Here is a 54,309-nt window from a genome sequence, read left to right as displayed (position 1 = left end):
GCATGGATGCGATGATTTTAGGCTAACATCCTATGTGAATTTCTTTCCGATTACGTGACATCCGCTGACAGAAGTTAAAAGACCCACTCTATGCCAACATTATTAATAGCTTCCATGAAATCTAAAATTGTAGAAGTTGAGATTGAATTATCAATTATATTTTCTTGTTTTCCCAATTCTATATAACTTCTATAAATATCTTTCTTTATTTTATTAATGTTTTCAACTAAGAATTTTAGCAATATTGTGTCTTCCAATGCCGAATGAGAAAAATATTCATGTAAAGATTGATTGATTTGATTCGAACAGATGGAAAGGGCTTTATATAGTTTCTCCTTAAATTCCATTTGTTCAGAAAGTAAATTTTGTGCTATCTGCATAGTATCTTTCATTACAATGGTCACACACTCTTGTACTAATGCCTCTTTATTACCAAAATAATTATAGATAGAGACTTGAGAAACATTAGCTAAAGTAGCAATATCTTTTATACTAACTGCGGTAAATCCTTTATCACTAAATAATTCCAAAGAAGCTTTTATTATTGCAGATTTCTTTTTTTGCGATCTGATTTCATACTTATTCATGCTTACCTCCAATTTCTCCATAATCTTGGCAAGTATATATGCAAAAATTTATTATCCTACCAATTATATCTAAAAAAATTAACTTCTTTCCAAACCCTCACTGAAATAGAGGAACTCAGTCTAAGAACGCCAAGTCCTGTGACATTACCAAAATGACCGACATCGTATCTTCCCTCATGCAGGTCTAAGCGCAAAGCCACCCCGGATGCAATTATGCAGAGGCATAATTGATTTAAAGTGAAAATTTCTTTTAGTTTTGAAATATAGAGCGTATTTTTTCAAAATTTATTGACATTCCATATATTATGATTATATCATAAATTTGAAATTTATAATTACATATTTCATAACTGATAATGAGAACTAAGAATTATTACAAAATATTAATTGTCTTTTGATAAATTATTTTACCGTTATAGCATAGTGTGTCTCTTTAGACTGCTTCTGTGAGGATGCATGTCTTATACAGCAATCGAGGTGCCAATCGGTTATCTGTTTAACTAAAACTAATTACTTGAAGAAGTAATTGGAAAAAATACAATCGTAGGATTGATGGTAGATCGCTCGATAGAAATGAATAATATGAAGTTATTGTGTTTACCGTATTCCGGTGGTTCAGCATGTCGCTATTTAAAATGGAACCATATGCTTGATAAAGATATTGAAGTAATCCCGGTAGAGTTCCCAGGGAGAGGAAAGCGTTTTGCAGAAAGCTTATCTAAAAATATGTCTGAACTTGTAGAAATGATGTACAACGACATAAAAAATGAAATAGGCGATTCAGAATATGCAGTTTTAGGACATAGCTTGGGGGGGATAGCTGCATATGAATTAATTATTAAATTATTGGAAATGAATCATAGAGCACCAGTTCATCTCTTTGTATCTGGCTGTAATCCTCCACATATTATTACCAGATGAACAGTTTCTAGATCATATAATTGGACTGGGTGGAACGGGAGAAGAAATAATTTCTAACAGAGAACTGTTAGAAATCTTCATTCCGATTATTAAAGCAGACTATAAAATTTATGAATTATATAAGAGTAGATTAGAGTTTATAAAATTTGGAGTAGATATTACGGCTTTCACTGGAAATTCTGATGCACTAGTAATAAAAGACAATGTAAATGAATGGAGTTTGTATACTCATAAAATGTTCACAGTAAAAACTTTTAATGGCGGCCAGTTCTTCCCTTGGGAAGAACCTGAAGAAGTGATTCACGAAATTAATCAAACGTTACTTGCTCTTAGTAGAGTTTGATGGGATAAATCGGTTGAGTGGATTTTTGTAAAAAGTTCATACAATAAGTGTTTTTACTTTAATATTTGATGATGAGGAAAGGTTGACTATAGTTATGCAACAAATTTATGCTCTTGAAGTGCCTTCTTGAGAGAGTTTACTCGTTTTGAGGTAATAGACAGTATTCCTCTTAAATAAGATTTTCATCGGGGAAAGGGACAAAAGGTTTCGAGAATGCGTGCATTCACGAAACCTTTTAATTTTTTTGTGTTTTTCCTTCATATCGGTCAATAAACTTGTTCATTCCACAATCTATATGAAATGAAAACAAACTGCGACATTGCTAAATTGATCTAACAATAGATTTTAAGGATTGGAATCGAATTTAAAACGGAAACAAAATATTGCATCTGTGCAGATCTTTAAAAACAAACATATGCTGTTCTTTGCTTTTCATTAACTCTTTTTGAGAACACTAACAGAAATAAAATATACTTCGTCTTTTGACCATCCAAATATTGCTCGCTTCTACATTCCATTTATAAAATGTGTCATTTTATCGTCTTGGCTTAAGCGATAAATGAAAAGTTTTGAAATTACAACAGTTTTATTTCAAAAATAATTGACATCTTTTGCAAGTCGTTATACAATCGTTTTGAAATATTGTTAATTCAATTTCAAAACAATTGTGTGTAAAGGAGGGAAGAGAGTTATTGAACCAAAATTAAAATTCAGCGATAAGGAATCAGCAGGTCGTATTTTGCGTTATTTTATTCAACAATGCCATCAACCATCAGGTTTAGTTGGAACGCTAATGATAAACATTTGGAATCAAACCTTTAAGGCAATGACAGATTGGGGAATTCAAAATATTGATTTTCAGCAAACTGATTATGTATTGGATGTTGGGTGTGGTGGTGGAGAAACATTAAATAAATTAGCCTATAAAGTAAAAAAAAGGAAAATATACGGTGTAGATATTTCTGTTACATCCGTAAACACAGCTTTGTCTAAAAATTCCTCTCTTGTAAAAAATGGACGTTTGAAGGTCTTGCAATCTGATGTTTCAGTATTGCCATTTGAAAGTAAATATTTTGATAAAGTTTTTGCTATCCAAACTCATATATACTGGGGTGAATTTGAGAAAGGATTAAAAGAAATCGAACGAGTATTAAAAGACGGAGGGACTTTTATTATGATTTGCGAAATTGATAAAATTGAATATCACATGATGAAATATAAATCTAGTTTAGATATGATGAATTTGTTAAAAATGGTTGGTTTTAATTCGGTTGGAATATATAAAGATGGAAACTGGATAAAGTTTGTCTGTCAAAAGGACTTGTTGCAATGAAAAAAAAGTTTTTATTTGTCATTTTGGGAACGGTGATTTTGACACTTATTTTGTATAAACCAACAATGAATTATTTAATCGGACAGGTTTCACACCCCAAGGGAACTATTGGATATATATTGACGAAAATTTGGAACAAAACCTTTGTTGATATGACTGAGTGGGGATTAGATAATATTGAAATACAAGAAGATGATCATATTTTAGATGTTGGATGTGGTGGTGGTGAAACTATTCACAGATTGGCAAATAAAACTACGCGAGGAAAAGTATATGGAGTAGATATTTCATCCGAAGCAGTTAAATCATCTATAGAAAGAAATGAAGAATGGGTAGAGCAAAATCGTGTTGAAATTTCTGAGGCAGATGTAGCATCACTACCATTTGAAGATAATACCATGGATAAGATAACAGCCATTCAAACTCATTTTTACTGGAGTAATTTAGAAAAAGGGTTTAGTGAAATACATAGGATATTAAAATCAGACGGTGTATTTCTAGTAACTTGCGAAAAAGATAAAATAGAATATCACATGGATAAATATAAAAAAAGTAGTGAATTAGAAGAATTGCTAAAATCTGTAGGGTTTAGTAGTGTTACTGTTCATGAAAATGGGAATTGGATAAAATTTGTTTGTCAAAAATAAATAGAAGAAATCTATATGTTAATTATCTAGTGAAGGTTTAGAAGAGTAGAAGAAATTACTATATTGGAAAAATGGGTTTTATGTGATTAAAGCACTTATATGATTCAATTTTCGATTGATTGGATTTTTTATTAATTTGTGTATCTATTCAGGAAGCAAGCAATGAGAACAGGCAAGGGGATGAAGAAAAAATGTTTTCGAAATTAACGGAATTTATAATTAAATTCAGGTGGGTAACTTTAGTGTTTTGGATTGCGTTTGCAGCAATTATCGTATCAGTGTCTCCAAATTTAGCTGAGGAAGCAAACAAGAGTCAGCAACAAGCAAATAATATTTCAAATGAAGAGGCCCAAAAAGCTACTCGACTAATAACTAAAGAATTTCCGGAAAAAAATGAAGAAGCAAATAACTCGATTACTCTAACCTTCTTCCGGAAGGGTGGACTAAAAGAGGAAGACCGTATTTATGCTGTTGAACTAGAGAAATATTTGTTGTTGAAAAAAAATGAATTAAAGTTGAAGAATATTTCTTCACCTTACTCTAATGATCAATTATCCACATCTTTAATTAGTAAAGATAAATATGCGGCTTTGATGCTACTTGATGTGAATATTACCGATTCGAAGAAAGATGCAAACAAGTGGCTTGAAGAAAGCAATGAAATAATCCCTAAGCTGCGAAGTATAATAGGGGTGAAAACTGATGAGAAAGTCGATGCACCTGCGATTCCAACCGGCTTAGAGCTGCATTTAACTGGTGGTAATGCGATGACGCAGGAAATTATGAATGCGCAAGGTGAGAGTTTATCTCTGATGTTTATGCTGACGATCATCCTTGTTCTGATAGTATTACTAGTCATTTATCGTTCCCCAATTGCGGCATTTTTCCCGCTACTTGCTGTGGGATTTGGATTAGCCATTTCGCAAGGGGTAATAGCTTTTGCCGCCAAAGCTGGACTAAGTGTGACCCCTGCTATTATGGAATTTTTACTGGTGATTTTATTTGGTGCGGGTACTGATTATTGTTTACTAATTGTTTCTCGATTTAAAGAAGGCATTTTGAATGGCTTGAATGACAAGGAAGCATTGCGCAAAGCGCTACCGAATGCGGGAGAAGCAATTTTTTCTAGCGCTTTTGCTGTAATCATAGCATTTATGTGTATGGCTTTTGCTGATAGCTTTGTATTTAGAGCATTGGGACCAGGTGTTGCAATTGCCGTGTTTATTGGAATGCTAGTGATTATAACTTTGATTCCTGCGATTATTGCATTGTTGGGTGAAAAAATCTTCTGGCCGTTTTTACCTTCAAAAAAGCGTAAAAAATTACTTCAACAAGAACAGGAAGGTCAGCGGAAAAAAGGAATTTGGGAAAAGATTGCTGACTCGGTTGTGAAAAAGCCGACTCGTTATATTATTTGTACATTAATAATTATGCTTCCGTTTATTGTGATAGTCAGCGATTTTCAATATGACAACGATGAACTCTCAGCGATGTTGCCTAAAGAAACCGACTCTTATAAAGGTATTAAAGTGATGACAGAGCATTTTGGTGAAGGTGCTGGGAAACAAAATGCTACAACTATTATTATTAAAACGGATCAAGATCTTTGGGACCCTAGTAACTTAAGAGTGATTGAAGAATTGTCTGAGAATCTTATGAAACTAGATGGAGTACACCAGGTATCAACTATGACAAGGCCGTTAGGTGAAAAAATCACTTTGAATTCATTTGCAGAGTCGGCACAGCAATCTTCAAATGCTGCGGATTCTGAATATAGTGTTTTTGCTCTACCTGGAGATTATATAACTCAAAATCCCGCTGTCAAGGATTTTATGAAACAATATGTTTCAAACAATGGGCACAGTGTGCTCATAAGTGTCGAAATGAATGATGGTCCATATACAAATGAAGCAATCGATACGATCACAGAGATTCGAGACACATTACAGCTCACTCTGAATAATACGAACTTACATGATGCAACGGCATTAGTTGGTGGGGTTACTGCAGGAATTAAGGATTTATTAGATACACAACGTAACGACTTCGTATTCATTATCATTATAGTAATTGGAGCAATTTATATTATTTTAGCGATATTGATGAGAAGTTTGATATCCCCAATTTATATGGTTGGGACTATCCTGCTAAGCTTCGCGACGACTATGGGTATAACCTATGCAATCTTTAAGTATGGATTTGGTTATGAAGGTCTAGTATCTACCGTTCCAATTTATGGATTTGTTATTTTGATTGCATTAGGAGTAGACTACAACATCTTCCTTATGTCTAGAATCCGCTATGAATTTGAGTCAGGTAAAACTACAACTACGGCCATTCGTGACGGCCTATCTGTAACAGGTTCTATAATTACATCTTGCGGCATTATTATGGCGGGGACTTTTGCAGCATTTTTAGTATCGCCGATGAAGACTTTTCTAGAACTAGGTATTGCGATCGTTGTAGGTTTAATCTTGGATACCTTTATAATTCGTACATTACTAGTTCCATCCATAGCTATCAAGGTTGGAGAACTTAACTGGTGGCCAAAACGTAAAATACATGTCACAAGTGAAGCAAGAACAAAACAAAAATAACAAAGGAGAAAAATGTATGGATACTTTAATATTTAAAAGTAAGTCTTTTATTATCCTTATCCTAGCAAAATTCATTTCCTCAATTGGGACATTTGTTCAAAGTATGGCCTTTGCATTGTATGTAATTGACAAAACAGGATCTAGTATTCTATTTGCATCAATTCTTATGGCTGCTTTGATTCCGAGAGTATTACTTAGCCCATTTGTTGGTGTTGTTGTTGATTGGATGAACAGAAAACGACTTTTGGTCACACTGGACCTCATAAGTGGTAGTTTACTCTTAATAATTGCCTTTTTAATTGGAAGTGGCGAGGTTAGTATGCCTATAATTTATGGTATAGCGATTGCGCTAGGGATTATGTCATCTTTTGATGAACCGATGGTGATGACGATTATTCCATCAATTTTTAAGGAGGAGAAAGATGTAGCTGCTGCAAATGCAGTGAATATGATTGTACTTGCATTAGGTAATATGATTGGTCCGATTTTAGGTGTACTAATCTATACTAATTTTGGTATTGCTATTGTGTTGATAGTGAATGGAATTAGTTTCCTGTTCGCGGCATTGATCCAACTCTTTATGCAAATTCCAACAGATAATGTATCTGATGAAAAGCGTACATTAAAGAAATTTAGAGTAGATTTTACGGAGGGTATTCGATATATTTTACAAGATAAAAGAATGAAAATTATTCTTTCGTGTATCATTATTCAAAACTGTTTCTTCAATGGAGCTACTCAAGTAGGAATTCCTTTTATATCAAGAGTTGATTTAAAGGTTTCAAACACGCAATTTGCATTGATTGAAATTGTTGTCATTTTAGGTGTCATTTTCGGTGCATCCTTGTCTGGGATCATTAAGAAGAAATTGAACACTGACCAGTTGTTTGTCAGAATGATTAATATTATTGGTATTGCTTTCCTGTGTATAGGTATAGTGATATTTGGAATAATTAATAACTTGCAAATTAGCTTCTATCTGATATTGGCACTGTACTTAGTACTCGGTATTACATCGATTAACGTATCAATTGCGTTCCAAACGGAGTTACAGAAAGAAGTCGATAATAAGTTTCTTGGGCGTGTTTCTTCTATAGTCATGGCCTTAATCATGGCTTCGGTGCCGATTGGTCAGGGTCTATACGGATGGATGTTTGACGTACTTCCATCTGAGGTTCCGTTTATTATTTCAGCTGTTGTGATTCTTTTAATTGCGTTCTCTTATCGTCAAGTAATGAAGAAACAACAATATGAATCTAAAGAAAATTCCATAGATTTTCAAATTAATGAATTAGGTAAATAGTATAGAAAATTATGGAGAACGATGCGGTGATAAAAGATTAGGGGAAATTCTAAATCATCTCGTATTTGTGCCATAAAAGTAGATTTAAAATGTAAATAAAAAAACAGTAAGATTTAAGACCCGAATAATATTAAAATATTAATTATTCGGGTTATAAAGCTTTAACAACAAATTTTGACTATTTGTTGTTAAAGCTTTATAACCTCAAAGACTTCTTGCAGGGTTAAACAAAATTTTTAAATTTGAATAACGTCCGATTGTGTAGATTTTTCTTGAATCCATACAGAAGGTCAGAAGAAAAATAAATATAAACCTGTTTTATACAAGCATATTATAGTGATTTTTTGTCTATGTATAATGCGCTTATATGTATGTACAAAAACGCTCGTATAACTGTGTACATTTTTACTTACTAATGTATATTACCACTTTACTTGAGTACGAGCATGATAGTCTTATTCGGATAGCCAGCCCTTGTAGTTTCTTGGTCTTGGCTGCCGATTCATACGAGTAGAGGTCTCTATGTCAAGTTGTCAATATTCATACACATGAATAGAGAGCACATTTTGAGCGAAAGTGTATGCTTAGACAAGCAAAAATGTCCATCTCGATTCGACATGGACATGTATATCTATGGATAATCCTTAGTTGACACTGACGTTTTAATAACTTTGTATTTGATAAGTAAAGTTTAAGTAAATGTTAAAGTAGAAAGAATAAGATAAAATCCTCAAAAAATATAGAAATTAAAAAAAGCCATTAAATAAATGATAGTGGTCAAATGTGGCTATATGCAGTATGATAATAATTATTAATCCAAGGGTTTGAAAGTAGAAAAAATAAGTGTCAGCTATTTGTCTAAATAAATGGTTTGAACGTAAGTATGTCCATAAAGAATGAAAAGACTTGAAAAGAGTTTTGAATCCGTGATAAATAGAGAAAATATAGCAAGTGACCAAAAAGTGACCAATTAAAATATGTCATCGAAAAAGGTCGCTTGTTTTGCTGTATCATTTTCGTCATCAAAAGTTTGAAGAAGATGGGCAAATAACGACTATTGACTCATTTAGAGCAAGCATTTGGCGAGATATAGAATACTTAAATGTCAGGCAAATGAGATTTCTAGGGCACAATGATATGAAAATAATTTCAATATTTTTATCCCTGCAATTGAATAATTAGAATTTTTCTAGATTCTATTCGGTGTAATATCAATTTACTATACAGGAAAAGGGTAATTATACTGATCGTATTAAAAGAAACAAGTTAATTGGAGTAAGACGTTGAAATGTTAAAAATAAGAATATAGAAATAAGAACGTTAATACATATTAAGGGACATGTATTAGTGGTTTCGAAACATTATCGAGAATTTACTGATGTAGATCAAGAAAAAAAGTTTGCGATTAATAAAAAATAAGTGAAAGTACATTTTACTAAAGGATTGATTTGAGCATGAGTATTTCTAAGAAGGATGAAATTTTAAAAAGAATATTAGCTGCTAATGGTGAAGCGGTTTCGGGTCAGGAGCTAGCAGATTCCCTTGGAGTATCCCGTACAGCTGTATGGAAACATATGCAGTCGCTTCAGGAGGAAGGCTATACATTTGAAACGGTAAAGAAAAAGGGCTATGTACTGACTGGTGTGCCAAATAGCTTAAGTCCAACACAAATTGAACTATTTTTAAATACGGAACGTTTTGGACGTGAAATTCATTATTTTAATGTTGTAGATTCAACACAAACAATCGCACATAAGCTTGCACAGGAAGGCGCTCCGCATGGCACGATTATAATCGGGGAAGAGCAAACTGCGGGTCGTGGTCGTATGGCGCGTCCATGGGAATCTGCAAATGGTACAGGTATTTGGATGACCGTTATTGTGAGACCGGATGTTACTCCTCAGCAAGCTTCATCGTATACGCTTGTCGTAGCAGTTGCGGTTACGATGGCTATTAAAACATTATATAAACATATTGAACCAGCCATTAAATGGCCAAATGATTTACTCATTAACGGTAAAAAGTGTACAGGTATATTAACAGAAATGCAGGCTGAGGCAGACCGTGTACAAGCACTACTGGTAGGTATAGGTATTAATGCAAACCAAGTCGAATCAGATTTCTCACCAGAAATTGCTGATATTGCCACATCTTTACGTTTAGAAGCAGGTAAGGAAATTAATCGTGCTGCCCTTGTCGCATCAATTTTACAATATTTAGAACAATTCACGGAATTATACGTGAAAGAGGGCTTTGCTAGCATTAAAAAGCTATGGGAACAAATGTCATGTACCATTGGACAACGTATTGAAGTAACGACTTTACGTGGGCGCTTTGAAGGCATTGCCAGTGGGATTACCGATGAAGGTGTACTACAGCTAACAGAGGATGATGGCACTGTCCGAACAATTTATGCTGGAGATATAAAAATTTTGTAGAGCATAGAGTACTAGCATACTCGTGAGTACTTGCTTATCTGTTTTTAATTAAACAGGAACGTATATTTTCAATCAGAGAATATACGTTCTTTTATATATTTGATGATTTAATTTTTTAGCTAGACATTTTTTTATTTAATATGAACAAGTATGTAATTAGAATTAAATTAACAACTAAGACAATAATACTGCCTTCAATTTTATAGATGCCACCTGATAGTAATGGATTTCCTTGAAACGTACTGTTTAAGAGATTTGGATAATCACTTGCCAAAGAAACACCGCCAAATATAATCGCTCCAATTGTATTCCAAGTGAAATGAGCAATTATAGGTGCTACTATTGTGCCTGTGTATTCTAATAGTAATGTTACAAGTATACTCATTGAAACAACATTAAGGACTGGGATAATACCTGCTTCAAATGCTCCACCGTGCATCGCAGAAAATAAAATAGTAGATCAATTATGCCTTGGCATAATTGCGTCCGGAATCGGCTTTGTGCTTGCACAAAGAACTCCTTTCCGATTCCGTGACATCCGCCGGAGGCTTTAACTACTTTCAGCGGGTGTTTGGACACCCGCTGAAAGTAGTTAAAATGGTTGCCACAATTACATTATATTTTTGCTTCCATAATTGATATAGATAACCTCTCATCAACAATTCTTGCATTACAACATTTAATAGTGATGCCAACATCCAAATCCATATGTAATCAATATTGTTTTGGCCTTGTATATTTATTGTCTTTGTAAGTAAAAGAACAGCTACCACGCTACCCAACCATAAGATACCCATTACAACACCTATTAGAGAATTTTTAAAGAATCTTGAAGCTATGGGGATCTTAATTTTACCCTTTTCTATTACTGAAACAAAAATAATAGATAATAAAACTACTAAAGCAAGTGGTACGAATTCCCACCATAATCGTAATACTGCCTGATTATTTGTTTGTATATCAGGCGTAAAAGAAATTAAAATTGCCCATCCAATAAAAAAGATAACTGTTTTTAAAATTGTACTTATTAACTTTTTCATTATTGATTCCTCTCCCATTACTGTATATGAGTTTATATTTTTCGCAAAATGTCCATTTTATGAGAGGTCGTTATTTCAAGAAAAACTCCTTTAGACAAAGTACATCCAAAGGAGTTAAACGGTGCAACTTTTTTTATAATCAGTATTACTTTATTTAAAATGGTACATCTTTTTTATAAACGATACGACTTTATTTCAAAGCCCCATTTGTAACCTTATCAATATCATTCCAAACATATATAAGCTCTTCTACTATTTTCCCACCAATTTTTATTTCTATGTTATTGACATATTGTGCACCATAATATTCATAGAAATTACGTGTTTTATTTTCTGCTAATACTTCAACAAATACTTTTTTGTATCCTTTTTGTTTAAAATAGGCGAATATTTCTTTGAGTAGTTGCTTCCCGATTCCCAGTCCTTGATATTCTTCTAAAAGATAGATAGAAGTTAAATCAGTTGCATTCGGTACTGAATTCGTTTTTCGTGTGCCACCAGTTGCAAAGCCGATTATTTCATCTTGTTCATTTTCCGCCACCAGTACATAATTCGAAGCATCTGAAATATACTTCTTCCAAAGCTCTGTTCGCTGCTCGTAAGATAACTTATTCAAAAAATCATCTGGAAGAATGCCTTTATAAGTTGTTCGCCAACTATCAACATGTACTTTTCCGATACCTTGAGCATCTTGAATATTTGCTTTTCTAATTTTCATATTGATCACCTCATAAATCGTATTTTATCTCTAAGATGACGCCGTAACTGACTTGATTCACCTCAGATTCTGCCTTAACTTACAAGAACCGATTGCTCTGATGAAAATCCCTTACTAATACATTCATATGGGTATGGAAATATTATATAATAAATAGAAAATTATTACTATTGTTAAAAGGAAGGAACTTAATCATATGAAAATCTTACTAAAAAGACAGAATCACAAAAATGTGATTCTGCCTTATCAGTGAAGAAATTTGAATCAGTTACTCACTTTATTTAAACCTTAACTGTAAGTCACCGTGTGAAACTGTTACTTTTAGCTGGTTATCACCCTTATATAACTGTGATACTTTGTCGTTTTGATCTTTCTTATCAATTGTAAGATCCCCGAAGTCAGTTTGTAATTCAAAACCAAGTTCACTTTTTTTATTTTGTAAGTGGAGTGTAGCATCTCCAAAGCTAGACGTAATAGTGGATTGACCATTTAATGTTCCATCAATGTTAATATCACCATGTTCACTTTCGGCAACGAAGCCATTACTTGAAAATTGTTGTAGCTTCATATCACCAAATGATTGTGTAAGCTCTGTTTTATCACCAGTAGTGTCTTTAAATATGATATCTCCAAAATCTTCAATTAGATTTAACTCCTGATATTTCAAACCACTAATGGTTGTATCTCCAAAATTACTATCAAGGACAACGGTTTTCAATTTTACATCTGAAGGAACATAGATTTTGATAGAAGGAGTTCTGAAGTTGAAAAATCCGAATTCTAAACCATTCTTCTTCTTACTCTTTGTTTCAACAGTTAATGTCTTATCTTTAATACTGTACGTCACATCATCATCATTAATAACATTTGTTTCTAATGCATAACGATCACTAGTAACAATTTCAACATCTCCATAGTGATTGATAATATTGAGATTAGTGAAATCATCTAGTTTATAGGAATTGTTTACTAGTTTATTGTTCTCTGGCAATTGGATTCCTTCATCAGTTAACACAAAATTCGATTTCCCACCAGAGAAATAACCAACTAGAGCTAACAGTATGCCGAATGCAATCATAGTAATGGCGATATGGGTATGTCGGGACGTCATTAGTATCCCTCCTTCCGCTTCTTCATTATTTTATGGAATAGTTTACCTAACGCTTCAACACAAACAACAACGATTGTTTTGATCAAACGAGCAACGATTGGGAAAAGCAGGATGCCAAGACCCGTTACAATAAAGCCAACGCCCATAAAGAGTAATGCTGTCTGCCAGTGCTGAGTTAAAATGAAGAAGCCTGAAATAAGTGCAACAATTCCACCGAAAAAGATACCAAGCATAGTTGCGATAATCGCAATTATAACGCTGAATATTACTGCTCCAAATGAAAAAATAAGTGCTATAGCAACAACAAGTAACGGTAATGAAAGTGGAGCAGTTATGATTGCTAGAATGATAAGCCAAATCGCAGACATATTCTTCTTAGTCGAAGTTGAATTTGAAGTTGATTCTAAATCCTTTAATGCATAGTCCGCCATTATTTGTGATGCAACATGAGAAGGAGAACCTAGCTGTTGAATGACTCGCTGTTCGTTTTCCTCTCCTGCTTCATCGAAATATTCCTCATAATAGGCAAGCGCAGCATCAATCTCATACGCTGGAAGACGTTGTAATTTCCCCCGTAGCTTTTTCAAATAGCTTGCTCTATTCATCCTTTTTCCCTCCTATAAGTACACAATCGACCATTTCTTTATACTTTTTCCATTCTTTTAATAGCTCAAGTAAACGTATTCGACCTTGATCAGTAATTTGGTAATAGCGTCTATTTCTGCCTTGGTAAGGCTGATCGTAGGTTGTTAAGCAATTTGCTTTTTGTAAACGACGTAATACAGGGTACAGCGTAGATTCTGATATATCCATCACAGATTGTATTTGCTGTGTTAATGAGTAACCATAAGCATCCTCTTTATCGACGATGGCAAGTACACATGCGTCAAGTAAAGCTGAGCCAAGTTGAAATGTCATCTTCTCTCACCTCACAATGTAATACCTATACAAGGTTTTATATTATACGTCGTATAGTATGGTGGAAGTATATTACATATCACATTGAATTGTCAAATTTTAATCAATTATGCCTCGGCATAATTGCGTCCGAAATCGGCTTTGTGCTTAGGCCTGCGTGATGCAGGTCAGTTAGCCGTTATCGCATGGATGCGATGGTTTTAGGCTAACATCCACAAAGAACTCCTTTCCGATTTCCGTGACATCCGCCGGAGGCTTTAACTTCTTTCAGCGGATGTTTGTACACTTGCTGAAAGAAGTTAAAAAGTTCAAGCGGAAAATAAAATGATAATAGTGTCACTTTTTTATTGACAATAAAAGGTATATTGATTACGATAAAAATGACAATGGTGTCATTTTAAATGTTCGGAGGTAGAAAATATGCCAAAGGTAAGCCATGAATATGTACAGGAAAAGAAAAACAGCATTTTAGAAGCAGCCATAGCAGTATGTAAAGCGAAGCCGCTCTATGACATTACGATGAGGGATATTATTAAAGCGTCAGGGGTAAGTCAGGGTGGGATTTATCGTTATTATTCAGACTTGGATGAAGTACTTGTTGATGTTATTAATCAAGTAAATGCTAACGCAGACTATAAACATATTATCGATGGAATTACGGGTACGAGTAACTCTCCCTCAGAAACAATCATTAAATTATTTAGTTTTCTTGGAGAGTACATGAAGGAAAACGTATCAACAGTTGGTAAAATCCAATTTGAACTTACGATATTATGTGCTAACAATCCAGAAAGAGAAAAGAAAATTTTATCGAACATTATGGAGAATGAAAGTGGGCAATATTTGATGCAACAAATTTTTCATTCAATCCATAAGGGTATTTCTTCAGGATGTTTTCAGCTTGAGATATCGATAGAGGATTTATCTACTTTTATGATGACATCCATTGATGGCATTGTGAGAGACGTTGTCTTGCAAAAATGTTATGGAATGTTCTCAAATGATCAAGTGCAGTTTGATGAGATTCGATTGATGAATACACTTTGCAAATCCGTATTATTACTTTTGGGTACGAAAGAAGGAGAGGATTAAAGTTGGGAGTAGAGATAAGAAGATTTCTATTTTATACCTTTGCAACGTCTTGGATAATATGGGGCAGTTTAGCTTTGTTAACACAGCTAAATTTGCTGGAGTTTGGCAATGGAATATCAATGCTATTATTTATTCTAGGCGGAATTACTCCTGCAATTTGTGAGATTTGGTTGAAAAAGAAATATTCGACTAAAGAAGAGTTCAAATCATTTATCCATAATGTGAAAAATCCTAAGCTTCCTGTTTCATGGTACTTATTTGCAATCGGATTCGCATTTGCGGCGTGTTTTTTACCAACTCTATGGGGTGGAGCGACTATGGAGAATCCAATGTATTTGGCGTTACTTGAATTGCCGATCATGATTATTGGTGGGGGATTGGAGGAAATTGGCTGGCGTGGTTTTTTACAGCCCACATTACAAAAAAGATGGTCTCCTTTCACAAGTACAATGATTGTAGGCGTTATTTGGGCAGTTTGGCATTTGCCATTATGGTTTGTCATTGGATCAAATCAAATGAACATGAACTTCCTATGGTTTTCTCTAACAGCTTTAGCACTATCCTTTTTATTGACAATTATTTACCTCTCCACTAAAAGTATTTTTCTTTGTATTATTTTCCACGCTTTAATTAATTCATTTTGGAATGTCTTTGTACCAGTTACAAATGTAACGTCTGGTTTATTCACATTTTTATTTGCCCTGTTCCTATTTACAGTGTTTGAAGTTTATCGAAAATCAAACTTTCAGAAACGAATGGTTTGAATTTGGTAATAGTTATTGATCGTAATTATTAGAAAATAATATTTGAAGATTACTAGGGGAATCTGTTATAGTATGTGCGAAGGGCAGTATCCTTTTGTGAACGGCACCTTCAAAACGTAAGAACTATTTACAATAAATATCTGCCTTGATCTTTATATGACAGGGACGGAAGAAAACAAGCGTTCAAAAATATAACTTGATTCAATGGAATGGGCAATTCTCTCAAAGAGATTTGATTACGTATCCCATTATTAAGTTATGGCCTCTACTCAAAAACAAGAGGTGATTTTTGATAACGAACGAAACACTACCCTTCTGTCCATTTTAGGAACAGAGGGGTTTTTCTGTTTTCTTCCCTTAAAAAGGGGGACTACATGATGAAAACAACTTCAGATTTTTTAAAGATGAAGGCAGCAGGTGAGAAAATCGTTATGCTCACGGCATATGATTATCCTGCTGCAAAATTTGCCGAGGAAGCAGGCGTCGATATGATTCTAGTGGGAGATTCACTAGGTATGGTAGTACTAGGCTATGATTCTACAATGCCAGTGACAGTAGCCGATATGGTTCACCATGCAAAAGCAGTGCGCCGAGGGGCAAAGAATTCGTTTGTTGTTGTGGATATGCCATTTGGTTCGTATCACGGTGATGTACACGAAACGTTGAAAACGGCTGTATCTATGATGCAGGAAACAGGAGCAGATGCACTAAAGTTAGAGGGTGCAGACGATGTTCTACCAGCAATTCGTAAATTAACGTCAGCTGGCATTCCGGTGGTAGCTCATTTAGGTTTACTACCTCAATCTGCAGGAGTGCTTGGTGGCTACAAGGTTCAGGGTAAAACAGCTGAACAGGCAACGAAACTCATTGAAGATGCAAAAAAATGTCAAGAGGCTGGAGCATGTGCAGTCGTCTTAGAATGTATTCCGCATCAGCTAACAGAGATGGTATCCGCTAATCTTATTATTCCAACGATTGGTATTGGAGCTGGTGTTGAGGCTGATGGACAAGTGTTGGTTTATCATGACATGTTAAGCTACGGTTCACATCATGTACCAAAATTTGTGGAACAGTTTGCTAATATGGGTCAAGAAGCAAGCCGTGGAATTGCTGGTTACGTGGAAGCGGTCAAAGCAGGTACATTCCCTGCGCCGAAGCATTTCTTCACAATGAAAGAGGAAGCATTGGATCAGCTATATGGGGGCGTAAAGTAATGAAAATCGTCACTACTATCCAAGCATTAACCGTAGAAATCCAAGCAGCTAAGCAAGCTCAAAAAACAATTGGACTCGTTCCAACAATGGGTTATTTACATGATGGACATTTAACGCTAGCGAAAACAGCTCGTGCCGAAAATGAATTAGTTGTGATGAGTATCTTTGTCAACCCAACACAATTTGGACCAAACGAAGACTTTGAAAGCTATCCGCGTGATTTGCCACGGGATACTGCTTTGGCAGAGTCTGTCGGTGTAGATATTGTTTTCGCACCGAGTGTTGAAGAAATGTATCCGCATGATGGTGGTATTCGTATTCATGCGGGTGAACAGGCAACAATTCTTTGTGGGGCGAGCCGTCCAGGACATTTTGATGGCGTTTTACAAGTCGTTTCAAAATTATTTCACCTAGCACAGCCGACACGAGCTTATTTTGGACAAAAAGATGCACAGCAGGTTGCTATTATTGCTACGATGGTACGCGATTTTAATTTCCCTTTAGAAATGCGAGTAGTACCCATTGTACGGGAGGCGGACGGTTTAGCGAAATCCTCTCGTAATGTCTATTTAAGTGAAGCGGAGCGTCTTGAGGCACCCGCCATTAATGAAGCGCTACAGCTTGCTCGTGATAGCTTTTTAGCGAATGGTGATGCAGCGAATGCGCTTGCTAAAGCAAAGGCACATATTGCAGCACGTACACATGGCCATACAGATTATATTGAACTATTAGCGTATCCGGATTTAATACCCGCAACTACTGAGACGGAGCAAGTGCTTATAGCAGTAGCTGTCTATATTGGTAAAACTCGTTTAATTGATAATTGTATCTTTAATGTGAAAGAAGGATTGTAAAATGTTACGAATGATGATGAACAGTAAAATCCACCGTGCTACAGTGACACAAGCAGATTTAAACTATGTTGGATCTATTACAATTGACGAGGATATTTTAGATGCAGTAGGGATGCTGCCAAACGAAAAGGTGCACATCGTCAATAACAACAATGGCGCACGTTTTGAAACGTATATTATTGCAGGCGAACGTGGATCAGGCGTTATTTGTGTAAACGGAGCAGCAGCACGCCTCGTACAACGTGGAGATATTGTGATTATTATTTCTTATGTGTATGTCGATAATAAAGAGGCAAAAGATCATAAGCCAACAGTAGCTATTATGGGCGAGGGTAATACAATTAAAGAAATGATATCCTATGAGCCAGAAGCAACAGTGATGTAGTAGAGAGGAAGCGTGTACAAATTGTACATGCTTCTTTTTATGTTTAATCTGAAAGGCGGAGGGATGCCGCTGAGCCAAATATATGATAAAATTCATCTATCTAATGTGAACTGTGAGTTGAGATGTATGATGGAAAGTCAAAAGTATGCAATTGTTGATTTAGAGACGACCGGTCATTCACCGGCAAATGGGGACCGAATGATTCAAATAGCAATTGTTATTATGAAAGATTGGAAAATTGAACAAACGTATACGAAGTTTATTTATCCAGGTAAAGCTATTCCAACTTTCATTCAGGATTTAACACATATTACGAATGAGGATGTAAAGGATGCCTTGCCGTTTGAGGCACATGCCGACTACATATATGAACTGCTTGCTGATTGTGTATTCGTCGCGCATAATGCGGATTTTGACTTATCTTTTTTACAAGCAGAGTTCAAGCGTGCGGGTTTACCAAAATGGCAAGGTAAAAAGATGGACACGGTTGAGCTTGCCAAAATATTATTCCCAATGTCACTCAGCTTTAAGCTAGGTGATTTAGCGGCAGATTTAAATATAGAGCTAACAAATGCACACCGAGCGGATGACGATGCCCGTGCAACGGCTGAGCTCTTTAAACATTGCTGGAAGGAGCTACTCAGTCTCCCACAGCTAACTCTTGAACAAATGCATAAACGTTCATTCAGATTGAAATCAAATTTATCCCAGCTTTTCTTTGAGGCTCTTCAAATTAAACGACAGCATGTAACTGTTAATGAGAATGTCTCCTACTACCGTAATTTGGCTATTTGTGATGGACGAAAAAAGTATACAAATCATGCGGAGATTGTATCATATCCACAAACAGCAGCTGACAAAACAGCATTAATGACAAAAGCTATGTCGAATTTTGAGCAACGACCAGCGCAATTTGAGATGATGGACACTATTTGGCAAGCGCTCAATGACAAAAGAGAATGCGTGATAGAGGCATCAACAGGTATTGGTAAAACAGCAGGTTATCTACTTCCTGCGATTTTGTATGCTCGAGCAGTCGATAAAAAAATTGCAATTAGCACATATACGTCACACTTGCAGGAACAGCTTGTTGAGGAAGAGCTCCCAAAGATTGAAAAAATCCTTGGTACTAAAGTAAATATTGCTGTTCTTAAGGGCATGCAGCATTATATTGACGTTGCACGCTTTGAGCAATGTATGGCTTATGCTGATGAAACTTATGATGATACATTTACGATTTTGCAAATTCTTGTCTGGCTGACAAAAACTGAAACAGGTGTACTAAGCGAGCTTAATGTATCTGGGGGCGGACAGCTATTTTTAGAGAAAATCCGCAAAATGCCTGATGAAAAACCTTCAAAGAGCTTTGATTTCTATGAGCAAGCGTTAAAAAATAGTGAATTTGCCGATTGCATTGTAACGAATCATTCAATGGTACTTAGTGATTTAGTCCGTCAAACACCGATCTTTACACAAATTGACGGATGGATCATTGACGAAGCACATCAATTTATACAATCAGCCATGCAGCAGGATGAAATTGTCTTCTCCTATACACAGTGGAAGTACATTTTCGGTCAAATCGGAACGATGGAGGAAACTGCTTTGTTCCAGCAATTTAGTCAGGCCGCTAAGAAAAAACACCGCGTTTCTATGCAAAGCTTGCAGCGACTAGATGCACAATTTATACGTCTACAACGGACATTCGATGAAACTATGCAACGGGCTGTACAAAAAATGCAGCAACAAATAAAAGGGAAGCAAGCTAGTAGTAAATGCACATTATTTTTAGAGGATGTATCGCTGGCAAAAGAACCGCTTCTACAAGTAAGTAAGCTCACACAGCAGTGGCTTGATGTTGCGACAGAAGTAGGAATGGCCTTTGAAAATAATATTGAACAATTAGATAAAAATGAGCTCTATATATTATCGGAATGGCATTATTGGATCCGTGAATTAAAAGTAAAAATCGCGGAGTGGGAGGAAATTTTCCTATCGCCACAGGATGATAATTCAGTATGGTTAGAATTTGATTTACGGAGCGTACCTGGAAGCTTACATGTCTTTAAAAAGCCTGTTAATGTCACGTCTATCATTGAAAAAGTACTGGCACCACTTCGTAAGCAGGCAAGTATAGTATGGACTTCTGGAACTTTAACGGTGCCAGGTAATGAGCGTTTTGTGACGCGCCAACTCGGTATTTCTGATAGCGTTCAAGTAATAAAGCTACAAGCTCCACCATCCTATTATTCAGGTGCGAAGGCATTTATTGTCACCGATATGCCTGATATACAACATGTGTCACAGGACGAATATATTGAAGCGGTCGCCCATGCGATTACACGTACCGTACGAATGACTGAAGGACGTTGTTTTGTTCTATTTACCGCTCAGGACATGCTACGGAAAACAGTGGAGCTTATTCAAGATAGCGAACTCCTGGATGACTATATGCTTTTTGCACAAGGAGTCACGGGTGGTAGCCGTATGCGAATTCTGAAATCATTCCAAAAGTTTAGCCATTCCGTTCTTTTTGGAACAAACAGCTTCTGGGAGGGTGTAGACGTTCCAGGTGACGCTCTTGCATCGGTTATCGTTGTACGCCTGCCGTTCTCATCACCGGAAGAGCCTGTATTTAAAGCGCGAGCAAAACATATTACCGCACAAGGTCGCAATTCTTTCAATGAGCTATCACTACCAGAAGCTATCATGCGTTTTAAACAAGGCTTTGGTCGTTTAATCCGTTCATCACAGGATAAAGGAGCCTTTATCGTTTTAGACCGCCGCATTTCAACAAAGTCGTACGGTAAGGAATTTGTCAAGGCGTTACCACCGATTGATGTTAAGAAATTGCAGCTACCTGAGTTGTTAAAGGAACTTAATAATTGGCAGAAATAATTGGAATCCCTTTTAGTAGTATTGCTAAAAGGGGTTTTTTGGTAGAGTTAGATATGAAGGATTTAGTCCAAAAGTAAGGCTACTTGAGCGAATTTAGTAGAAAGTAGAGCGAAAAGCGAGTGACTCGAGCGAATATAGAGTAAAAAACAGAGGGGAAACAGAGATCCACGAGCAATAAAGTCTGCACAGAGCATAAAATTCACTCGCAAAAAAGCCCTCGACGATTGCGGGGGCTAGTTGCTATTTAATTTCTTTCAGCAAATGTTTTTCGTACCGAAAGCGTAGAGACAGGTACAAGTGTTTTCGTAGCGAAAGAGTAGTGACGGGTACAGAAGTATTCCACCTCTATAGGTGGTGAGATGAATGCGGATTTAAGCTACTTTTCAGTAGGTAGTTCAAAAAAGAATTCCTACCATCTACGGAAACGAGGTCCAAAGCCGGGGCCGGGGAAAAAGGGTCTCCCAACTGGGAAAAACGGGCTAACTGGGAAAAATGGGCTAACCGGGAAAAAAGGTCTCCCGACTGGAAAGAATGGGCTCATACCTGGAAAAAAGGGTCTCCCAAATGGGCTCATACCTGGGGAAAATCGGCGTCCGTCATTAAAACGCATTGGATATACCATTTTTATAACTCCCTTCAATTGATATAGTATAGGCTATGTTCAATCAATGAAGAGGCTTAGACTAAGACACAGGTTTGGGATTTTTGCAAAGGACGATTTTGGATTTTTCCGCAAATTGCCACCTTTACAGATACTCTTCAATTTGCATCTAGAGCAATTTCAGTGCGAGGTGAGAATTCTTCTTCACTGTAATGTAGTTCTTTAGTTGAATAGCGCAACAAATAGACCACTCCGTAATGGGTAGTCTATTACGTACAAGAAATCCTGTCATTGACATCATCTATTAAAAATTCAACACAGTTTCGGCCTCGTTCCTTTGCTTGATATAATGCTAAATCACATCTTGATAATAATGTATTTCGTGTATCGCCATCTATATAGCTAGTTACACCGAAACTACTAGTTTTTCGCTGCACAATAGGGAATTGATAATTTTCTAATTGTTGACGAAGTTTTTCAGAAATCTTAACAGCATCAACTAGTGTAGTTTGAGGGCAAATAACTAAAAACTCCTCACCACCCCATCTTCCAACTGTATCTTGCTCTCGAATCGTATTTTTCAATATCTCTGCTACATTCATTAAAACTAAGTCTCCTACTTGATGGCCGAACTCATCATTGACTTCTTTAAAATAATCAATATCTAGTAGAATAATAGAAAACATAGTCTCATGATGCTGAGCATGTTCAAACGCTTCTTCTAACACAAAATCTAACCTTACACGATTTGGAATTTGAGTAAGTCGATCTGTATTTGCTAATTTTTCAAGCTCAAGTTTAGCTCTCTCAAGCTCTTGTGTCCGTTCTTTTACTTTATGTTCGAGCGTTTCATTTAGCATTTTTTGCATTTCTTGATGCTCTTTTTTAATAATATTGATTTTATCGCCTAATGCTAATGACAAAAATATAGATTCAAAAATAGCACCAATTGCAGGAACTTCTTCAAATATAACTGGATGGAATGGAATTATACTTAAAAAAGCCAATGCTTGTACAATGATGGAACCAAGCAGAACAGTCCAACCTACCATATAAAATCTAGCCATTTTCTGACCTTTTAACAACACAAATATTCCTGATAACCAAAGAGAAATAAAGACAACTACAGCCAAAATAATTGTAAAATTGTTTGCAATCGTAACATCAGGGACAATGAATGAAGCAATTAAAGAAAGTATAGTGATCCATAATAGTAAATTTCCGATTTTGTGGAATCGAGGTAAATATTTTTTTAGTTCAAGAAACTCCTTACAAAATAGAATCATAAACAAAAGTAAAAGATTCCCACTTATAGCGGAAGATTTTATAAAATACCATTTAGGCAAATATTGACTTGCTAATTCAATATCTAAAGAATTCAATGTAGCTTGATAGAGGATAAAACTAAACATATACAAAACATAGTAAAAGTAGGCCTTTTCTTTTAACGAAAAGAATAAAAATAAATTGTAAATTAATAAAGCAGATAAGAATCCATAAAAAATTCCTGTTAAATATTTATAATCAATAATTTTATTGATAAAGCTATCCGTTGTAAAAAGATAAGAAATTGCATTTAATGGTAATTCGCCATCTAATTTTATATAAATTTCTTTGACGGTTGGTTCTTCGATTTGGAATAAATTCGAACGATAATGAATGTTTTGATCGTCCATATTTGAAATTCCTCTTTTTTGAACACGATAGGAACCATCTTCTTTCACTAAGTACATTTCAATGTTATCTAGTTTGTCTGTTACCTCTAACCAGTAAGACTCCTGTTTATCCTTTAATAGTTTATCGGTATCTAATCGTAGCCAAATTGTATCATCCGTATGCCAAAAGAATAAATAATTGTTTTTACTAGCGACAAATGAATTGTCATATGTACTACTTAATAAATCTTCTATCGTAATTTTTTTTGAAGGATCACGAAAAACATCATAATGCTTTCCTAATACAGTGGGTTCTGATAGTTCTGCAGCATGACATGGTAAGCTGAATTGTGTAAAAGTAAATATAAGTACGATAAAAAAATAAAATAACAGGTTGGTTTTTATAATTTTATTTTTCATCATATATTTTTTCTCCTATCCTAATCCCTATCCTTCAGTTACTAGTTAAGCTGATGAAAGGTAAAATAAGGTGCTCTAAAAATAGAGTATTATGTAAATATATCACACTTTATTCTATGTTTAGGATCTTTACGGATAAAAAGAAGATAATTCGGTTAGGAATCCTTTGATTATTGTCAAAGACCATAAGAGCAAGAATGAGGACGAAATGAATATCTATTTCCTGATAATATGATGGCTAATAAACAACAAGGAGGCATCATGATGTTAAAAATTCAGGAATTCAATGAACTACATTCAGCTGAAGAGCTATTATTTATAGGTAATGCGTGGGATTTATTATCTGCGTTAACTTTAGAAAAAGCGGGCTTCAAAGCAATTGGTACAACAAGCTGGGGGATTGCCAATTCATTTGGGTATGCAGATGGTGAGTTAATTGATTTTGATCGACACTTAGCCGTTATTAAATCAATTGCAGACAAAGTAAAAATACCTGTTTCCGCAGATATTGAGGCGGGATATGGACATGATCAGAAAACAATTTTAGAAAATGTTTTAAGGACGGCAGATGTTGGTGTTGCAGGTATCAATATTGAGGATTCACTCAAAAAACAAAAGGGATTACGTAATTTAAAAGAGCATTGTAACCTTCTAGCAGAAATGAGAACGATGTTAGATAATCACGGTTATAAAAATTTCTATATTAATGCTAGAACAGATACGTATTTTCAGCTTCAGAATCCATTTATGGAAACTATGAATAGAGCAAAGGCTTATGTGGAGGGCGGAGCAAGTGGCATATTTATTCCAGGATTAACAGATGATGAGGAGATAAGAGAAATAACTTTGAATATAGATGTACCCATTAATCTACTTTCTTTACCTGAACTGACGGATTGTAATAAGCTTAAAGAACTAGGGGTTAAACGTTTTAGCTTCGGCAATGCACTATCAGACAAAATAATAGCTTATTTAAAAATGAATGCTAGCCAATTACTGGAGAAGCAAAATACGGCGTTTTTATATGAGAAATAGGCTGCAAAGGGGATGGAATAGTGAACAACAAAATCAATCTTTCATTTGAGGAAATGTGGGAGAAAATTATGGCCTGTGATCAAACATATGATGGGCTATTTTTTACAGCTGTAAAGACTACTAAAATCTATTGCCGTCCTTCATGTAAATCGAGAAAGCCGAAAAAAATAAATGTAGAATTTTACGATGATATTCAAATGGTTGAGAGTGCTGGATATCGTGCATGTAAAAGGTGCCAGCCTGAAGTGGAACTCTCTCCGCATACTCAACTCATCAAAAAAGTAACAGCCTATTTAATAAATGAGTATAAACAACGATTAACATTACAGGATATTGCTAATTATGTGGGAATAAGTCCCTTCCATCTTGAACGCCTATTTAAACAAGAAACTGGTGAAACACCGCGAACTTATTTAGAAAAAATAAGAATAGATAAAGCCGTATATTTTTTAAAAAATACAAGCTATACAAATCTTGAGGTTTGCTATGAAGCCGGATTTCAAAGCCCATCAAACTTTTATAAAGTGTTTCGGAACTTAAAATATTGTTCACCAAGTGAATATCGAAACCTTGTGAGGAGTTAAGGACATGAATTGGATCAATAACGAAACCTATATTGTGATTAATCCACCTGCAGCATTTAATTATACGGAGTGTTTAATATTCTTAAATAGATCTAAGCAAGAGGTGCTGCATCAAATAAAAGACGGCTATTTATATAAATTGCTTCAAGTGGATGGACAAAATATTTTATGTGAAATAGGATATCAATCAAATTGTATCAAAGTTGAATTTCCAATACACGCACAATCTGAAAGAGCCTTAGAAAAAATTGCACAGTACATTTGGCAATGGTTCGATTTAGAAAAAAATTTGAGCAGTTTTTATGAAATGGCTCAAAAAGATAAAATTTTGCAGCCTCTCGTTAAAAAATACTATGGATTACGAATAATAGGCATGCCAGATTTATTTGAAGCCCTCGTATGGGCAATTATTGGACAACAAATTAATTTAACATTCGCATACACATTAAAAAGACGATTTGTAGAACAATTTGGAGAATGCTTAATATTTGAAGGAGAATCCTATTGGCTGTTTCCGACATCTGAAAGAATTGCTGCTATTCAAGTGGACGATTTAAGAAGCTTACAATTTACAGCTAGAAAATCTGAGTACATTATAAATATTGCAAAAATCATGACAAACGGACAATTAACAAAAGAAAAATTGCTTCAACAGGAAGATTTTTTAGAAAGCAAAAATTTCTTAATGTCAATTCGGGGTGTTGGTGCATGGACAGCTGATTATGTGCTGATGAAATGCATACAAGATCCAACCTCGTTTCCTATTGCAGATGTGGGTCTTCATAATGCCTTAAAAAATCAATTAGCATTAAATAGTAAGCCGACTGTTGAGGAAATCAAGAACATTGCAACACATTGGAAAGACTGGGAAGCTTATGCCACTTTTTATTTATGGAGGTCTCTATACGATGAAACAATATAAATTAGATTTTAACTCTCCCATCGGCATCATTGAAATTGTAGGTTCTGATACAGAGGTCTATTCAATAATGTTTTCAGAGCAAGATCAAATAGTAAATGTTCCTCAAAAAGATACACCTCAAGTTTTATTAGATTGCCAACAACAGCTACATGAATATTTCATCGGTGAGCGCCATGAGTTTACATTTTCTTATGATTTTGATGGTACTAACTTTCAAAAAGATGTTTGGAATGCTTTAACAAGTGTTACTTATGGTGAAACAGCAACATATAAAGAAATTGCCGTTTCCATCGGCAATGAAAAAGCTGTGAGAGCTGTAGGAAGTGCAAATGGCAAAAATAATTTAAGCATCGTCATTCCTTGCCATCGAATTATTGGCTCAAACGGAACATTAACAGGCTATGCAGGTGGGATGTGGAGAAAGGAATGGCTACTACAACATGAAAAATTGAATAGTAAGGGAATTAAGAATTAAATTTATGATGATCATCTCTACGTTTGGGTGATAAGCCATTTAAAAAGTGGTTTATTACCTTTGATTTTCTAACGTTCCTTTGTTTGTAACATAACTTAGCCTAGGAATACGTTTTGTATAAATAAGCGGCTATTGCTAAAAATAAGACCGTCAAAATGGGTGATTTAATTACTCGATAAGTATTTGTAATTTTACCACTTGTTATGACAGTTTTTTTGCAGTATCGACGCTTTTCATACATGTGAAGCATAAACTTCAAATGTATAACTGGCTTCGTATTTACAAGTGAAGGAGGTGTAAACATGAGCGTAGTTTATAGAATCGCTTTAGTGTTAGTCATCATAGGAGCAATCAACTGGGGACTTATAGGATTTTTTAGATTTGACTTAGTTGCCTATTTGTTTGGTGGACAAACAGCAGTATTGTCAAGATGGATATATGCATTCGTTGGATTAGCAGGACTAATATCCTTACCTGTGCTTATTATGCGATTTGATGGGGATGAAGACCTTAATCCTGATCTAAATCTTGATCAAGATCAAGATCATCATACTCGCATAGACAGAAATCCAAGCTATGGTATGGAATTTGGTGATGAAGCAGATTTTACGGCATTAAAAACAACTAATGTACTAAAAGAAGAAAAAAAGGATTCACATAGCAAAAATAAAACTAAAAACAAAAACAAAAACAAAAAATAACCCTTAGTTTATCGATATTACCCCAAAAAAACTGGTGACCATTTGGTTCGTCAGTTTTTTCGTTATGGCTAGGAGAAACATTTAGGGGGAAATCCGCAAAGATATAAGGGTGGGCACCCAGATAACGAAGCGGATTTTTACTAGAAGCTCTTTCATTCGTATGTCCCATTTGCCGTTATTACCTAGAAATGCGAACGGAAATCTTATGGTGATAAAATTTATTGGTGTGCCAATACATCTTCAATCAAAAATGCGATATAGAGATTTGTTTTTGTAAATGGGTTACTTAAGTCCATATCTAATAGCGTTTCTATTTTTTTTATTTTATAAAGTACTGTGTTGCGATGAATAAATAGACGTTCACTAATCCTACGGGTACTACCATTTTCCTCGAGAAAAATGCGTAAAAATTGTATATAATCTGAGCTATGCAATTCATCATAGCGATAAAGCACACCTAAGATGTCTTGGCTATATGATTTGATTAATGTTTGATTTTGCACGGCCATGATAATTTTGTAGGCACCAATTTCTTTATATTTATATAGGAAACGATTGTTATGAAGCTTTGCTAATTGGATTACTGTTAATGACTCATCATAGCTTTTGCGAACATTTCCAAGCTCTTTATGATAATTTCCTTTAGCAATGATAATATCCAAGTAACCATTTTTTTGCGTAATTTTGTCGTAAATTTCTTCAACAACTTTTGAGAAGGGAGTATTTGGCGCAATGATTTGTGCTCTGTCGATTAAAAAGATGAGGTGATTTTTATGCTTTAGTTTTAAGAAGCGTTTATATCTATTTTGAAATGCAAATTGGATCATGACCTCGTAACGGTCAATATTAGCTTGTGCACCATTTGTTGTACATGAAATGATGGCTAGCTCCCTACTTTGTGGAAAACCTAGTAGTGCTAATTGATCTTTAATGTAGTCGGCGTTTTGTTTGTAGTGAAACAGTAAGTTATAAAGAACCTTTTCTTCAATAGACAGCTCTTGATGGTGATTGGCGATAAATTGAAATGTTGTTTTTAATAAGTCTGCTATTCGATAATTCCAAGGCATGTGAAAAATAGGGAAATCATGTTCGTTGGCAAAAGAGATGACTGATTCTGGTGTATTTGGAATATAAGGACCAGTATTAATAATAAAGCCTGCTACTTTTTTAGAGAAAGCTAGTTTTACAAGCTGCTCTAAGGAATCTCCATCAGAAGATAAATTAATACCTGTAGTCACGACTAATTCATTAGGTCTACAAAACATAATTAAATCAATGCTTTCTACTACGTTAATCCCTGTAACTCTTCGATACGTTCCGTTATGTCCAGCTACTAATGTTAGCATTGGGAATTGAACTCCCTCTACAATTTTGCGAATTGTCCCCATTTTTTCCCCCCTTATTATGAACATAACTTATCATATATTATGTGCAGATGCACATATTTTTTTAGTTTGCTAGCTATATCTCATAATTTTTATCTTTTATAGAATGTGTATAACTACTGTGAAAGAGAGGACTTGCATATGTATAAGTGTAATAGTAGACGATTGCAAGAGTTAATTGAACAATTTAGTCAATTTGGAGCTACTAAAAATGGTGGCGTAACTCGTTTGTCTCTTTCGAATGAGGATGTACTAGCAAGAAACTATTTTTGTGAGTGTTGTGATGAATTAGGAATGGACATCAAAGTCGATGATATGGGCAATATTTATGCTATTCTCCCTGGGAAAAAGGATGTTCCTCCAATTGTGATGGGGTCGCATTTAGATTCCGTTGAAAAGGGTGGGAAATTTGATGGTGTATTAGGCGTTTTAACGGCTATAGAAGCCATTAGGACATTAAAGGAAAACGAAATTGAGCTAGATATCCCTATAATGATTGTTAATTTTACGAATGAAGAAGGTGCTCGTTTTGATCCTGCAATGATGAGCTCTGGTGTCATCTCAGCTAAATTTGAAAAAGAAAAAATGCTGCAATCTGTCGATAAAAATGGCACTAGTTTCAAAGAAGCACTGCAAGCGAGTGGTTATGAGGGAGATCAAGATAATCGTTTAAAGGAAGCTCTTGCTTATATCGAATTGCATATCGAACAAGGACCTGTTCTAGAGGCGAAGCAGTTGGAAATTGGCGTTGTTGAAGGTGTATTAGGTATGGTGTGCTATGAAATTACGGTTACTGGGCAGTCCAATCATGCTGGAACGACACCGATGACAATGCGTCAAGATCCGATGATCGTATCTTCAAAAATTATTACGTATTTACATGAAGAGCTCGGAAAAATCGATGAACAGTTAGTGTTTACCTTTGGCCGAATGAATGTTTCACCAAATATTCATACCGTGATACCGAACAATGTGACATTTACGATAGATTCACGTCATCAAAAACCAGAGATCATGCAAAAGGTAGAGGACATACTGAATAATCTTCCTACAGAGGATATGGGCTGTAGCATTAAGCCAGTAAAGCTATGGGGGAGAGATACAGTTTATTTTGATACTCATATTTGTAATGAAGTGGAAAGGGCTTGTCAGAGCTTCGGCTATACTGCTCATCGAATGTTTAGCGGGGCGGGGCATGATGCGCAATATATGGCAAGTATTGTTCCTTCAGCGATGATTTTCGTACCAAGTATTCAGGGTAAGAGTCATTGCGAGGAAGAAGAAACAACATTTGAGGATTGTGCGAAAGGAGCAGATGTATTACTTGAAACAGTGTTGACGCTGCAAACAAAGTTCAGTATGGGGGAGACCTACACGTTACATTAAGGTGGGTTTTCCTAACATTGTCATGATTGAGTATTCTCCATTATTTTACGAAGGGTGAGGGGCAGAATGAAAAAAATCATTAAAGGTGGACGAGTAGCAACAGCTGCAGATGTTTTTGAGGCAGATATTTTAATTGAAAACGGAAAAATTGTTCAAATAGGCAAAGATTTATCCGACGTGGGCGCAGAAATTATTGATGCTACTGGTAAAATCGTGATGCCAGGTGGGATTGATCCGCATACTCATTTAGATATGCCATTTAACAATACTGTGACTGATGATGATTGGAAATCTGGTACCATTGCAGCGGCTTTCGGTGGAACAACTACTATTTTGGATTTCTGCTTAACGGCTGGCGAGGATCAACTTTCAACTGCAGTTGAAAAGTGGCATGACAAGGCGAAGGGGAAATCAGCCATCGACTATGGATTCCACTTAATGATTGGTGATTTAACCCCTGAAACAGAAGTCGAATTGCCGCAGATCTTAGAGCAAGAGGGTATTACTTCTGTCAAGGTATTTATGGCTTATGCGAAAGAATTTCAAGCCTCAGATCGCACCCTTTTTAAGGCTTTTAAAATAGCGAAAGACCTCGGTGCTGTTGTTATGGTGCACTGTGAAAATGGTTCTGTTATTGATGAGCTTGTAGAAGAGGCGCGTCGTGCAGGTCATAAGGAGCCGATTTATCATGCGCTTACTCGTCCAGCTGAATTAGAAGGCGAAGCGACAAAACGTGCGATTGAGTTAGCCCATATTGCTGGCGCTACCCTTTATGTAGTGCATGTAACTTGTAAAGAGGCAGTAGATGAGATTATTGCTGCGCGTGAAAAAGGTTATAACGTTTATGGTGAAACATGTCCACCATATTTAACTTTGGATCAATCTGCTTTAGCACAACCTGGTTTTGAGGGTGCAAAATATGTTTGGTCCCCACCACTTCGCCCGAAATACCATCAAAATCATTTATGGAATGCTCTAAAAGCAAAACAACTACAAACAATTGGCTCGGATCAGTGCTCATTTAGTTTTAAGGGTAAAAAGCAGTTAGGATTAAATGATTTTTCTAAAATTCCTAACGGTGGACCTTTTATTGAAGACCGCTTCAGTATTTTATATTCAGAAGGTGTTGCAAAAGGAAAAATTTCTATTCATGAGTTTGTCGATATGATTTCCACAAGTGCAGCAAAAATATTTGGTTTATTCCCACAAAAAGGAACGATTGCAATCGGTTCTGATGCCGATATCGTTATTTTTGATCCAGAGGTAAAACGAGAAATTTCGGCTAAAACACATCATATGAACGTGGATTATAACCCATATGAAGGATGGGAAGTAACAGGTGAACCAGTAAGTGTACTAGTACGTGGAGAATATGTCATTAAAAATAAAGAATTTGTTGGTGTACTAGGTAGCGGGCAATATATTAAACGTCCATTAAAAGCTACAACTGCAGAAGCACTAAACATTTAGCATTATCCCGTATTAACGGGCAGTAATACTCCTACCGCAAAAAATTTAGCAAAAGCAAAGAAGTTAGGTGGGAGATAAACTGCAAGTAAAAGCCCGATTCGTTCAACTAATAATCAGTGAGGTTGAAGAAAACCCCTCTGATTAAAGTTTCACTTTATGACCGATTGCTTTGAATGGAGAACAGAGCAATCGGTTTCATAATACCTTCAATTAGCTACAGAAGACTATCTACCTCTATAGGTGGTGAGATGAATGTTGAATGTAGCTCTTTTTTCAATGGTGTAATTAATAAGGCTCATCACCAAAAGTTGTGGATGACATATATTCAAACGTATGCCATGTATATAGGTTGATTGGAGTGGAGGCTGGCGACTCCTTGCGGCTCATCGGACGCCCCCAGGAAGCTTTGCTCTGCGCGAAAGCGAAGCGACAGCAACAAATGTTTTATCTGTGCGAAAGCGAAGCGACAGCAACAAAGCGCCCAGCGGAACGGAAAATCAACCACACATTATGGTGACGAGCCATGATAAGAAGGAAAAAAATGAACATATGAGGGGGATGTGGAAATGGCTCTGAATCAAGAAAATACAATGTCCCAACAGTTAAAACGTAATTTTATGGAATTGACTAGCGGGATGACAAAGAATGAGGCAATTGAGGAATCCAATCGCTGTCTTTATTGTTACGATGCACCATGTATTAAAGCCTGTCCTACGAGTATTCAAATCCCGAATTTCATAAAAAAAATTGCATCAGGTAATATGAAGGGCTCTGCTACGACTATATTAGAAGCAAATCCTATTGGTGCAAGCTGTGCAAGGGTTTGTCCAACGGAGGAACTATGTGAAGGGGCGTGTGTGCTAAATTCCTCAACAAAGCCAATTAAAATCGGAGAGCTACAGCGCTATGCAACAGATTGGGCAATGGAAACGAATGCTCAGCTATTTAAGCAAGGGCAAAGCAATGGACAGAAGGTAGCGATTATTGGTGCAGGTCCCGCTGGTTTATCGGCTGCGCGTGAACTTAGTCGTTTTGGTTATCAGGTTACTATTTATGAAGCTGAATCGAAAGCTGGTGGCTTAGGGAGCTATGGTATAGTGTCGTTCCGTTTACCAAACGAAGTCGTTGATTGGGAAATTGAACAAATCGAAAAGCTTGGGGTGGAAATCAAAACAAATATAACTGTCGGTGTTGATATTTCTGCTGAAGAAATTTTGGAGCAATATGACAGTGTTATTTTAGCAGTTGGTATGGGAGCTGTGCCAAGTCTGGGCATTGAAGGAGAAGATTTAGACGGTGTGCATGATGCAATAGAGTTTGTCAGAAAGACAAAAATGGGACCGCTTACAAAAGATATTGTTGGGAAGCGAGTGGCTGTCATCGGTGCAGGAAATACCGCGATTGACGGTGCTACATGTGCAGTGCGATTAGGTGCTGACAATGTTCAAATTCTTTATAGAAGAACACAAAAGGAAATGACTGCGTACAAATTTGAATATGAATTTGCCAAGCAGGATAGTGTGGAGTTTAAGTGGCTAACAGCACCGAAAAAAATTATTGGCAATGAGTCAGGTGAGGTCGTAGGCATTGAATGTGTGAAAATGAAGCTCGGTGAAGCTGGTGCTGATGGCCGACAAAGACCTGAGGAGATTAAGGGGTCCAATTTTATGATTGAAGTGGATGCTGTTATTAAGGCAATTGGGCAAACACGTTTTGTGTCATTGATTGAAGCTTTTGGTTTACAGCATACAAATGGCGTTGTTGATATTGATGAAACGACAATGCAAACTTCGAATAACAAAGTATTTGCATGTGGGGATGTCGTCTTCGGAAATGGCCAAGGCGAGGCGATGGTTGTAACAGCTGTACAGCAAGGAAAAGACGCAGCATACAAGATCCATGAACGTTTAAGAAAACCAAGTGAGATTGCATAAGGGAGGAACTAATATGGCAGACTTACGCATTGACTTAGCGGGCATCAAATCGCCGAATCCATTTTGGCTTGCTTCAGCACCGCCAACGAATTCAGGCTATCAAGTACAACGCGCATTTGAAGCGGGGTGGGGTGGTGCTGTATGGAAAACATTAGGGGATCCAATTTTAAATGTTTCTTCCCGCTTTGCAGCTGTTAGCTTTAACGGACAAAGAGTAGCTGGCTTCAATAATATTGAACTGATTACGGATCGTCCGTTAGAGGTAAATTTACAAGAAATTTATGAAACGAAAAAAAGGTTTCCACATCACGCAATCATCGCTTCCTTAATGGTGGAGCCGAAGCAAGAAAAATGGCATGAGATTGTTAAACGAGTAGAAGATGTAGGGGTTGATGGTCTTGAGCTTAACTTTGGTTGTCCACATGGGATGGCGGAACGAGGAATGGGGTCTGCCTCTGGTCAAGTACCTGAATTGGTGGAAAAGCAAACGTACTGGGTGAAAGAGGCAGCGAAAACACCAGTAATTGTGAAGTTAACGCCAAACATTACCGATATTACGGTAACGGCAGAAGCGGCCACAAGAGGTGGAGCAGATGCCGTTAGTATGATTAATACGATTAACAGCTTAGCCGGTGTTGACTTAGATACATGGAATACAGTGCCTCATGTAGCAGGAAAGGGTGCACATGGTGGCTATTGTGGTCCTGCGGTTAAACCAATTGCACTCAATATGGTGGCAGAGTGTGCCCGTAATCCATTAATCAATGTTCCGATTTCGGGCATTGGTGGTATTTCCAACTGGCAAGATGCTGCTGATTTTATATTATTGGGAGCTACGGGCGTGCAAGTTTGTACAGCGGCGATGCATCATGGCTTTAGCATTGTTGAGGATATGATTGATGGACTCAATAATTATTTAGATGATAAAGGTATTGCCTCTGTTATGGATTTAGTAGGTCGCTCAGTTTCCAGATATTCTAATTGGGGTGAATTAGATTTAAATTATAAAATCGTAGCTGAAATTAATAACGATGTTTGTATTAACTGTAACAAATGCCATATTGCATGTGAGGATACATCGCATCAATGTATCGACTTATATACAGAAGATGGTCGCCCAATGCTGAAAGTTCGGGAAGAGGACTGTGTAGGCTGTAATTTATGCTCAATCGTTTGTCCTGTAGATGGTGCTATTACAATGGCTGAACGCAAATCTACAGTTCCACCAATGACTTGGAATGAACGTCAATCTCTGATTAGTAGTCTATCAAAGTAAATAAAACTTTCAAATAAACTGAAATTCCACCTTCCTTTAGCATTTTCGTTGAAGGAAGGAATACCTCATGTAAGTTGTCACGAAAATTGGAAAAAAAGGAGAGATTATATGGAACGTGAAGGGAATTATTTAAAATCCCCAGATTTACTTCCAGTGACACATCAACAAAGAAATATTGGAACATTTGGTTTTGCAGTGATTTGGATAGGAATGGCAATTGTATTGGCGGCTTTTGCAATCGGTGGCTCAGCAATCATAAACTTGCCATTGCCAATGGTGATTTTAGCAACGTTGATTGGCTCTTGTTTAATTGGTGTATTTATGACGCTAATTGGTGATATTGGCATTGAACATGGCTTATCATTCCCAGTATATATGCGTGCTCCGTTCGGTACATTTGGTACACATATTCCTTCACTTGTCCGAGGTGTAACGGCTGCATGTTGGTTCGGCCTGAATACTTATTTTGGAGCATTAGCTATAAACGGCATTTTGAATTTATTATTTAGTTTTGATAATTGGTTTATTTGTTTCCTTGTCTTTGCAGCACTTCAGTTATTTAATACATCGCTAGGTATTAAATCTATTGAACGCTTTGCAGATTTGGCAGCGCCAGTAATTATTTTAATTTCATGCTGGATGTATTATACACTGGCAGATAATGCAGTAGCTCAAGGGAAAAATATTTGGACGTGGGTAGAAGCGCCAACAACAGGATTTACAGCCTTCACTGCATTTATGGTAGTGATCATGGCGAATATGGGATTTTGGTCGACACTAGCAGCCGATATGCCTTCACTTTCACGCTTCTTTAAAGCACCAAAAAATGAACGCAATTGGTTCAAACGTAACAAAACACAGTTGGTTGGCTCATTAATCGTCATGCCGGTTACAAATACGTTCATTGTGACAATTGGTGCTGTGTGCTATATGTCTGTTGCCTCTGCAGATCCTATCAATGCATTACAGCAAAGTGCAAGTGGCTTTATTTTAGGTATTTTATTGTTAATGATTGTATTAGCACAATGGTCAACTAACACCTCTGCAAATGTTATACCAGCGGCAACGATCTTCTCAAATATCGGTGGTCCTAAAGTGCCGTTTTGGGTTGGGGTTGTTATTGCAGGCATAATCGGTATTCTTGCACAGCCTTGGAGTTTATTTGATGTGTTAGTCAATGCACTTTTAATTATCGGGGGAATTTTAACAGCAATCGTTGGTATTTTATATGCTGATTATTATTTAATTCGTAAGCGTCGCGTGCATGTAAAAGCACTTTATGAATTAGATGGTCAATTTAAATATTGGAAAGGCTTTAACTTAGCTGGTTTAATCGCTTGGATTATCGGTGGTGCAGTGGCAAATATATTCTCCACTTATTCTTCATTAGTAGGGTTCTTTGTAGGGGCACTTGTATATTATGTATTAGCGAAGTATTGGTGGTTCAAAAAATATCCTCAAGCTGAGCTTGCAGATCCATGTGATACAAAATATTTAGGGATTACAGCTGGACACAATTTGGATGAACTATTTGGACAACAAGAAGCGCCTGCCCCAACTGTTGTTCCAGATGAGGATAATATCGTTGAACAACCAGATCCGCTGCTAGAGTTAAAAGGTACTGAATAAAAATTAAACACCTAGATTTTCACGAAAGGTGAGGTGATTGCATGTCAGAACATCAACAAAGCACAGAGGAAATAAAAAAAGTGGATCATTATTTAGATAATGGCTTTAAAATCAAATATGTTTATGAAAATTTAAGTGGAATGTTTGTAGAATTCGCGCGCCAAGATGAGGTTAATTTGTTACAAATTCTAACAGCCGATGCACGCAAATACTTCTCTGCAAAACTCCAAGAACAGACGTCATTGTAGGAACAAAGTAAACTCTATTTCATTTGATGAAATAGAGTTTTTTTTACGTAATATTACTTTAAATTGATTCGTACACGGTTAAAGCAAGATAAAAATTGTTGCTACAACATTCAAAGTGACGGATAGAACCGCGGAAGTCGTGGATAGAACCTTCAAAGTGACGGATAGAACAGCCGAAGATACAAATAGAACAAAAACTGCTCAGAATCCTTGTCTTATTACGATAAATTGTGTTTTTCCTAAAAATACAATTGTGTTTTCCACAGGAATTTATTATTATTATTATAAAATAATTCATCGTAGAAAGAACTTTGAAAAGAGGCGTAATTTGTGGCAAATAAAGAATTAAAAAGGGGATTAGATGCACGTCATATCCAAATGATTGCTCTTGGAGGTACTATTGGCGTGGGCTTGTTTATGGGGTCTGCTAGTGCCATTCAGTGGACAGGGCCTTCCGTGCTTCTTGCATATGCTATAGCAGGTATATTTATTTTTTTCATTATGCGTGCAATGGGAGAAATGCTTTATATGGAGCCGAGTACGGGTTCCTATGCAACATTTGGCTATAAATATATACACCCATTAGCCGGTTATTTAACTGCGTGGAGTAACTGGTTTCAATGGGTTATTGTTGGGATGTCAGAGATTATAGCAGTAGGAACATATATGCAATACTGGTATCCTGATTTACCTGCATGGATTCCGGGATTAATTGCAATGGTTATTTTAGGTGTTGCCAACTTTATTTCTGTTAAAACTTTTGGAGAATTTGAATTTTGGTTTGCTATGATTAAAATTGTGACAATTGTTTTAATGATTATTGCAGGCTTTGGTCTTATTTTCTTTGGGATTGGTAATGGAGGCGTGGCAATCGGATTATCGAACCTTTGGAATCATGGAGGCTTCTTTACAGGCGGGTGGACAGGTTTCTTCTTTGCGTTATCATTAGTAGTTGCAGCCTATCAAGGTGTTGAGCTCATTGGGATTACTGCGGGAGAAGCGAAAAATCCTCAAAAAACTATAACGAATGCGATCCAAAGTATTATTTGGCGTATTTTAATATTTTATATCGGGGCAATCTTTGTCATTGTAACCGTTTATCCGTGGGATGAATTAGGTACGATTGGTAGCCCATTTGTTGCAACTTTTGCAAAGGTTGGCATTACCGCTGCGGCAGGTATTATAAATTTTGTGGTCATTACAGCAGCGATGTCAGGCTGTAATAGTGGAATTTACAGTGCTGGGCGTATGCTATATACGCTTGCCATGAATGGACAAGCACCTAAATTTTTTGCGAAGCTTTCTAGAAATGGTGTTCCAATATTCGGTACAGCAGGTGTGCTACTTGGTTTGTTCATCGGCGTTGTTCTAAGTTATATTGCACCAGGAAATTTATTTGTATATGTATACAGTGCAAGTGTACTACCAGGGATGGTTCCGTGGTTTATTATTTTAATCAGTCAAATACGATTTAGAAAAATAAAAGGTGAACAGCTTTCCAAGCACCCATTCAAAATGCCCTTTACACCATTTACAAACTATATAACGATTGCCTTCTTAATAATGGTACTAATCGGTATGTGGATAAATGATGATACTAGAGTTTCTCTTATTGTGGGAATTATTTTCTTAGTTCTTGTGATCATGAGCTATTATGTTTTTAGAATTGGAAAAGATCGTCCTGTTAATAAATAATGATAAAAGGGTGTATTTCTATTATGAGATACATCCTTTTTATTTTTGTGATAAAGGTTTTGCCTTTCTGCAGAACGGGGGGGATTTCCGTTCCGACTGGGCGCTTTGTTGCTGCCACTTCGCTTTCGCAGAGATAAAACATTTGTTGCTGACGCTTCGCTTTCGCACAGAAAAAACATTTGTTGCTGACGCTTCGCTTTCGCACAGAAAAAACATTTGTTGTTGCCGCTTCGCTTTCGCACAGAGCAAAGCTTCCTGGGGGCGTCGGGGCAACAGGATGTTGGTCACGAAGGCGTTATCACAGGGCGTGATGCTTTTAGCCTTCGTTCCTCTATTGCTAATCCCCGAGGAGTCGCCCAGTCTCCACTCCAATCAACCATTTCGCTAAGTATGTATCTTCTGGCATATCACTCTAATTTAAAGTGGTAAAGCGAAGCGACAGCAGCAAGTGTTATATGTGCGACAGAGGAGTGCTAACGTAGCGACGCACCAACGTAAGCAGAGAAATTGGCTCGCCGTTTGCCCACAGGAAAGAGAGTGCTTGGAACGGAAATTATCCTATTTAAAGCACCAAATTTTGTTTTACAGCACTACAAAAGGGACACTCCATTAATAATTGGATTGTCCCTTTTTACTTCTTTCGGCAGATCTCTTTTGTAGCGAAAGCAAAGCGTCAGCTACAGAAGTCCCCTACCTCTATAGGTGGTGAGTTGAATGCGAATTAATGTTACTTTTCAGCGGGTATCCAAACACCCCCTGAAATAGAGGAACTCAGTCTAAGAACGCCACGTCCTGTGGCAACGACTGAGTGACCAACATCATGTTGGCCTAAAGCCTCCGGACGTAATTATGCCGAGGCATAATTGATCTACTGTTCTTTTCGCATAATAAAGCTTAAATGTCTGCCAGCCTGTTTATCTTGGCGGTAGGAAAAACCGTCTGGGCTGAGATATGTGCACGTTGAATCAATTAAAATCTGCTGAGAAGGAATACCGGCAAGCTCACATTGCTTTTTGACAGTTTGCTGATTATCGATATGATATTTATTTGTTTCTGCATTGTAATACATTAAGTCCTCAGCATAGCCTAACTTGTGGAATTTTTCATAAACATCTGCATCCACCTCAAATTTCTGCTGACTAAGTGCCATACCGATTTGTACGTGGAAATCTTGTGGATTACAATGCTCATGCTCCATCAAATGTTGGAAAAGCTTAGATGTTACTTCCTTGACAGTCCCTTGCCAGCCTGAATGAACCACGCCAATAAGGCCCTTGACTTCATTATAAAAAATGACAGGGACGCAATCCGCTGTAAAACTACATAAAAGTAGATTTGGCTCTACTGTATAAAGCGCATCGGTATTACAAATGGCAGTTTCCATTTGCTCAGCGCCGCGTCCTTTATCAGAAATGATAACTTTATGGAAATTAGCGCTATGTGTTTGTTGAGTGCAAATAAAATTAGTTAGGTCACAGTTTAAAGTAGTTGCCAATTTTTTTCGATTTTCCAGCACATCTGCTTCATTCACACATGTATGAAGTGCCATATTGTTTAGTTCTAACTCGATGTCATCCTTTAAGGTAGTGCCTGCGATAAATTGGTCATTATCAAAATAAATTTTAGTTTTCATATCATCACCTCGTATTACTATATATGATTGGTTAATGAATGTATAGGCGCTTACTCTTAAGATTTTTAAGATCTTGAGTATTTACATATCCTTTCTACTTCTTTTGACATAAAGAATAGATTTCATCATATAGTATGGAAAAATGATAATTAGAGGGAAGGAGTTTGTAAATATTAATCAAGAAAAATTCATACTGATCAGCCAATTCGGCATGTGGCTCTTTTGGATTATTACATATATATTAATCATCAAACAAGGAATAAAGGATAAGAGATATGGGATGCCTATGGCTGCAATTTGTGCCAATATTTCATGGGAATTTATTTTTTCATTTATGTATCCGCTAAATAACTTGCAAAGGATCCTTACGTTCCTGTGGTTTCTTTTGGATATCTTCATTCTGATGCAATTTTTACTTTATGGTTATAAGGAGTATAAAAAAATTATTCCGAGAAAGGTATTTTATTCATCTTTTTTCATAACACTCATAGTAAGCTTTTTCACGATTTTAGCGATGATGCATGAATTCAAAGATATGGCAGGCATATACGCCGCATTTTTCCAAAATCTGATGATGTCAGGGCTTTTTATCGCTTTATTCATACAAAGAGGGAATTTAAGTGGACAATCAATGGGCATAGCCGTTTGTAAAATGGTCGGTACTGCGTTAGCAGCAGTTTGTTTCTATTTGTATTTTAGAACATCATTGATTACTATTATTTCGCTTGCAATCTTTATTTATGATTGGATATATATAGTATTAATCTATAGGTTTTATGTGAAATTTGCTAAATAAAAAAATTGATAAAAAGATGTACCTTGCCCTTCATCTGAACTCTACAAAGTCACTCAACTTTGTAGAGTGTTTTTAACTTATTTCAGCGGGTGTCCAAACACCCGCTGAAATAAAGGAACTCAGTCTTAACATCATGCTGTTAGCAACAATTATGCCGAGGCATAATTGATTTTATAAACAAATAAAAATGATGAAATGAAACACACTATCAGCAATACACGAATAAGATGTCTCTGTAGTATGACGATAGGGTAGGTGTTTTATTTGAAAAAGAAGTGGATGATCACATTATGTATTATTTGTACAATTGGGCTCGTTGGCTGTCAGGGGAAATTTGCGGATGAGAAAAAGCAAGAACAACAAATTCAAGAGTCAGAGCAAAAAGCTGAGGATTTAAAAAAGCCAGTAACCTTTGAACAACAACAAACAGAGCCTGTCGTTGTTGAAATTGTGGATCCTTCTACGAAAGCCATCATACAAACAATTTCACCGAAAGAAATGGGCTATGAAAGTGATAAACAATCGTATACAAAACAAATTGAGCAATTAGCAAAAGATTTGGCGAGAGGGAATGAAAAAACGACAGGCTATGATAAGCGTATGATACTCGATAAGCTGGACGATCAAGGGAAAATAATGAAAGGTAGTCCTTTAATTGTTTTGAAAGAAAGTGAATTAGTAGAGAGAATATTAGAAGTATCAGCTACTGGTGGTAAAGTGGAGATGCCTCTTAATATTACAGAAAGCGGATATTATTTAGAAGATATTCCTTTATTAGAAAACGTAGTTGTTGCATCCTATACAACTTATTTCAATACCCGCGATGTAGGAAGAAATAAAAATATTGAGCTTTCTGCGAAGGCAATTAATAATGTTATCGTTGGAAGTGGAGATTATTTCTCGTTTAATACAATCGTTGGACCTAGAGACGAAGCGAATGGATATCAGCCCGCACCAGAAATTATCAACAAAAAAGTTGTGATGGGCATTGGGGGAGGTATTTGTCAAACGTCCTCAACCTTATTTAATGCAGTTGATCAAATACCAGTAAAATTTGTAGAACGTCATCACCATTCATTAGATGTGGGGTATGTTCCGAAAGGAAGAGACGCTACAGTTTCTTATGGTGGTTTAGATTTTAGATTCAACAATACCAGTGATGTACCTTTTTTAATAAAAGCTAACTATGGTAAAAACTCTCTTACAGTTGAGGTAAGAACAGCAGAAAAATATGTAGAAATCTTGAAAAAGTCATAGTAGTTTTTTCAAGACACTTTAGCTAAAGGTGTCTTTTTTTAGGTGTCATGCTATAGTTAAATTGAGGAATTTCAGTATAATCGTGTTATGGGAGAAGGGGAAGGATAATGCATTCAAAACTACAGGCGGCAATAGATTCTATCGATTTTTACCAGGTAACATATCCAGAAGATGCTTGTATTATAGTTGCTGATGCGGAGAAGGTCATTGCCTACAAGCCAGGTAAACAAGTGGACTTAAAGATCAATGTTGGTGATCCTGTAGTGAAGTATCGTGGAACAACAACTGAAAAGTCTCTAAGCCTAGGAAAGTTTATTAGGGAAGAGCGAGGTTCTGAGGAATTTGGAATAGCGTATATTGCATCTGCACAGCCTATTTTTGATGGTGGGAAAGTAATCGGCGTGTTAAGTGCCATTATTTCGAATGAAAAAATGGATGGTATGCGTTTATTAGCAACTGAGCTTTCGAGTTCTGTTGAGGAAATGACTGCAACGAATGAAGAGTTAGCAGTAGTAAGTGTAGATGTATCAAATCGCTTGGGGGAGCTATCCAAGTTTTCAGAATCAATGACTGGCGATATTCAACAAATCAATACGATTGTTCATTTAGTAAAAGATTTAGCTATGAAATCTAAAATTCTTGGATTAAATGCTTCCATCGAGGCTGCTCGCTCAGGGGAGCATGGACGGGGCTTTGCAGTAGTAGCATCTGAAATACAGAAAATGTCACAAAGTAGTACGGAAAGTGCTGATAGTATTACAAATCAATTAGAAAGCATTAAACAATCTATTGATCAAGTCAATGAATCAGCAAATCAAATCGCAACGTTTACTCAGCAATTTTCTGTGAGTATGCATGAATTAACCGATGCTTATAAAGGAATTAACAGCGCAGCAGAAAAATTAATGCATATTAGCGAGGTAAAAGCCTAACATATAAAAGGATAATAGCAATTCAATCGCTATTATCCTCTTCATTATATGATATTTAAAATTTCTTGTGGTGTAGCAACTTTGTGCTCGGGTTCTTCTTGTTGTACAACTTCAATAGCGTCATATCCCCAACCAACCCAAATAATAGGCACCCCCACTTTTTTGCAGGCTACGATATCTCTTTGTTCATCACCAATGTATAAAACTTCTGATGGTGTAATGCTTGAGTCTTTTAAAAATTTCTTTATCACCTTATCCTTTCCAAAAATACGGTTTGAACAAAGAACATTTGACACACAATGAATGTCGTTCATTTTTAGAAATTCTAAAATGTTCTCCTGTGAATTGGAGGAAATGATAAGGATTTTATAACCTCTTTTATCAATTTCCATCAGGACTTCCTTCATGCCATCATAAAGATGAACATCATTTAATGACTGGCGATACAAGCGGTAAAACTGAGGTAAGATCATGGGCAATTTATACATAGGAAAGTCGAATAATTTACTTCGTTCCGTTATAGATAATTTTTTTAATGATTCAATTTCCTTTAGCTCTATTCCTTTAAACTTATATTTTTGCGCAATTGTATTCCAAGCTGATGCAAACACTGCCGTAGAATCTGCCAATGTTCCATCAAAATCAAAGATAATATATTTCATTACAAATTTTCTCCTTTAGCATCTAATTGTAAAGACGTTTTTTTCTTGAAAATGTTACTGCCTATACTTAAAAAAATGACATGATTATACAGGATATGAAACAGCGTATTGTAAATAACTCTTGATGAGCAATTTTTTTACTAAATGAGGGGATAATTTTTCTTCTAAAGGGGGGCGAGACAGTTTCTTTGGAAATATTGTGCTGGGGAATACGTGAAATTCAATAACGAAAAGAAGAATAAACAGTAAAAAATAAATCATCTATAAATTTTTTATGGACTAAAAAATACCTATCACCCGTTGATAGGAAACGGATGACAGGTAAGGTCTAGGATGAAGCATTTTGAGTTTTTTCTCGTTTTTTTATTAAATAATAGGCATTTACAGAGGAAGTAATAGGAATGATAAGTGCGATTCCAATGCCTGCGCAGAATATCATAATAAGTTCAGTGACAAATACTTTAGAATTAATGATTTCACCAAATGAATAAGATAAATCTTTAAACCATATGAGCAAGCTTAAATATCCACCAAAGAAAGCGAAAAATAATGTATTTGTATCTGTACCTAAAATGTCCCTTCCAATGCTTAAACCCGATGTAAATAATTTTTTTCTGCTTATTAAAGGGTTATGGTGAAGAATCTCATGCATGGAAGTGGCAATGGAAATGGCAACATCCAAAATTGCACCAATTGTACTCATAATAATAACGGAAGCTCCAATTTGTACAAAATTGACGCCAATATTAAGTGAAAATATGCTAATTTCTTCTGCGGATTCTTCCCCAAATCCTCGAATCATTGATTTCTCCGTTACAAACACAATAAAAAGTAATAAAACTACAATCGTAATCATCGTAGAAATGAAAGCAGTCATCGTTTTACTACTCATTTCATTAATAAAAAATAAGCTAATCCAACTTATGACGGTACAGGCAATGAGCGTTAATATAACAGGACTATTCTTCGGATTGGTCATTAAAAAAATTGTTATAAAGAGTACTCCAAAGTTTAAAAATAAAGATAGAAAAGAGCGTATTCCTTTTTTTTCACCAATAACGATCATCAATATGAATAAAATGGCTGTTAACCATACTAATACATTCATTATTTTGCCCTCTTTCGTTTAATGAAAAAAATAGAAGTGTAAAGACTAATGGGGATCGTTAAGACAACACCAATTCCACCTGCTAGGGCACGAGCTAATTCTAACGAAAGGTTCATGGAAAGTGTTTGCCCTAATGGATAAGAATTTTTCAAATATAAAATTAACATTGGAAATGAGCCAGAAATATAAACGAAGAACAAAATACTTGTAATCGTTCCCATAACGTCTTTCCCGATATCCATTCCAGAAGTTTTTAAAGCTTGGTCAGAAATATCTTGGTTTTGCTCAAATAATGCGAACATAGAAGAAGCCATTGTGATGGAGACATCCATTACAGCCCCTAATGCCCCAATAAATAGCCCAGCCATAAAAATCACTCGATAAGGTCGTGTTAAAAATTGCATCTCTTCATATCGAAGCCCATTCTCGGATGTAAACCACAGGACTAAAAAGCTAATTAATAACGAAATAAATGTTCCTAAAAGTGTTGCAACAATCGCTGCATATGTTTTTTCATTCAAGCCGTTAATGAGAATTAAAGAAATGATCGTAAATAAAAGAACACATACCCCACTTATAAATATCAAATTTATAGTTGAATGCACATATAAATCCAAGGCGAAAGATAATACAAGGGAGTTTACAATTAAACTGATGATTGAAAAAAATCCTTGTCTTTTACCAACAATCAGCAAAGCGAAAATAAAAATCCACGCTATTATTAAGACGAACTGATCACGTTTCACGTCTAAAATAGTCCCAGTTAAATCTCCAACCTTGTCTGTATTTGCTTTAATGGAAACAAATAATTTATTTCCAACTTGATACTCCTGATCGAAGGCTCCGGATGCTGAATACTCATTAATAAAATGAATAAGCATACCCTTTTCTTCACCATTTTTTAATACAGCTGTAATGAGCTGAGTATATAAATGATCATCATTTTCATACATATCCGTTACAGGGTTTGATTCTGTTAATTCCGTTTTTATAACTTCTGCAATTGGACGATCATAAAATGCTTCGTTGTGATAAACGAAAAAAACAGAGGCGATAAAGCAAATGGCAATAAAGGTATAAAATATAACTTTGTTATACGATTTTTTTTTCAAAATGTTTTGCAATAAAAAAACCTCCAATGAGGGAAGAGAATTTAATCATATACGTTGTGTTCATTGTTAGAGTTGACACGAACAATGACTCACAATATTACTATGATTTTTTTTTTTTTGTCAAGCAGAGTAAAAAAGTGCCATGTATAAAGAACGTGCTAATTGAAAAGAGGTTCCTTAATTAAATAATACTGTTAATATGCCTTTTAGCGACCTAAATTAGTTATAGCATTATTAAATTAGTGTTATTCAAGGTCTTTATCATTGTAATTAGTGCGTAAAGGAATCCGTATGAATACAGTCCCAGGGCCGATTTGAACGCCGTTAACTGTCTCTGGTTAATCAGCTGAATATGTCAAAACATTTGGCTCAGATACGCCAATGAAACGAGCGGGGCAATCATTTGAGCTTGCACCTACCTATATTTATTTAGCATCCGTTGACTCATCCTTTGTCACTGGTCAAGTATACATGTTAATGGCGGAATAATAACGGAAACTAGGCAAAAAATTGCTAGCGGTGTGTTCCTAAAATCAATTATGTTGAGGCATAATTGATGTAGTGATATTGAAAACGCAACGACAGCGAAATTAATTTTAGAAAAAATTTTTATTAAGAATTATCTGGATAATAAAATAAAATAGTGTTATCGTAAGAAATAGCTAAATAAAAATATCCTTCAGGGTAGGGTGAAATTCCCAATCGGCGGTGATGAAGCAATTCAAAGTCCGTGAGCGCAAGCTGATTTGGTGCAAATCCAAAACCGACAGTTATAGTCTGGATGGGAGAAGGGTAAAAGTATGAGCTTTTTAAATTCACTTGAGTTTATAAGGTCTATTTGAGTATGCTTTTATGTAAACTACTTCCCATCGTTTAAGTTGGGAAGTTTTTTTTTCTTCATTCAGTGGGTGTTTAAACACTTACTGAGGAACTCAGGCTAAGAACTTCACATCCTGTGAAAACGACTGAGTGACCAACATCGTGTTGTTGCTGCGTTAGCACTACGCTTTCGCACAAAAAACATCTGTTGGCCTAAAGCCTCCTGACGCAATTACGCCAAGGCGAAATTGATTTTATTTAGCTAACGAATTGAATAACAGTAGTTCTTCGGGGTAGGGTGAAATTCCCAATCGGCGGTGATGAAGTAATTCAAAGTCCGTGAGCGTAAGCTGATTTGGTGCAAATCCAAAACCGACAGTTATAGTCTGGATGGGAGAAGAACGATGAGATGACGACCTATGGAAAAATATTGTATCCTAAAGGTTTATTTGTTGATGTCTTATTTATATGAACTCCCAAACCCCTTTAATCAAAGGGGTTTTTTGTTTGAACAGTAATTTTTGGTTCAGGAAGGAGGTACAGACGGATAGGACTCCCATAGCGGAAGAGAACTGCTTAGACCAATGAATGGAAGCGGGTGAAAAAATGTTTACAGGAATTATTGAGGATGTTGGTACCGTAAAAACCTTGCAAAGCGATCGACAAAGTATGAAAATTACCGTTATTTCAAAGAAAATGGTAGAGGATGTAAAGCTCGGGGACAGTATCGCGGTCAATGGTGTTTGTTTAACAGTGATCCATTTTAATGAACAGGAGCTTACGATGGATGTCATGCCTGAAACGGTGAGAGCAACAAATTTACAGCAGCTAGCAATTGGAGATCCGGTAAATTTAGAGCGCGCAATGTCACCTAATGGGCGATTCGGTGGTCATTTTGTATCCGGACATGTAGACGGCATAGGGAAAATATTGAGAAAGCGGCCGTTAGCAAACGCAGTCTACATTGATATAGAGCTATCAAAGGAGTTAACAAGCTACTGTATTCCAAAGGGCTCCATCACGATAGATGGAACGAGCTTAACACTCTTTCATGTCGAGAAAAACGGTATCACAGTATCATTGATACCCCACACATACAAGGAAACAATTTTCGGTAAGAAGAACATTGGTGATCTCGTCAATGTAGAAACCGATTTAGTAGGAAAATACATTTTGCATCAACTAAAGCGTGGACAGGAACCACCGACCGTTACAAGAGATTTTTTAGCACAAAACGGGTTTTAACTTCTTTCAGCGAAGTCCAAACATCCTCTGAAATAGAGGAACTCAGTCTAAGAGCGCCACGTCCTGTGGCAACGACTGAGTGACCAACATCATGCTGTTGCCGCTGACGCTTTGCTTTCGCGCAGATAAAACCCTTTTGCTGTCGCTTCGCTTTCACAAAGACAAAACACCTTGCTGACGCTGCGTTAGCACTACGCTTTCGCGCAAAAAATATTTGCAGGCCTAAGCACAAAGCCGATTCCGGACGCATTGTTTATCTGCGCGACAGCGACAATTATACCGAGGCATAATTGATACAACATTATCTAACAGGAGGTGGCGATATTGCTACATTCGATTGAAGAAGCAATTGAGGATTTAAAACAAGGTAAGATGATTATTGTAGTAGATGACGAGGATCGGGAAAACGAAGGGGACTTACTAGCACTTGCGGAATTTATGACCCCTGAAACGATTAACTTTATGGCGACCTATGGAAGAGGTCTTATTTGTACGCCGATTTCACAGCAGCTCGCACAAAAATTAGCATTAAACCCTATGGTTAGTGTGAATACAGATAATCATCAAACGGCATTTACCGTAAGTATAGATCATGTTGACACAACAACTGGAATTAGCGCCTTTGAACGGGCAATGACTATACAAAAAATGCTAGAACCACAAGCAATAGCTTCAGATTTTCGTAGACCAGGCCATGTATTTCCGTTAATAGCAAAGGACAACGGTGTATTAGAGCGTAGAGGACATACAGAAGCTACAATTGATTTGGCCAAGCTTTGTCATAGTATTCCGGCGGGCATTATTTGTGAAATTATGGGCGACAATGGCAAAATGCTACGCTTTAATGACCTTGTTAAATATGCAGCACAACATCATTTAAAAATGATTTCCATAGAAGCATTGGCAACATATCGTCGTCAACAAATAGTGGAAGAAAATACACTGACAATATGAAGGATCATCAACAAAAGTTTGGAATGATATTTGTTAAAACGTACTCTATGTATATAGGTTGATTGGAGTGGAGACTGGCGACTCCTTGGGGATTTGCAATAGGGGAACGAAGGCTAAAAGCATCACGTCCTGTGATAACGCCTTCGTGACTAACATCGTGTTAGCCCGACGCCCCCAGGAAGCTTTGCTCTGTGCGAAAGCGAAGCGTCAGCAATTGTTTTATCTGTGCGAAAGCGTAGCGACAGCAACAATTGTTTTATCTGTGCGAAAGCGTAGCGACAGCAACAATTGTTTTATCTGTGCGAAAGCGTAGCGACAGCAACAACAAAGGGCCCAGTCGGAACGGAAATCAACCCCACGTTATGATGATTAGACAAAATAAAAGAGGAGAGATTAAAAATGGTTAAAACATTTGAAGCGCAATTAATTGGTACGGATTTAAAAATAGCAGTAGTAGTAGGTCGTTTCAACGAATTTATTACGAGTAAATTATTAGACGGTGCATTAGATGGTTTAAAGCGTCATGGGGTAGATGAGACTTCTATCGACGTAGCATGGGTTCCTGGTGCATTTGAAGTTCCATTCATCGCGAAACAGTTAGCTGAAACAAAGAAATATGATGCAATTATTGGATTAGGTACGGTAATTCGTGGTTCAACAACACATTATGATTATGTATGTAATGAATCAGCAAAAGGAATTGCAAATGTGTCACTAACTACAAATGTACCTGTTATTTTTGGCATTGTTACTACTGAAAATATTGAACAAGCAATTGAGCGCGCAGGGACTAAATCAGGAAATAAAGGTTATGACGCAGCAATGTCTGCTATTGAAATGGCAAATTTAAAGAAGCTGATTGGATAAATCTTTCCTAATAATAGGTTGGGAATTTCGTAGCTAATTTATTCTGATAAAGATTTTAAACAGCATATATTCTTGAATATTTTTTAAAAGCATGGGGAAAATATCCGTAAGTGTATTTATGTTATTACTCATAAATGTACTAATTTGGAGCTGGTTCAGTAGGAGATGATGGATATTTCTTCAATGGAACAAGAGTTAAATTTGAAATCTTTGAAGTCACTATTTCAACGCTCTGCTGATGTGATATTCCAAGAGTATTTCTTTCAGCAACATAAAGTACATTTGATAAAATGTGAAGCGATGATTAATGAGCGGTTACTGCAGACCGTTATTGTGCAACGAGTTCAATCATTATTTACTGCAACATCGGAGGAAATGTTAGAAGAACATATACAAAACAATTTACGCGTTCCTCATCTTCAGAAAATATCAAGTAAAGATGATGCCATTACAAGAGTTTATAAAGGACATGTTTTACTCTATTTCGAAGATATGAATTTGCTGTATTCGAGTTATATCGCTAAAAAACCAAATCGAGAGCCTAAAGAAACAACTCTTGAATTAGTTGTCAAAGGTCCGAGAGATGATTTTATTGAGGATGTTTTTATCAATATTGCTTTAATACGAAAACGATTGCCGACTAATTCATTAAGTGTTGAGACATATGAACTTGGTAAAAGATCCAAAACAACCGTAGCTGTACTTTATTTTGAAGATGTCGTAAATAAAAAGATGCTTGAGAAAATAAAATTACAGCTGCAGCGAGTTGATACGGATATTGTATTTAGTGGAGATTTATTGATGGAAAGAATTGAGCAGAGTGCTAAAATTCTTCCTAGACATGATTATACTGGACGTCCTGATTTTGCTGTACAAGCTTTAAGTAGAGGGCGCATTATCATCATCGTTGATGGTGTATCGTATGCCATTATTACACCTGCCAATTCAATGTTACTTTTTAAATCCGGTGAGGATAACGAGTATCCGATTATTGTAAGCTCTATGGAGCGTTTACTACGCATAGTGGCTATCTTAATAAGTATACTTTTACCAGGTTTCTGGATTGCACTTTCAACCTATCATCAAGAGCAATTGCCATCCATCCTATTGGCAACAGTTGTTGAATCAAGAACGGGTCTCCCATTTCCAACTATTCTTGAAACATTAATGATGCTTTTTATGTTTGAATTATTTCGAGAAGCAAATATACATCTTCCCAATGTTATCAGTGGTTCCATAAGCGTTGTCGGGGGGTTAATTATTGGAGATGCAGCGATTAAATCGGGGGTTACGAGCCCTTCCATGATTGTAGTTATAGCTACTTCAAGCATTGCAGCTTTTACACTCGTCAATCAATCTATCGTAACAGCGATGAGTATTCTCAGGATAATCATCGTTTTAGCATCTGCCTTTTTGGGGTTATTTGGATTCTTCATTTCGGTTTTTTTCATACTTATGTATACTGCAAATATGCGAGTATTAGGTGTTCCGTATTTAAATATGGGAGCAGATTTAGATTGGCAGGACATTAAAAAATCTTTAGTTCGCCTATCTCCTTCGGGTTATCGTAAGCGACCGAAATTTTTAAATGTACAGGATGAGACAAAGACATCGAGTAGGAAAAAATAAATACTTATAATGAAGAGATCAGGTTTTTATTGGCCTGATCTTTTTATCATTTTCCGACAGAAGACTCCCACTTCAAAGATGGGAAGAATATAGTCTAAAAAGTAGGACGAGATAAATGTTGGTTGGTGATAGTCAAAACTTGCTTGTGATGATAAACTAAGAACTAATATTCTTATTTAGAGAGGCGAAGAATCCTGAATAGTATTTGGAACAGTATGTTTTAGATTAATGTATAGGGGTATATAGCGGGTATATAGCCATTGTTGTTCAAAGTTCTCTAAAATATCTTACGGCCTTCATCTGAATTACAACAGGAAGAATGGTTCACTACGCAAATGATGAATTTTAAACAACCATAAAAAAAGAAGTTTACTGTAGTATAATAGGGTTGTTAGATATGAAATTGTTTCCTTGGTTGGAAGTTTGATATGATGTCAACTAAGACTAACGATTTTTTATGTACAATTAAATTAAGACATTATTCATGTCTATAGATGAGGAAGTACCAGTTTGTATGAAAAAACGAAAAATAAAACTAATTTTAATACTATCCATTCTCTTATTAGTATTGTTTACAAGTTTAAACATTTTTATATCCTATATAAAAATGAAAAAGACAGTAGAAGAGTCAATAGCGAACCAAAGTCTGGAAGCGGCTATTTCTATTGCATCTTTAATTGATGTAGAGGCGTACAAACAATTTTTAGATAACCCCGAGAAAAACGATTATTATTGGCAATTGAGAAGCTACTTAAATGATGCAAGAGTAAAAATAGGTGCTTTATATGTTTATACATTAGATATTGTTAATCCACAGGTCTCCATAGCAATGATTATGGGTTTACCAAGTGATGTTGAAGGCTTTGATATCGGAATGGACTGTACAGTACCCGAGACACAAGTGCAAAAAGCTTATAATGGAGAAACATTTGCAACAGAAGTAATACAAGATTCTGTACATGGCTCCTACTTAACTGTTGGTGCACCGATTAAGGATGAAACAGGGGAGGTTATTGCATACTTAGGCATTGATATTAGTGCAGACACATTAAATGGCATTAAGGGAAAAGTGGTCGAAGACAATCTTTTTATCTTTATTTTTAATGGTGTATTCATTTTAATCGTGATCGGCTCTGTTTTCTTTTTACAGAGATGGTATCAAAAAGAAGTGGTAGAGGAAGTTGAAGCGACAGAAGATACATATCAAGCAGAAATTAAAACTTTAATCACGTCCGTGTCCTCTTTAAGACATGATTTCACAAATCATATACAAGTATTGCATGGATTTTTACAATTAGACAAACCTGATCAGGCAAAACAATATTTATCTTCACTGTCTAAAGAGGTTCAGGCTATTAATTCTCTCAAATTAAATATCGATCACCCTGGCTTGTCGATTTTATTGCAAACGAAAAAACTAACGGCACAAAATCATAATATTGAAATGGATTTCACAGTCACTCAGGATGAATTTAATAAAATTAAAACAACGGATTTAATCAAAATCTTATCGAATTTAATAGATAATGCAATTGATGCGGCAAATGAATTGCCTGAAGAACAACGTAAAATTACAATTTGCTGTAAAGCAGATGACACACAATATATATTTAAGGTTACAAATACTGGACCAAATATTGCAGAAGCAGGGCAAATATTTAAGCAAGGATTTTCCACAAAGAAACCAGAAAGTGGTAAAATAAGAGGGCAAGGCTTATTTATTGTGAATGAAATAGTCAATAAGTACGACGGTCAAATTACTATCGATTCATCAAAACATTTAGAGACAACCGCAATAGTAACTATTCCAATAAAGTAAATTTCGAAACTTCCTACAAAAAATTGTAGGAAGTTTTATTTTTGGTGGATAAACTATTTTGTTAATGAAATAAAAGTAGGGCTCTTCGGCAAAACGTGGGATTGATTTCCGTTCCGGCAGCGGCAACAGCACCGATGTTGGTCACGAAGGCGTTATCACAGGACGTGATGCTTTTAGCCTTCGTTCCTCTACCGCTAATCCCCAAGGAGTCGCCCAGCCTCCACTCCAATCAAACATCCCTCATAGTATGTATTATGGCATGTTACTTTAATTTATAGTGAAAAACGAAACTTCCGTAAAGGGGTATGTCTGTGAGAAAGCGAAGCGTCTTCAGCAAGAAGTGTTTTTTAGCGAGGGCGAGAAACCTGGAACGGAAATCACCTTCATTTAAAGCGTTACAATATTAACGAATATTTCCACGAGAATTTTGTTCAATGCTGGACTTCCTACAGAAAATTTAGGAAGTTTTTTTATTTTTTTAAAACTAAGTCCGCTATCGGCAAAGTGAAATATTTGCCAGTGAAATAACTCCTTCACTATGCGAAAAGCAGTTCAACTTTCACTTTTACATTTTTTGAGTCATTCATTTCATATAGTACTAATAATCGATGGTATTCTATTAGGGGGAGTTGAAATATTTGGATAAATCAATCCTTGATTTATTGAAAAAGGGAGGATTTGTTTTGTATACCAGGCATGGTCAAGCAACTGTCGGAGTAGATCAACCATATTTAAACTTCCAAGATTGTGCTACTCAAAGAAATTTGTCTGAATTTGGACGAAGGGAGGCCGTTTACTTTGGACAAATGCTACGCCATTTACAAATTCCGATTAGTTCACCGATAGTCGTAAGTCCTTTTTGTCGTACAATTAAAACGGCACAGCTCGCATTTCCTT

52 protein-coding genes, 1 pseudogene and 2 riboswitches (1 of these 55 running past the window's edge) are annotated in these 54,309 nt (G+C 36.2%); of the genes and pseudogenes, 38 read left to right on the top strand and 15 right to left on the bottom strand.

Features of this window, described 5'->3' with window-relative positions; genetic code table 11:
* Positions 1–74 precede the first annotated feature (74 nt).
* On the bottom strand, positions 75–587 hold the full coding sequence (locus ACFCYJ_RS09080; protein ID WP_376073486.1) for a TetR/AcrR family transcriptional regulator: 513 nt from the start codon (positions 585–587) through the stop codon (positions 75–77).
* Positions 588–1,169: 582 nt separating this feature from the next.
* Here ACFCYJ_RS09080 and ACFCYJ_RS09075 point away from each other — a divergent pair.
* From ACFCYJ_RS09075 to ACFCYJ_RS09045, 7 genes are all read left to right on the top strand, one after another.
* A complete protein-coding gene (locus tag ACFCYJ_RS09075; protein WP_376073484.1) occupies positions 1,170–1,508 on the top strand; it encodes a thioesterase II family protein in 339 nt (112 codons plus the stop codon).
* On the top strand, positions 1,468–1,851 hold the full coding sequence (locus ACFCYJ_RS09070) for a thioesterase II family protein (protein WP_376073482.1): 384 nt from the start codon (positions 1,468–1,470) through the stop codon (positions 1,849–1,851). The genes ACFCYJ_RS09075 and ACFCYJ_RS09070 overlap by 41 nt, the downstream gene beginning before the upstream one ends.
* Before the next feature lie 667 nt (positions 1,852–2,518).
* A complete protein-coding gene (locus ACFCYJ_RS09065; RefSeq protein ID WP_376073481.1) occupies positions 2,519–3,184 on the top strand; it encodes a class I SAM-dependent methyltransferase in 666 nt (221 codons plus the stop codon).
* Entirely contained in the window at positions 3,181–3,831 is a 651-nt protein-coding gene (locus tag ACFCYJ_RS09060) for a class I SAM-dependent methyltransferase (RefSeq protein ID WP_376073479.1), read from the top strand. Before ACFCYJ_RS09065 ends, ACFCYJ_RS09060 begins: the two co-directional genes overlap by 4 nt.
* 119 nt (positions 3,832–3,950) lie before the next feature.
* Entirely contained in the window at positions 3,951–6,428 is a 2,478-nt protein-coding gene (locus ACFCYJ_RS09055) for an MMPL family transporter (RefSeq protein ID WP_376073477.1), read from the top strand.
* 16 nt (positions 6,429–6,444) lie between these two features.
* On the top strand, positions 6,445–7,731 hold the full coding sequence (locus tag ACFCYJ_RS09050) for an MFS transporter (RefSeq protein ID WP_376073476.1): 1,287 nt from the start codon (positions 6,445–6,447) through the stop codon (positions 7,729–7,731).
* Between the two features lie 1,454 nt (positions 7,732–9,185).
* Positions 9,186–10,169: a biotin--[acetyl-CoA-carboxylase] ligase gene (locus tag ACFCYJ_RS09045; protein WP_376073475.1), complete on the top strand. Its 984-nt coding sequence runs from the start codon at positions 9,186–9,188 to the stop codon at positions 10,167–10,169.
* Positions 10,170–10,284: 115 nt separating this feature from the next.
* On the opposite strand, the gene ACFCYJ_RS09040 is transcribed toward ACFCYJ_RS09045, so the two are convergent.
* From ACFCYJ_RS09040 to ACFCYJ_RS09015, 6 genes are all read right to left on the bottom strand, one after another.
* The gene (locus ACFCYJ_RS09040) at positions 10,285–10,623 is read right to left on the bottom strand and encodes a CPBP family glutamic-type intramembrane protease (RefSeq protein ID WP_483869475.1); all 339 of its coding nucleotides are present in this window, start codon (positions 10,621–10,623) and stop codon (positions 10,285–10,287) included.
* A 106-nt stretch (positions 10,624–10,729) separates the two neighbouring features.
* On the bottom strand, positions 10,730–11,209 hold the full coding sequence (locus ACFCYJ_RS09035) for a CPBP family glutamic-type intramembrane protease (protein WP_376073471.1): 480 nt from the start codon (positions 11,207–11,209) through the stop codon (positions 10,730–10,732).
* Positions 11,210–11,399: 190 nt separating this feature from the next.
* A complete protein-coding gene (locus ACFCYJ_RS09030; protein ID WP_376073470.1) occupies positions 11,400–11,927 on the bottom strand; it encodes a GNAT family N-acetyltransferase in 528 nt (175 codons plus the stop codon).
* Positions 11,928–12,204: 277 nt separating this feature from the next.
* Positions 12,205–13,038, bottom strand: coding sequence for a DUF4097 family beta strand repeat-containing protein (locus ACFCYJ_RS09025; RefSeq protein WP_376073468.1), 834 nt, complete (start codon positions 13,036–13,038; stop codon positions 12,205–12,207).
* A complete protein-coding gene (locus ACFCYJ_RS09020; RefSeq protein WP_376073466.1) occupies positions 13,038–13,643 on the bottom strand; it encodes a DUF1700 domain-containing protein in 606 nt (201 codons plus the stop codon). Before ACFCYJ_RS09020 ends, ACFCYJ_RS09025 begins: the two co-directional genes overlap by 1 nt.
* Positions 13,636–13,956, bottom strand: a complete 321-nt coding sequence (locus tag ACFCYJ_RS09015) for a PadR family transcriptional regulator (protein ID WP_376073465.1) — start codon at positions 13,954–13,956, stop codon at positions 13,636–13,638. Before ACFCYJ_RS09015 ends, ACFCYJ_RS09020 begins: the two co-directional genes overlap by 8 nt.
* A 420-nt stretch (positions 13,957–14,376) precedes the next feature.
* Between ACFCYJ_RS09015 and ACFCYJ_RS09010 the strand changes: the two genes are divergently transcribed.
* The 6 genes from ACFCYJ_RS09010 to dinG all read left to right on the top strand — a co-directional run bounded on the left by ACFCYJ_RS09010 (position 14,377) and on the right by dinG (position 21,163).
* A complete protein-coding gene (locus tag ACFCYJ_RS09010; protein WP_376073464.1) occupies positions 14,377–15,048 on the top strand; it encodes a TetR/AcrR family transcriptional regulator in 672 nt (223 codons plus the stop codon).
* Between the two features lie 2 nt (positions 15,049–15,050).
* Positions 15,051–15,812 (top strand): CPBP family intramembrane glutamic endopeptidase, encoded by a 762-nt coding sequence (locus ACFCYJ_RS09005; protein ID WP_376073463.1) that lies wholly within the window; start codon positions 15,051–15,053, stop codon positions 15,810–15,812.
* Between the two features lie 377 nt (positions 15,813–16,189).
* Complete coding sequence (panB, locus tag ACFCYJ_RS09000; protein WP_376073495.1) at positions 16,190–17,026, top strand: 3-methyl-2-oxobutanoate hydroxymethyltransferase; 837 nt, start codon at positions 16,190–16,192, stop codon at positions 17,024–17,026.
* The gene (panC, locus tag ACFCYJ_RS08995) at positions 17,026–17,880 is read left to right on the top strand and encodes a pantoate--beta-alanine ligase (RefSeq protein WP_376073461.1); all 855 of its coding nucleotides are present in this window, start codon (positions 17,026–17,028) and stop codon (positions 17,878–17,880) included. Before panB ends, panC begins: the two co-directional genes overlap by 1 nt.
* Position 17,881: 1 nt before the next feature.
* On the top strand, positions 17,882–18,265 hold the full coding sequence (panD, locus tag ACFCYJ_RS08990) for an aspartate 1-decarboxylase (protein WP_376073460.1): 384 nt from the start codon (positions 17,882–17,884) through the stop codon (positions 18,263–18,265).
* A gap of 126 nt (positions 18,266–18,391) precedes the next feature.
* Positions 18,392–21,163, top strand: a complete 2,772-nt coding sequence (gene dinG / locus ACFCYJ_RS08985) for an ATP-dependent DNA helicase DinG (protein WP_376073458.1) — start codon at positions 18,392–18,394, stop codon at positions 21,161–21,163.
* Between the two features lie 870 nt (positions 21,164–22,033).
* Here dinG and ACFCYJ_RS08980 read toward each other — a convergent pair.
* The gene (locus ACFCYJ_RS08980; protein WP_376073457.1) at positions 22,034–23,842 is read right to left on the bottom strand and encodes a sensor domain-containing diguanylate cyclase; all 1,809 of its coding nucleotides are present in this window, start codon (positions 23,840–23,842) and stop codon (positions 22,034–22,036) included.
* A 261-nt stretch (positions 23,843–24,103) separates the two neighbouring features.
* Here ACFCYJ_RS08980 and ACFCYJ_RS08975 point away from each other — a divergent pair, with 261 nt between their 5' ends.
* The 5 genes from ACFCYJ_RS08975 (at position 24,104) to ACFCYJ_RS08955 (ending at position 27,556) form a co-directional block, all read left to right on the top strand.
* The gene (locus ACFCYJ_RS08975) at positions 24,104–24,874 is read left to right on the top strand and encodes an isocitrate lyase/PEP mutase family protein (protein WP_376073493.1); all 771 of its coding nucleotides are present in this window, start codon (positions 24,104–24,106) and stop codon (positions 24,872–24,874) included.
* A 20-nt stretch (positions 24,875–24,894) separates the two neighbouring features.
* A complete protein-coding gene (locus tag ACFCYJ_RS08970; RefSeq protein ID WP_376073455.1) occupies positions 24,895–25,458 on the top strand; it encodes a bifunctional transcriptional activator/DNA repair enzyme AdaA in 564 nt (187 codons plus the stop codon).
* A gap of 4 nt (positions 25,459–25,462) precedes the next feature.
* On the top strand, positions 25,463–26,380 hold the full coding sequence (locus tag ACFCYJ_RS08965; RefSeq protein ID WP_376073454.1) for a DNA-3-methyladenine glycosylase family protein: 918 nt from the start codon (positions 25,463–25,465) through the stop codon (positions 26,378–26,380).
* Positions 26,367–26,855 (top strand): methylated-DNA--[protein]-cysteine S-methyltransferase, encoded by a 489-nt coding sequence (locus ACFCYJ_RS08960; protein ID WP_376073453.1) that lies wholly within the window; start codon positions 26,367–26,369, stop codon positions 26,853–26,855. Before ACFCYJ_RS08965 ends, ACFCYJ_RS08960 begins: the two co-directional genes overlap by 14 nt.
* A gap of 302 nt (positions 26,856–27,157) precedes the next feature.
* On the top strand, positions 27,158–27,556 hold the full coding sequence (locus ACFCYJ_RS08955; protein WP_376073451.1) for a DUF378 domain-containing protein: 399 nt from the start codon (positions 27,158–27,160) through the stop codon (positions 27,554–27,556).
* Between the two features lie 218 nt (positions 27,557–27,774).
* On the opposite strand, the gene ACFCYJ_RS08950 is transcribed toward ACFCYJ_RS08955, so the two are convergent.
* Entirely contained in the window at positions 27,775–28,944 is a 1,170-nt protein-coding gene (locus ACFCYJ_RS08950) for a PucR family transcriptional regulator (RefSeq protein WP_376073449.1), read from the bottom strand.
* Between the two features lie 138 nt (positions 28,945–29,082).
* Here ACFCYJ_RS08950 and ACFCYJ_RS08945 point away from each other — a divergent pair, with 138 nt between their 5' ends.
* From ACFCYJ_RS08945 to ACFCYJ_RS08910, 8 genes are all read left to right on the top strand, one after another.
* Positions 29,083–30,327: a Zn-dependent hydrolase gene (locus ACFCYJ_RS08945; protein ID WP_376073448.1), complete on the top strand. Its 1,245-nt coding sequence runs from the start codon at positions 29,083–29,085 to the stop codon at positions 30,325–30,327.
* 66 nt (positions 30,328–30,393) lie between these two features.
* Positions 30,394–31,797, top strand: coding sequence for a dihydropyrimidinase (gene hydA, locus ACFCYJ_RS08940; RefSeq protein WP_376073446.1), 1,404 nt, complete (start codon positions 30,394–30,396; stop codon positions 31,795–31,797).
* 376 nt (positions 31,798–32,173) lie between these two features.
* Entirely contained in the window at positions 32,174–32,314 is a 141-nt protein-coding gene (locus ACFCYJ_RS08935) for a hypothetical protein (RefSeq protein ID WP_376073445.1), read from the top strand.
* A 49-nt stretch (positions 32,315–32,363) separates the two neighbouring features.
* The gene (locus ACFCYJ_RS08930; RefSeq protein WP_376073443.1) at positions 32,364–33,731 is read left to right on the top strand and encodes an NAD(P)-dependent oxidoreductase; all 1,368 of its coding nucleotides are present in this window, start codon (positions 32,364–32,366) and stop codon (positions 33,729–33,731) included.
* A 13-nt stretch (positions 33,732–33,744) separates the two neighbouring features.
* Positions 33,745–35,007, top strand: coding sequence for an NAD-dependent dihydropyrimidine dehydrogenase subunit PreA (gene preA, locus ACFCYJ_RS08925; RefSeq protein WP_376073441.1), 1,263 nt, complete (start codon positions 33,745–33,747; stop codon positions 35,005–35,007).
* A 108-nt stretch (positions 35,008–35,115) separates the two neighbouring features.
* Complete coding sequence (locus ACFCYJ_RS08920; RefSeq protein WP_376073439.1) at positions 35,116–36,636, top strand: NCS1 family transporter; 1,521 nt, start codon at positions 35,116–35,118, stop codon at positions 36,634–36,636.
* A gap of 41 nt (positions 36,637–36,677) precedes the next feature.
* Complete coding sequence (locus ACFCYJ_RS08915; RefSeq protein WP_376073437.1) at positions 36,678–36,884, top strand: hypothetical protein; 207 nt, start codon at positions 36,678–36,680, stop codon at positions 36,882–36,884.
* 330 nt (positions 36,885–37,214) lie between these two features.
* Entirely contained in the window at positions 37,215–38,579 is a 1,365-nt protein-coding gene (locus ACFCYJ_RS08910) for an amino acid permease (RefSeq protein WP_376073436.1), read from the top strand.
* Here the strand turns inward: ACFCYJ_RS08910 and ACFCYJ_RS08905 are convergent.
* A complete protein-coding gene (locus ACFCYJ_RS08905; RefSeq protein WP_376073434.1) occupies positions 38,537–38,821 on the bottom strand; it encodes a hypothetical protein in 285 nt (94 codons plus the stop codon). The two genes, ACFCYJ_RS08910 and ACFCYJ_RS08905, sit on opposite strands and share 43 nt — an antisense overlap.
* Here ACFCYJ_RS08905 and ACFCYJ_RS08900 point away from each other — a divergent pair.
* Entirely contained in the window at positions 38,802–39,008 is a 207-nt protein-coding gene (locus ACFCYJ_RS08900; RefSeq protein WP_376073432.1) for a hypothetical protein, read from the top strand. The genes ACFCYJ_RS08905 and ACFCYJ_RS08900 overlap by 20 nt on opposite strands.
* Positions 39,009–39,447: 439 nt before the next feature.
* Here ACFCYJ_RS08900 and pgeF read toward each other — a convergent pair whose 3' ends face one another.
* Positions 39,448–40,212, bottom strand: a complete 765-nt coding sequence (gene pgeF, locus ACFCYJ_RS08895) for a peptidoglycan editing factor PgeF (protein WP_376073431.1) — start codon at positions 40,210–40,212, stop codon at positions 39,448–39,450.
* Positions 40,213–40,354: 142 nt separating this feature from the next.
* On the opposite strand from pgeF, the gene ACFCYJ_RS08890 reads away from it, so the two are divergent.
* From ACFCYJ_RS08890 to ACFCYJ_RS08880, 3 genes are all read left to right on the top strand, one after another.
* On the top strand, positions 40,355–41,008 hold the full coding sequence (locus ACFCYJ_RS08890; RefSeq protein WP_376073429.1) for a transmembrane-type terpene cyclase: 654 nt from the start codon (positions 40,355–40,357) through the stop codon (positions 41,006–41,008).
* A 264-nt stretch (positions 41,009–41,272) separates the two neighbouring features.
* Positions 41,273–42,265, top strand: coding sequence for a VanW family protein (locus ACFCYJ_RS08885; protein ID WP_376073428.1), 993 nt, complete (start codon positions 41,273–41,275; stop codon positions 42,263–42,265).
* Between the two features lie 107 nt (positions 42,266–42,372).
* Entirely contained in the window at positions 42,373–43,197 is an 825-nt protein-coding gene (locus ACFCYJ_RS08880; protein WP_376073426.1) for a methyl-accepting chemotaxis protein, read from the top strand.
* A gap of 44 nt (positions 43,198–43,241) precedes the next feature.
* On the opposite strand, the gene ACFCYJ_RS08875 is transcribed toward ACFCYJ_RS08880, so the two are convergent.
* The 3 genes from ACFCYJ_RS08875 to ACFCYJ_RS08865 form a co-directional block, all read right to left on the bottom strand.
* On the bottom strand, positions 43,242–43,859 hold the full coding sequence (locus ACFCYJ_RS08875) for an HAD-IA family hydrolase (RefSeq protein ID WP_376073425.1): 618 nt from the start codon (positions 43,857–43,859) through the stop codon (positions 43,242–43,244).
* A 328-nt stretch (positions 43,860–44,187) separates the two neighbouring features.
* On the bottom strand, positions 44,188–44,967 hold the full coding sequence (locus ACFCYJ_RS08870) for a YibE/F family protein (RefSeq protein ID WP_376073423.1): 780 nt from the start codon (positions 44,965–44,967) through the stop codon (positions 44,188–44,190).
* Complete coding sequence (locus ACFCYJ_RS08865; protein WP_376073421.1) at positions 44,967–46,091, bottom strand: YibE/F family protein; 1,125 nt, start codon at positions 46,089–46,091, stop codon at positions 44,967–44,969. Before ACFCYJ_RS08865 ends, ACFCYJ_RS08870 begins: the two co-directional genes overlap by 1 nt.
* Before the next feature lie 234 nt (positions 46,092–46,325).
* Here ACFCYJ_RS08865 and ACFCYJ_RS08860 point away from each other — a divergent pair.
* Both ACFCYJ_RS08860 and ribE read left to right on the top strand, forming a co-directional pair.
* A pseudogene (locus ACFCYJ_RS08860) lies at positions 46,326–46,636 on the top strand (SDR family oxidoreductase); the annotation flags it as partial.
* Positions 46,637–46,750: 114 nt separating this feature from the next.
* Positions 46,751–46,876, top strand: a riboswitch (FMN riboswitch).
* Positions 46,877–47,178: 302 nt separating this feature from the next.
* Positions 47,179–47,304, top strand: a riboswitch (FMN riboswitch).
* A 200-nt stretch (positions 47,305–47,504) separates the two neighbouring features.
* Positions 47,505–48,143: a riboflavin synthase gene (gene ribE, locus ACFCYJ_RS08855; RefSeq protein ID WP_376073420.1), complete on the top strand. Its 639-nt coding sequence runs from the start codon at positions 47,505–47,507 to the stop codon at positions 48,141–48,143.
* Here ribE and ACFCYJ_RS08850 read toward each other — a convergent pair.
* The gene (locus ACFCYJ_RS08850; protein ID WP_376073418.1) at positions 48,109–48,300 is read right to left on the bottom strand and encodes a hypothetical protein; all 192 of its coding nucleotides are present in this window, start codon (positions 48,298–48,300) and stop codon (positions 48,109–48,111) included. The two genes, ribE and ACFCYJ_RS08850, sit on opposite strands and share 35 nt — an antisense overlap.
* Positions 48,301–48,467: 167 nt before the next feature.
* Here ACFCYJ_RS08850 and ribB point away from each other — a divergent pair, with 167 nt between their 5' ends.
* The 6 genes from ribB to ACFCYJ_RS08820 all read left to right on the top strand — a co-directional run.
* Positions 48,468–49,097, top strand: a complete 630-nt coding sequence (ribB, locus tag ACFCYJ_RS08845) for a 3,4-dihydroxy-2-butanone-4-phosphate synthase (RefSeq protein ID WP_483869474.1) — start codon at positions 48,468–48,470, stop codon at positions 49,095–49,097.
* Between the two features lie 67 nt (positions 49,098–49,164).
* Positions 49,165–49,410, top strand: coding sequence for a hypothetical protein (locus ACFCYJ_RS08840; RefSeq protein WP_376073417.1), 246 nt, complete (start codon positions 49,165–49,167; stop codon positions 49,408–49,410).
* Between the two features lie 86 nt (positions 49,411–49,496).
* A complete protein-coding gene (gene ribH, locus ACFCYJ_RS08835; protein ID WP_376073415.1) occupies positions 49,497–49,964 on the top strand; it encodes a 6,7-dimethyl-8-ribityllumazine synthase in 468 nt (155 codons plus the stop codon).
* Between the two features lie 183 nt (positions 49,965–50,147).
* Complete coding sequence (locus ACFCYJ_RS08830; protein WP_376073414.1) at positions 50,148–51,593, top strand: spore germination protein; 1,446 nt, start codon at positions 50,148–50,150, stop codon at positions 51,591–51,593.
* Between the two features lie 514 nt (positions 51,594–52,107).
* On the top strand, positions 52,108–53,412 hold the full coding sequence (locus tag ACFCYJ_RS08825) for a sensor histidine kinase (protein ID WP_376073412.1): 1,305 nt from the start codon (positions 52,108–52,110) through the stop codon (positions 53,410–53,412).
* 638 nt (positions 53,413–54,050) lie between these two features.
* Positions 54,051–54,309, top strand: the 5' portion of a protein-coding gene (locus tag ACFCYJ_RS08820; RefSeq protein WP_376073411.1) for a histidine phosphatase family protein. The gene runs 296 nt beyond the window's last position; 259 of the gene's 555 nt are visible here — the first part of the coding sequence; its start codon is at positions 54,051–54,053; its stop codon lies off the right edge, out of view.

This window comes from Lysinibacillus sp. NPDC056232, from assembly GCF_042267565.1.
Taxonomy (GTDB): Bacteria; Bacillota; Bacilli; order Bacillales_A; family Planococcaceae; genus Lysinibacillus.
This window is presented reverse-complemented; position numbering and strand designations above follow the sequence as displayed.

Coding starts and splice junctions, on each gene's coding strand:
- ACFCYJ_RS08945 (WP_376073448.1), top strand. CDS start 29,083: ATGTATAAGTGTAATAGTAGACGATTGCAAGAGTTAATTGAACAATTT.
- ACFCYJ_RS09050 (WP_376073476.1), top strand. CDS start 6,445: ATGGATACTTTAATATTTAAAAGTAAGTCTTTTATTATCCTTATCCTA.
- panC (WP_376073461.1), top strand. CDS start 17,026: ATGAAAATCGTCACTACTATCCAAGCATTAACCGTAGAAATCCAAGCA.
- ACFCYJ_RS08960 (WP_376073453.1), top strand. CDS start 26,367: ATGAAACAATATAAATTAGATTTTAACTCTCCCATCGGCATCATTGAA.
- ACFCYJ_RS08950 (WP_376073449.1), bottom strand. CDS start 28,944: ATGGGGACAATTCGCAAAATTGTAGAGGGAGTTCAATTCCCAATGCTA.
- ACFCYJ_RS08955 (WP_376073451.1), top strand. CDS start 27,158: ATGAGCGTAGTTTATAGAATCGCTTTAGTGTTAGTCATCATAGGAGCA.
- panB (WP_376073495.1), top strand. CDS start 16,190: ATGAAAACAACTTCAGATTTTTTAAAGATGAAGGCAGCAGGTGAGAAA.
- ribE (WP_376073420.1), top strand. CDS start 47,505: ATGTTTACAGGAATTATTGAGGATGTTGGTACCGTAAAAACCTTGCAA.
- ACFCYJ_RS09060 (WP_376073479.1), top strand. CDS start 3,181: ATGAAAAAAAAGTTTTTATTTGTCATTTTGGGAACGGTGATTTTGACA.
- ACFCYJ_RS09080 (WP_376073486.1), bottom strand. CDS start 587: ATGAATAAGTATGAAATCAGATCGCAAAAAAAGAAATCTGCAATAATA.
- ACFCYJ_RS08915 (WP_376073437.1), top strand. CDS start 36,678: ATGTCAGAACATCAACAAAGCACAGAGGAAATAAAAAAAGTGGATCAT.
- ACFCYJ_RS09020 (WP_376073466.1), bottom strand. CDS start 13,643: ATGAATAGAGCAAGCTATTTGAAAAAGCTACGGGGGAAATTACAACGT.
- ACFCYJ_RS09025 (WP_376073468.1), bottom strand. CDS start 13,038: ATGACGTCCCGACATACCCATATCGCCATTACTATGATTGCATTCGGC.
- ACFCYJ_RS09030 (WP_376073470.1), bottom strand. CDS start 11,927: ATGAAAATTAGAAAAGCAAATATTCAAGATGCTCAAGGTATCGGAAAA.
- ACFCYJ_RS08980 (WP_376073457.1), bottom strand. CDS start 23,842: ATGATGAAAAATAAAATTATAAAAACCAACCTGTTATTTTATTTTTTT.
- ACFCYJ_RS08965 (WP_376073454.1), top strand. CDS start 25,463: ATGAATTGGATCAATAACGAAACCTATATTGTGATTAATCCACCTGCA.
- ACFCYJ_RS09015 (WP_376073465.1), bottom strand. CDS start 13,956: ATGACATTTCAACTTGGCTCAGCTTTACTTGACGCATGTGTACTTGCC.
- preA (WP_376073441.1), top strand. CDS start 33,745: ATGGCAGACTTACGCATTGACTTAGCGGGCATCAAATCGCCGAATCCA.
- ACFCYJ_RS09035 (WP_376073471.1), bottom strand. CDS start 11,209: ATGAAAAAGTTAATAAGTACAATTTTAAAAACAGTTATCTTTTTTATT.
- ACFCYJ_RS08975 (WP_376073493.1), top strand. CDS start 24,104: ATGTTAAAAATTCAGGAATTCAATGAACTACATTCAGCTGAAGAGCTA.
- ACFCYJ_RS09045 (WP_376073475.1), top strand. CDS start 9,186: ATGAGTATTTCTAAGAAGGATGAAATTTTAAAAAGAATATTAGCTGCT.
- ACFCYJ_RS08920 (WP_376073439.1), top strand. CDS start 35,116: ATGGAACGTGAAGGGAATTATTTAAAATCCCCAGATTTACTTCCAGTG.
- ribH (WP_376073415.1), top strand. CDS start 49,497: ATGGTTAAAACATTTGAAGCGCAATTAATTGGTACGGATTTAAAAATA.
- ACFCYJ_RS09075 (WP_376073484.1), top strand. CDS start 1,170: ATGAAGTTATTGTGTTTACCGTATTCCGGTGGTTCAGCATGTCGCTAT.
- ACFCYJ_RS08890 (WP_376073429.1), top strand. CDS start 40,355: ATGATAATTAGAGGGAAGGAGTTTGTAAATATTAATCAAGAAAAATTC.
- ACFCYJ_RS08880 (WP_376073426.1), top strand. CDS start 42,373: ATGCATTCAAAACTACAGGCGGCAATAGATTCTATCGATTTTTACCAG.
- ACFCYJ_RS08930 (WP_376073443.1), top strand. CDS start 32,364: ATGGCTCTGAATCAAGAAAATACAATGTCCCAACAGTTAAAACGTAAT.
- ACFCYJ_RS08830 (WP_376073414.1), top strand. CDS start 50,148: ATGGAACAAGAGTTAAATTTGAAATCTTTGAAGTCACTATTTCAACGC.
- ACFCYJ_RS09010 (WP_376073464.1), top strand. CDS start 14,377: ATGCCAAAGGTAAGCCATGAATATGTACAGGAAAAGAAAAACAGCATT.
- dinG (WP_376073458.1), top strand. CDS start 18,392: ATGATGGAAAGTCAAAAGTATGCAATTGTTGATTTAGAGACGACCGGT.
- pgeF (WP_376073431.1), bottom strand. CDS start 40,212: ATGAAAACTAAAATTTATTTTGATAATGACCAATTTATCGCAGGCACT.
- ACFCYJ_RS08875 (WP_376073425.1), bottom strand. CDS start 43,859: ATGAAATATATTATCTTTGATTTTGATGGAACATTGGCAGATTCTACG.
- ACFCYJ_RS08870 (WP_376073423.1), bottom strand. CDS start 44,967: ATGAATGTATTAGTATGGTTAACAGCCATTTTATTCATATTGATGATC.
- ACFCYJ_RS08825 (WP_376073412.1), top strand. CDS start 52,108: ATGAAAAAACGAAAAATAAAACTAATTTTAATACTATCCATTCTCTTA.
- panD (WP_376073460.1), top strand. CDS start 17,882: ATGTTACGAATGATGATGAACAGTAAAATCCACCGTGCTACAGTGACA.
- hydA (WP_376073446.1), top strand. CDS start 30,394: ATGAAAAAAATCATTAAAGGTGGACGAGTAGCAACAGCTGCAGATGTT.